The sequence below is a fragment of the Anaeromonas gelatinilytica genome (assembly GCF_016820635.1).
In the GTDB taxonomy this organism is placed as follows: Bacteria; Bacillota; Clostridia; order Tissierellales; family SIT17; genus Anaeromonas; species Anaeromonas gelatinilytica.
In genome coordinates this window covers 1-45,248 of record NZ_WSFU01000113.1, presented here as the reverse complement: position 1 = coordinate 45,248, position 45,248 = coordinate 1, and the positions used below count along the sequence as shown (strand labels likewise).

Genomic DNA, 45,248 nt, shown 5'->3' with positions numbered 1-45,248 from the left:
TAACAAAGTCTAAATGAAAGTAGGTCAGTTCTATCAATCAGATACCATCTTTTGATAGAGAAGTCTTTAGTAGTTTAGAACCCCATTCCTTTAGGTGTGGGAGCAGTCAGTAAAGATAAATATAATATTGAGATAAGATAATTTATCTAAGTATTTCCTTTCTCTTTATTAAAAACTAAAATGCTGAGGGATATAATATTACCCCTCAGCTATATTAACTGGAAGGGCTCTGAATCCCAACCAGGCTAATATCTGATTATAATATATTTTGTAAGTATTTCAATATGGAATTTTTATTCATTCCTATCTTTCCCATAAATATTGCCTTTCTTACTTCTTCAATCAAATCTGATACTAATACTCCATCAGGCAAATCAAATTCTTGTATTATATCCTTACCATTAATAACATCTGATAAATCTTCAATTTCCTTATATCTTGTTATATAATTATTGGCTATATATTCTACATGAATTTTAAATTTACCCATTTCTTCATCAGGGTTTAATAGTTTTCTTGTACCTATTATATCTGCTAATGCTATTAATAAAACATCCAATGTTTCATCCTTACATTCTTGAAACATTTTATATAAAAACCTTGCACTTACATCATTAGATTTATATGATACTAAAGGTAACATATGTTTTGCTACAATTCTATATAATATATCCCTTGCTTTAATACTTAATCCAAATCTCTTCGATATATCCTTAACCATCTCAGCTCCAGTTATCTCATGACCTTTAAATCTAACTCTACCTGTACTATCTATTTTTCGAGCAGAAGGTTTACCTACATCATGAAAAAAAGCTGCTAATTTCATAAGTTCTATCCTAGTATGATCACCTTCAAAATTTTCCTCTGCATGGTTTTCATAACTTTTTCTAATATGATCTTCAAAATAACCATCATAATATATTACATCTTCAGTAAGCTTTAATACATATAATGAATGTCTAAAAGCATCTACTACATGATAATCACATTCTCCTACTTCCTTCATTTTTTTAATTTCTGGAAATATCTCTTCTAAGATTTCTAATTCATCATTCATAAAACTAAAATAATGATAAGTTTTTCTTCTTCTAAGAACTTTAAAAAATTCTTCTCCTAATTCTTTACATTGTATATTAGATACTAGACTTTTATTTTTTTTTATAACAGTTATAGTATCTCTATCCATATCAAAATTAAGTTCTGACATTAATGCAACTGATTTAATAATCAATAAGGGATTATCATAGATAACATCTTCATCCCATATTCTAATAATACTATTTTCTATATCCTTTAATCCTCCTGTAGGATCTATAATATTACCTTTCAATTCATCCTGAAAATTACAAATATCAACTGCCATACTATCTATAGTAATTCCTCTTTTTTGAAGATATATATTTATATTATCTTCTTCTATAGAATAAAAATCTATTCTTAAGTCCCTATCAATATCTATGACTCTATACCCTAAAGAATTATTCCCTTCAATAATTTGCATATCTATTTTATCAGCAAACTTTTTAGCTATAGAAAAAGTTTTATTAGAAACTAATAATTCCATATCTTTAACTTTTTTTCCTAGAAGAAAATCCCTTAAATATTTACCAGTTACATATATATTTACATTTTCTTCTTTACTTATATCCTGCAAAATGGAGAAAATAGTGTCCATATCATCACTCCTTGTTAAGTGATATATACCCAGAAAATTAATTTACATTACTATACTATAATATTTATCATTATACAATTATTTATCCTCTATATTTTCATAAGAAGTAGTAAAAGCAGTTTTTCTCTTTACTATTATACCCTCATTTACTAAATTCTCTAATTGTGCCTTAAGCTGATCTACATCAAAATTTATATCATTATCTGAATCTTCCTCTATTTCTTTAACTATATCATACATATTCATCTCTGTTATAGGTAATTTATCCTTTATGAGATTTAATATTTTAAAATTATCTTCTTCTCTCCTATTACTAAGCTCATCAAAAGGATTTATAGTATGAGGACTAGTTGTACTAGCTGCCCTTATCCTTATGGAAAATGTTCGTCCCATTATTGCCGATGATATAAAAGCATCTCCTGATTTAAGATACGGCAATCTCTTACCTTCTTCTTGAGTAATATCTGTCTCTTCCTTAATAGTTTGTATATCTGAGCTTCTTACTGTTCTAAATACTAATTTAGTATTCAACTGAGCAGTTATAGTTTCATCTAATAATGTCGGTCTTTGAGTTGCTAGAAGTAAAAACACTCCATATTTTCTACCTTCCTGAGATATTTCCTTTAATATAGATTTAGATGGAGAATCATATCCCTTTGGTGCAAAATTATGAGCTTCGTCTGTAGCAATTATAAATGGTGGAAAATAATCAGCAGTAGTATTCTTATATTGAGCATCCTTAAAATCTCTTCTTCTATGATAAATATTATTTAATAAATATGTTGAAAACACCTGAAGAAGCCTTACATTTCCTTGAATAACCATTAATTTACCTAAATTTAATCCATCAGTTATTTCATTTATATCATTACTAAATACTCCATCATTATATAATCTTGTAAGTCTCCACATTATGCCTCTAACTGAACTTGATGGACAAGTTTTATCAAAGTCTTCGAATAATTCCTTACATATCTTCCATCTTTCCCTTTCATTATTACTTTCTGCTGAAGTAATCTGTCTATCTATTTTCTGAATAGATCCTAAATCCTGAGCCTCTAATAACATCTTTAACCTATCATGAAAACTTTGATAAGAATCTTTTCTCTTATGTAATATATCTACTGCATTACTCATAGCATCAGATAATTTCCCTGAAGCATCTAATAAATTCTTCAAATCAGAAGTATTTAGATCATTGAATTTAACTCCTACATCATGACCTATTTGCAAACATTTAAATCTATCAGAAAAATTAACCTTGTCCTCTTCTTTAAAATAATCAGCAATTGTAGCAAAATCCATCTCAAAATGAGGATCTAATACTACTGCTGGAATCTTAAGCTTCATTACTTCCTCCAATAAAACCCTCATTCCGAAAGATTTTCCAGAACCTGAGCCTCCAAAAATACCTATGTGAGGATATTGATGCATACTCTTTATATCAAATATAAAAGGAATTTCATTTTGAGCTCTTATATGTCCATCATCAAATATTGGAGCTATATCCACTAAATCTTCCTCCATATCATGAATCATCTCATCAGTACTCTTAATAATTCCCATAACTAACCCATCTTTTGGCTTCGTTTTAACCATAATATCCTTTACTTCATGAAATCTAGGACTTCTTACATCAGAAGCAGTTTCTACAGGATATTGGGCTTCATTAAGAAGTCTAACTTTAGCTATATGAATAGTTTCATCATCTATATTATATCCTATAGCATTTAATGATTCTATAACTGATGAATCTATCATTCCATCATTAATATTTAATGGAATATATCTATTATAAGAACTAGTCTCTACTACTTCTCCCATTAATTCTCCTTGCTTTTCATCCTGTATTATGAGAAATTCATTTATTCTAAAGGCTCTTTTCTTTGAACCTACAAATACTTCCTGCTGTGTTGTCAATCCTACAACCTTCATAATTATTCCTCCTTAAAGAGTTCTTTTACTTCGCTCTGATACAAATAATTTTTCTACAATATCTCTATCTAAATACTCATCTAATAATCCTCTCATTAATCTATCAGATATCTTTACTTCCTTATCTATTATATCAATCCAGAGAGGAATTCCTCTACTATTTTCTGGAGTTAATGTATATACTAAATTAGCCATCTCATCAAGATAGCTCCTTTGACTATTCAATATATCAACTCCTGTGATCATAGGAGATCTAGAGGCCCTTATAAATAAAGAACTCAATCCTTCCTCATATTTAGGAATATTCTGTATTTCTGGTATTAAGGTCTCCCCCATATCTAATATCCCATACAAAAGTTCCCTGTCATATAAAAAATTCATAGGGGGATCTAAAGTCTTCTTCTCTGTCAATGTAGTCCCTACTATATTAGTCTTTATGTCTTTTACTACTCCTATAAGAATTATATTTTTAGATTCACATATCGATCTTAGTTCCTTCCATTTATCTTGACATTCTATTTTATATCTTATTAAAGAGCCATCCATCATTATTACTCTTGGATTTAAATTCAAAGCCGCACCTATAGCTGCTTTTAACTCTATGCAAGATAATTTATAGTTTCTGATAAAAGAGTCTATATCTTCCTTAGTAGGATCGTCCTTTCTTATTTTATCTATTATCTCCTGCTCTCTTTCAATATATAATGGTGTATAAAAATCAACTTCTATAACTGGATTTTCATTGCTATTAGATCCTTTAGCTAAACCTTGATATAGCTCAACAAAATGAGGATAGGCTCCTCCTAATTTATTATTTGAGCCATCTACTGCTACAATACCACCACCAGATGAATATTCTGAAAGGAGATTTTTCGATAATTTTCGACATTTATTGATATCACCTACTTGTTTTTTAACTAGATTTCTAATATAATTTTTATCTAATTTAGATATTTTTTCATATTTTTTGTTAAGAATTTTATTAAGTTCTGATACTAAATCTTTCATCTGATTATTAACTTCAAGCATTAAACTCACCCCTTTTTTATAAAATAAATATTATTAAATTTTAAATTTTTTTACTATTTCTTATTGACTATTTTTGGTATATCTGTTACTATTTAAAGAGTAAGAAATATGTCGAATTGTGACTAAACTTAGAGGAGGTTTTTTTTAATGAAATCAACTGGAATAGTTAGAAGGGTGGATGAGTTAGGAAGAGTTGTCATACCTATTGAATTAAGAAGAACACTAGACATAGCAGAGAAAGATGCTTTAGAGATCTTTGTAGATGGTGAAATGATTATCCTTAAAAAATATGCACCTGCCTGCATCTTCTGTGGACAAGCTAAAGACGTTACTCAATTCAAAGGTAAAAATATTTGTCCAGATTGTTTGGATGCTTTAAAGTAATACATAAACTGATATCATAAATAACTAATTTTGATTGCTAAGGTAAAATCACTAGATTTTCCTTAGCAATTTTATTTATCTATTTAATTTATTTAACTCCTCTAATAAACTATCTAATTTTATATTATTAATTTTAGCTGCCCATTCCAATGTTTCATTAGACGATCCTTGGCAAAGAGTACATTTCATACCGAATTCATTAAATACACCTATAGCCTCATTGTTCATCAATATAATATCTGAGATCTTCATATTCTTATTAATATTCATATTTGAACCCCCTATAGATCTATACTTTCTTTATAAACTTCTCTTTTTGGTATTTCTCTCTCCTTAGACACCTTTTTAATCGAATCTTTCTTAGTAAATCCTTTATCCATATAAGTTAATATATGCTCTTTTATAGATATACCCTCCCACGCATTTTTTTCTATATCCTCTAATCTTTCTTTAGGTATTCCTTCTATTATTATTACAAATTCTCCCCTAGGATTTTCATCATTAAATTTTTCTATAGCTTTCTCTAAGTTTCCTCTAAACACCTCCTGATGTCTTTTTGTTAATTCTCTAGCCACTGCTACTCTTCTATCATTAAATACTTCTAATACATCTTTAAGCATATCCTTAAGTCTATGAGGAGATTCATATAATATCATTGTTCTATACTCTGTTTTTAATTCCTCTAATCTGGTTTTTCTCTCTTTGGATTTAGAAGATAAAAATCCTTCAAATACAAATTTATCTGTAGATAATCCGGATAATATTAATGCTAATATTGAAGCGGTAGCACCAGGAAGTACATCAACCTCTATATTCTGCTCTATAACTTCCTTTATTATATCTTCTCCAGGATCAGATATTCCTGGCATACCAGCATCTGAAACTAGAGCAATACTATCTCCTTCTAATAGTTTATTTATCAACACTTTCCCTTTTTCCTTTTTATTATGTTCATGATAACTGGTAAGAGGCTTTCTTATATTAAAGTGATTCAAAATTTTAATTGTATGTCTAGTATCTTCGGCTGCTATCAGATCTACTTCTTTAAAGGTATTTAATGTTCTTAATGTTATGTCTTCAAGATTCCCTATAGGAGTAGGACATATATATAATTTACCTATTCTTTTCATATAATCTTCCTTTCAATCATCTAAACCATATATCTCATGAATCTCATTCGTATATTCACCATCTTCATTGTACACATATAATGGTGCTTCTATTTTTAACTCTGGTTTTGCAGCCTTTATCGATTTAATTAATACTAAATTAGGTGCTTCTGACATCTTAGAATGGATAAATCTTAAGGTTTTAGGCTCTAATTTATGTTTCCTTAAATAATATAATATATCTACCAATCTATTTGGTCTATGAATCATATAAAATCTTCCATTATGTTTTAATAACCTTTTAGCTTTTTCTATTATATCTTCTAATCCACCTCTTATTTCATGTCTAGATATAGCCTTTTTATCATTAGGGTTTATAATTCCTGTTCCTTTATCCATATATGGAGGATTAGATACTACTACGTCTATAGAATTTACTTTTATAACTTCCTCTATATTTCTTAAATCCATATTCAATATTTTAATATTCTCTTCCAAACCATTTAATTCTACACTTCTCTCTGCCATATCAGCTACTTCTTGTTGGATTTCTATACCGTATATTTTATTTATTTCATTTTTTCCATAAATTATTAATGGTATTATTCCCGTACCAGTACCTAAATCAACAACAGTAGAATCTAATTTTATTTCACAAAAATTTGCTAATAATACTGCATCTATTCCAAAACAAAATCCTTTAGTATTTTGTATTATTTTTAATCCTTTTAATTGCAAATCATCTATTCTTTCATTTTTCTTTAGAAAAACATCTTTCATCATATCTCTCCTAGTAGTTAATACATATATTATATCATTATTTAATAATTTACATAACAATCATACAACAAAAAAGACCCCACTAGCTAGGGTCTTTTACTTTAAGTACATTATTACTCAGGTTTAGGCGCATCTACTGGACACACATTTGCACATGCACCACACTCAATACAACCATCTTGATCTATTACGTATTTATCATCTCCTGCACTAATAACTCCTACTGGACACTCAGGTTCACAAGCTCCACAGCTAATGCAATCATCAGTTATAACATAAGCCATTAGGTTCACCTCCTTAGGATAATGAATGATACTATATTATCAATATAGTATTCTTTTTTTATTTTAACACTTATCTTTATATTATAAAAGTATTTTTATCTTATTTAGAACATTTTATTTTTTTCACTTTTCTATTTCATCTAATACAAAAGGAACAATTTCTTCTGTATCATCTTCCCCTTTAACTCTCACCTTTACTATTTCCAATAAAGTATTTGTATCTACAACTATCCCCTTGCCTCTAGGTGTTCTAACCTTCAATCCTACTTCTGGTAAAAGTCCAAGAGACTCTTCATAGGCTTCGTGTTCATATTTTAAACAACACATAAGTCGTCCACAAAGACCAGATATCTTAGTTGGATTTAAAGATAAATTTTGTTCCTTTGCCATTTTTATAGATACAGGATCAAAATCTCCTAAAAATGAATTACAACATAAAGCTCTGCCACAAGGACCAACTCCTCCTATCATTTTAGCCTCATCTCTTACACCAATTTGTCTTAATTCTATTCTAGTTCTAAATATAGAAGCTAAATCTTTCACTAATTCTCTAAAATCAACTCTACCATCTGCGGTAAAATAGAATATTACTTTATTATTATCAAATGTATATTCTACATCTATTAATTTCATTTGTAATTTATGTTCTTCTATTTTTTCTTCACATATTTCAAAAGCTCTTTTTTCCTTTGATTTATTTTCTTTATGCTTTATAATATCCTCTTCTGTAGCTATCCGTATAACATTCTTTAAAGGAGCTACTATATCTTCTTCTTTTATTTCCTTTGGTCCAACTACTACATCCCCAAATTCAATTCCTCTAACTGTTTCAACTATAACACTATTTTCTTTCTTTACATCTATATCAACAGGATCAAAATAATATATTTTTCCCGCCTTTTTAAACCTTACACCTACTACATTAATCATATATTTAAACCTCCTGAAATTTTAGAAGCATTAATTCTATAGCCAATTGAAAATTAACATTAGCCCTAATATTCTCTTCAGTTTCCATTATACAATTTATTATATCATGAATTTTATCCATTGAAAGCTTAAAAGATTGTTCCTTTAACAATTCTTCTTTATCCCTATTTATTATGAGTTCGTTATTATTCGTCTCTTTATATATGAGTAAATCTCTAAACCATACTAACATCATATCTAGTACATTATCAATTTCATCTTTATTATTTTCAAAAAAATCACTATTGGTAAAAGATTTAAAAGAATCAGTCCCTATATTGTTATTTATAACATCTATTAATGATTCCCTTATTTGATTAAACTCTTCAGATTCACAAATTTCTCTTGCTCTTCCTATATTCCCTCTAGAAAAATCTGCAATCATATGAGCTTTATCTTTATCTATATTATACTTTTTATTTAAATAATCCTGAATTTTATCATTTCTTATAGGAGTAAATTTTAATCTTTGACTTCTAGATATAATAGTAGGAAGTAAATTTTTAGTATTTTCTACCATCATTATAATGATAGTATCTTTAGGTGGTTCTTCTAATGATTTAAGAAAGCTATTTTGTGCACTAATAGTCATCTTATCTGCATCACTAATAATAAATATCTTTCTATCTCCTTCGTATGGTAGTACTCTTATCCCCCTTTGAATGTCCTCTATCTGCTCTTTCTTAAATGATTTCCCCAATGGTTTTTCCATATGAAAATCCGGATGATTAAAAGATTCAAATTTAATGCATGAGTTACAAACTCCACAAGGATTTATACCTTTCTCTTTACATAAAAGAGCCTTAGAAAATATTTTAGCCATCATAGTTTTTCCTATTCCCTTTTTCCCTTCAAATATATAGCCATGACCAATACTCTCATTTTTAATTGTATTTTGCAAACTCTTTATTATTCTTTCTTGCCCTATCACATCTGAAAAATCCATAATAATCCTCCACATAAAATTAATTATTCCATTAAATTAGGGGATACTTAAGTATCCCCTAATCATATTTATTAAATATTATACCATATGCTCTATTATATTTATACCTTTTCAAACTTTTCTACATCTACCACAAATATCGTTGCTCCTCCTACTTCTACCTCTATTGGATAGGGCATATATACACCTTGACCCCAAGTAGTAGGTGGTGGAGCTGTAGCTACTTGAGTCCTAGTTTTGGCTACCTCACCAATTATATCTATCGCTTCATCAACCCTTTCATTTTCTGTCCCTATTATTAATGTTGTATTTCCTGCTCTTAAGAATCCTCCTGTGGAGGCTAATTTTGTTACACCGAAATCATCTTTCATCAGCTTGTCTACTAGTTTATGGGCATCCTCATCCTGCACTATAGCAAATACTAATTTCATAAAATCACCCCTTCATCTATTTTTATAATAATTTATTAATATATTGTTATATTTATACCACAAAAAGACAAGTTTATTCTACATATTTTCCTTTATACTATATACTATTCTATACTCCTGATGGAATTCCCTTTATTTTAACTTTCTTTTCAACTGATTTATTTCTTTTACTAATTTATTAAATTCTTCATCCAATAGAGCCTTTTCTTCCTTTGAGGGGATAAGAGACAATTTCCCCATCAACTCTGACAATCTATTTTCTAGAACCAACAGTCTCTTCTCTTCCTCTTGTTGACCAAAATTAATATTATTTTCTTTCCTCTCAAGATATTCACTGTAGCTTCCATTAAAAGTGTTCAATTTCTTATCTTCTATAGTAATTATCTTATTTACTACTCTATCTATGAAAGTTTTATCATGGGTTACTAATAATAAACTTCCTTCATAATCCAATAATACTTCCTCTAAGGCCTCTATTGATGGTATATCCAGATAGTTAGTAGGTTCATCTAATATTATAAAATTGATATCTGATAAAAATATCTTAGCAAAAGCTACCTTTACCCTTTCTCCACCACTTAGTACTTCTATCTCCTTATTTACATCTTCCCTTTTAAATAATAATCTAGATAACAATGTTCTAGCAGTAATCTCATCTTGAATACTATCCTCCATTACATTTTCAAGGATATTTTTATCTTCCTTTAATATATCTAGTTTTTGAGAAAAATAGCCTATCTTAAGATTTTTAGATATTCTTATATTTTCATTTCCATTTAATATCATCTTTATCAATGTAGTCTTTCCTGTACCATTACTACCCATTAGAGCTACCTTATCTCCATTAAATATCTTCAATTCAGAATCTATAAATAGAATTTTATCTCCAAATGACTTGGATATTTTAATTCCATCAATCAGGAGTTTATTTTTAAGTCCTGAAACTGAAGGCATATCTATCTTTACCTTTTCTATTTCTTTGGGCTTTTCCTTTTTATCTAGTTTTTCTATTCTAGTTTCCATTGAATTTATTGCATTATGAATCTTTCCTTGAATCTGCCTAGTGGCAGCCTTATGGAGTCTAGCCTCAGAATTTCCCATTCTACTGGGGGCCTTCTTCATAGTTTTAGCATGATTTTGTCTTTCATATATTCGTTGGATAAGACGATTTTTCTCCTTTATATATTCTTCATACTCAAATTCCTGTCTTTCCCTAATAGCTTCCTTTTGCTCCTTATATGATGAATAATTTCCTGAATACTCCTTTATCGCACCATCTTCTACTTCTATCATCTTATCTACTATATTATCTAATAATTTTCTATCATGAGATATAATTAAAATCGCTCCAGTAAAGCTTTCAAGTTTCTCTGTCAATAGATTAATCCCATCCATATCTAGATTTGAAGTGGGTTCATCTAAAAATAATAGATCAGGATTTTTACCTAACCCTTTAACTAATTTAAGCCTGGTTCTCTCTCCACCACTCAAAGTATCTCTATCTTCATAGTCTACTTGGAACTCACCTTTTATCTTATAGTTCATACTATTATCTTCTGGACTTCCCAATTGAGTAATATAGCTTAATCTTCCCTTTATATCTATATCACCTTTATCTGGTAATAATTTCTTTGCTAGTATATTCATAAGAGTAGTCTTTCCAGAACCATTTACTCCTACAATTCCTATTTTATCTTCTTCATATATCTTTATATTTTTTATATCTAATATTTTTCTATCTCCATAGTATTTTTCTATATTTTTTCCTTCTAATATAAGCATTAAAAAAACCTCCCTTTGATTCCTAGAGAGGACATAAGCATAGTGATATAGAGTATTTTCATCTATTTTCTCATTTTTAGGCAACAAAAAAAGATGATAGCTATATGCGCACACTAATCCCATCTAGAAATACAGTCAAATTTCTATACACAAAAGTGTATTAAACTTAGTCTGTCTTAAATAGGATTAAATGAACATTGCTCCACCTTACCTTTCATCATTATAGCTACATTATAGCATCTTTTCAAAAGGTTATCAAGGAGACGACTAAGAAAAGTCCAATTTCAATTTATTTTCAAAACTTAATATAACCCTATTAACTATGCTATAATTAAGTTAAACACATAAAGGGGTGGACCATATGATAATTGATAATTGGGTTAAATTAATTTTAAACTCACTATACGATGGCATATTAATTATAAATGAGGATTATATTGTTAAATATATTAACTCTTCTTATACTAGAATTACCGGTGTAAAGAGAGAAAATATCATAAATAGACCTCTCCTTGAAGTTCGTCCTGGAGCAAGGCTGATTGATGTAATTAAAACTGGAAAAGAGCTTTTAAGGGTTCCCAGAAAGGAAGGTAACTCTGAATACGTAGTAAATATGTCTCCCATCAAGGACAACCAAGATGATATAATAGGAGCAATCTCTATAGTTACCGAGATTAATGATGTTTATAAACTTACAAAAGAACTAAATAAATCTAATAAAATTATAAAAACATTAAAAAATAGAGTAAAAAGTATTCAAAAGTCAAAATATACCTTTGAAAATATAGTATCTGAAGATCCTAAATCTAAATTCACTAAAGGAATGGCTATGAAAATATCAAAAAAGGATACTAATATATTACTTTTTGGAGAAAGTGGTACAGGGAAAGAGCTATTTGCTCATTCTATTCATCATGAAAGTAATAGAAAGGATGAACCTTTTATAGCAGTAAATTGTGCGGCATTTGATTCTAATCTCTTAGAAAGTGAGCTTTTTGGATACGAGGATGCTTCCTTTACTGGAGCAAAAAAAGGCGGAAAAATGGGTCTTTTTGAAGTAGCAAATAAAGGTACTCTATTCTTAGATGAAATAGCTGAGATGGACTATGGACTTCAAGCTAAACTCCTGAGAACCCTTCAAGAAAATACTATAAGAAGGGTGGGCGGAGTATATGAAATCCCTATAGATGTAAGAGTCATAGCTGCTACCAATAAGGATCTTCTTAATTTAATAGATGAAAATAAGTTTAGAAAAGACCTATATTATAGAATAGCTATCTTTCCTATAACTATCTCTCCCTTGAGAGAAAGACCACAAGATATTATTCCTTTAACTACTATATTTTTAAACAATATGCAAAGAAAATTAAAACGAAGATTAGAATTCTCTGATACAGCAAAAAGATTATTACTAAGTTATAAGTGGCCAGGTAATATAAGAGAACTTAAAAATGTAGTAGAATTCTCATCGAATATGACCAATGGATCTATAATAGATATAAATAATCTACCAAAAACTCTTCAACAAATTGGAATTAAAAATGATTTAATATCTATACGTCCCTTAGAAAAAGTTATACAGGATGCAGAAATAAGAGAAATAGATAAAGCTCTAGACAAATACGGAACTTCTGTGGAAGGAAAAAAGTTAGCAGCAAAATCTTTAGGAATATCATTAGCTTCCTTGTATAATAAACTTTCAAATAAAAATGATTATACTAATAATAGTAAATAAAAATAACATTTCTAGAATTCTAGAAATGTTATTTTTATTTCTAAAATTTTAGAATCTCTTTTGATTCGTATTTACCTAAATTATTGTTATTTTTATAACAATGCCTTTCTATTATTTTAGAAATTTATTGTTATAATCTTAAGAGTATAACCTTTATCCATTGGCATGATATATGCATTATGAATATACGCATTATTATTTGGTAACGCAAAAAATAAAAATGGAGGTTAATATTATGATCGCACTCTTAGGTTTTATCACAATCGTCTTATTATTAGTAGTAATAATGACTAAAAAATTATCTCCCGTTATAGCTTTAATAGTTATACCTAGTATTACAGCTATCATTGGAGGATTTGGTTCAGAGCTAGGCACTTTTATGACAGAGGGAATAAAAAATATTTCAACTGTAGGTACCATGTTTATATTTGCCATTTTATTCTTTGGAGTTCTTACTGATGCTGGAACCTTTGACCCTATAATTAATAAAATATTAAAAATTGTAGGGAGGGATCCTATAAAAATAGTAATTGGTACTGCAATATTAGCTATGATGATTCATTTAGATGGATCTGGTGCTGTTACTTTCTTGGTTACTATACCAGCTATGATACCACTATATGACAAATTAGGTATGAAAAGAACTACATTAGCTTGTATTGTAGCTTTATCTGCAGGGATTATGAATATGCTTCCCTGGGGAGGACCTACTTTAAGGGCTGCTACTGCTCTTGATGTTTCAGTTACTGAATTATTCAATCCTTTACTTCCTGCTTTTATTGGAGGAGCAATATTTGTATTTTTAGTAGCTTATTGGTTAGGAAATAAGGAAAAGAAAAGATTAGGTGATGTGAAGCTTGACAATATAAATATTGAAAAGGAAGTTGATGAAGAAAAGCTTGCGTTAGCAAGACCAAAAATGTTTCCTATAAATATACTACTTATTGTAGTTGCTATAGGTACATTAATCTCAGGTATATTACCCCCACATATTGTATTTATGTTAGCTTTTTCATTATCCTTAATAATCAATTATCCAAGTGTAAAGGATCAAAGAGCAAGGGTAGATGCCCATGCTAAATCAGCCCTTATGATGGCTAGTATATTATTTGCTGCAGGAGCATTTATTGGTATTCTTGAAGGATCAGGGATGATTAATGAAATGGCAACTGTAGTAGTAAAGGCTATTCCAGATTCTTTAGGAAAACAAATTCCTTTAATTACAGGAATATTCTCAATGCCTGCTAGTCTATTATTTGATCCTGATTCATTCTACTTTGGAGTTATGCCTGTATTAGCTGAAGCTGCCAATGGTTTTGGAGTTGAATCAATAAATGTAGCAAGAGCATCTATTTTAGGCCAAATGACAACTGGATTTCCAATAAGTCCATTAACAGGAGCTACATTCTTACTCATTGGTCTTACAGGAATAGACTTAGGTGAGCATCAAAAGAAAACTATGCCATTAGCATTTGCATTAACTATAATCATGTTGATAATTGCCTTGGTAACTGGTGCAATTGCAATGTAAACAAAATTATATAGAAATGGAGGATTTATTATGAAAAGTATTAGAATAGGTTCCGGAGCAGGTTATGCTGGTGATAGAATAGAACCTGCTATAGAAATTATAGAAAAGGGAGATATAGATTATATCGCATTTGAATGTTTAGCTGAGAGAACTATTGCTATAGCTCAACAAGAAAAGATGACAAATCCTGAAAAGGGATATAATCATCTTCTAGAGTATAGAATGAAAAAAATATTACCACTATGTAAATCAAAAAATATTAAAGTAATAACAAATATGGGTGCTGCTAATCCTGAAGGAGCTGCTAAAAAAGTAAAAGAAATAGCTAAGAAATTAAATATATCTGATCTTAAAATTGCAGCTATTTTAGGAGATAATATTTATGATAACATATCAAAATACATGAATAATAAAGTTCTTGAAACTGGAAAGAGTTTGAAAGAACTTGAGGGTGAAATTGTATCTGCTAATACCTATATAGGCGCTGAAGGAATAGTTGAAGCTCTAAAAAATGGTGCAGATATAATAATTACTGGAAGAGTAGCTGACCCGGCAATATTTATTGCTCCTATGATCTATGAATTTAACTGGTCTTTTGAAGACTACGAAAAAATTGGAAAAGGCACGTTGGCAGGTCATCTATTAGAATGTGCTGGACAAGTAACTGGTGGATATTTTGCTGATCCTGGATATAAAGATGTTAAAAATTTATCTAAATTAGGATTTCCTATAGCTAATGTCTATGAAAATGGAGATACAGTAATAACTAAAGTTAAGGAATCTGGTGGACAAGTTACAGAAGCTACTTGTAAGGAACAATTACTATATGAAATCCATAATCCTGCTGAATACATTACTCCAGATGTTATAGCTAATTTCTCTAAGGTTTCTATAAAAGAAATCGATACTGACGAAGTAAAAGTATCTGGAGGTAATGGTAAAGAAAAAACTGATACCTTAAAAACAAGTATTGGATATGTAGACTGTTTCATTGGAGAAGGTGAAATAAGCTATGGTGGACCAGGAGCCTATGAAAAAGCTAAATTAGCAGAAGAAATAGTAAAAGACAGATTAAAAATGTTAAACATTCCAGTAGAAGAACTTCGTATAGATTTAATAGGTGTAAATTCATTATATAAAGATAGTATTAGTGATACATTAGGTAATGGTACTAATTCTGAAGTAAGGCTTAGAGTTGCAGGTAGAACTAAATCCAATGAAAGTGCTACTTTCATTGGTAATGAAGTAGAGGCTCTATACACTAATGGTCCTGCTGCTGGTGGTGGTGCTACAAAATCAGTAAAGAAAATAGTATCTATTGCCTCAATATTTATCCCAAGGGATGATATTAATACTACTATCTTATACGAGGAGGTATAATAATGAAACTAAGAGAAATTGCCCATTCAAGAACAGGAGATAAGGGAAATATATCAAATATATCCCTTATCGTATATGATATGAAAGACTATGAAAAGATAAAGGAGAATGTTACAGTTGAAAAGGTTAAAGCATGGTTTAAAGATATAGTAGATGGTGAAGTTGTTAGATATGAACTTCCTAATATAGGTGCTTTAAATTTTGTAATGGATGGTGCTCTAGGGGGAGGAGTAACAAGATCCCTTGCCCTAGATAAACATGGTAAATCCTTAAGCTCTGCCTTATTAAATATGGAAATATAATAAAAAATCCTCTCTATTTAAATTGTAGAGAGGATTTTTACTATATCCTTATGAATTTCATCTATTGATTTTGTAGCATCTATTACGTTAAATTCATCAGGATATTTGTCTATTAACTTTTTATAACCTTCATATACTCTTTGGTGAAAGTCTGCCTTTTCATTTTCTAATCTATCTCCTTTATTATTTTTAGTCTTTCTTTTTAAGGCTATTTCAGGATATATATCAAAAAATAAAGTTACATCTGGTTTTATCCCTTCTATAGCAAAGTCATTTATATATCTAACTTCTTCTATTCCTAATCCTCTAGCTATTCCTTGATATACTAAACTAGAGTGTACAAACCTATCACATATGACTATTTTTCCTTCTTTTAATGCTGGTATTATCTTCTCATGGACATGCTGAGCTCTTGATGCTGCATATAATAGTGCTTCCGTTGTATCTGCCATGGTTATATTATCATTGTCTAATATTATATCCCTTATCTTTTCACTTATATCTGTTCCACCAGGCTCTCTTGTTACAATTATATCCTTCCCTTGATTCTTAAAATATTCCTTTAATAATCTTATCTGCGTGGACTTTCCCGCTCCATCTGGTCCCTCTATTGTTATAAATAAACCCTTCATATTATCATCCTTCCTAGTATATTATATGATACTAATTTTTCCATTCTTTAATCCCAATATTTCTATCTTAGCATTATTTATTTCTTTTATATATTCTATTATTTCCTTTGTTATTCTTTCTCCTGGAACTAATATGGGAATACCAGGGGGATATGGTATAATATAATCTCCTAATACTTTTCCTTCTGCTTTATCTAAACTTACTATTTTATTATCCTTATTAAAAGCTTCGTATATAGGAATTTTCTGTTCAGGATAAATATATTTTATACTTTTTATTTCTTTTTTCTCTTTATTATTCTTATACTTCTCTGATATATCCTTTAATGCAATATATAATTTATCAAAATCCCCCCTTTCACTTAAAACAGAAGCCATAGCTAATCCATAATATAAATCTGCCATTTCCAATTGAATATTATAATCTTTCCTTAGAATATCTTCCAATTCATTTCCTGTTAACCCTATTGTTGTAGCTCTTATCAATATTTTAGTTTTATCAAATTGATAGTTATCTCCACCAGTAAATATGCTAATACCTTCTAGTTTGGATATCTTTTTATTAAATTCATCTATATACTTTAATACTTCTTTAAATCTATACTTACCTTCACTTTCCATATATCCTAAAGCCATATCTAAAGAATACATTAAAATATATGATGGACTAGTAGTTTGATACATTGACATAGTCCTTTTCATTCTATCCATACCTACTCTATTCGATGTAATATGTAACATAGAGCTCTGTGTATAAGCAGGTAAAGTTTTGTGGGTACTCTGTATGATAATATCTCCTTTGGCTTCTTCTGCGGATATAGGTAACTCATCATTAAATATCAAATGACTTCCATGAGCTTCATCTACTATTAATATTCTATTATGCTTATGTACTATCCCTGCAATAGCCTTTATATCACTACATATCCCAAAATATGAAGGATATGTTATTACTACTGCCTTTATTTTTTCATTATTAACTAATATTTCATCTATTTTATCAGCCCCAATAGTAGTTAGAATATTATTTTCCTCATCATATTCTGGATATATATAATTAGCTTTAAGCCTTCCCAGTACCATTGCATTATAAACGGATTTATGGCAATTTCTCTGAATAAGTATTTCATCTCCAGGCTTTGTAGCAGCAGTAATTGCAGCATATATTCCTCCAGTAGTCCCATTTATAGAATAAAAAGTTTTTTTTACTCCATATATTCTAGATGCTTTATCTTGAGATTCTTTTATTATATCCTTTGGATTATGAAGATTATCTGTTCCATCCACTTCTGTTACATCTATTTCGGAGATTGAACATCCTAAACCATATATTCTTCTGCCCTTATGTCCAGGCATGTGAAATCTAATATTTTTTTCATCATTGTATTTTAATAATCCTTTTATTATTGGAGTCTTCATATCACTCACCTACATTTTAAATATTATATTATATTATATTAAATTATATCATTATTAATCTTTTTATAACAGAAAAACTCAGAAAATTACTAATCCTCTGAGTTCATTTTAAATATGTAATTTTAGAATTCCATTTCAGCTATGTAATCAAGCCACATTCTTTTTATTATAGCCCTATAGTATTCATAGTAAATAGTATCTTTCATGTTGGTATTTGCTATCTTATCTAAACATTCATTACATATATAGGATCTAAATAAACCTAATCCTTCTTCTATAGTATTGCCACATGTCTTACATTTAACAAAACTCACAAGATCAGCCCCTTAAAATATATTAGCTAGATTATTGACCCATATATAGTATTTTATTCTTAGAGTATAGGTAATGTTGCATGACCACATGAAATAAGTACAGGTAAATAATAAATTATATAAAATGAACGAGAAAATTCTCTAATTCATTTTGTATAACAAACTTTTTCTTTCTGATTTTCTTGTAGTAGAACATCCTTCTGTAGTATCAACTGTACTTGTACCATCTTTTCCTAACTTTTTTGCAGTATTTATTATATCTGATAAAATAATTAATTGAAAAAAACCTACTGGAATGATCAGAAGTACTAAAAGTATTAATCTCATAAAATCATCTCCGTTTATATTATCTTTTTCAGCATTATACTACAGGATATTATGTATTTCTATAGGTAATATTTATCATTTGTTGTTTCTTATAATATTATAGTACTATTTTCTCATTGTCATCAGGATGAGCTTTATCTTCCTCACCTTCATCCCTTACTTCTGGTACAGATTCTTCTGACTGAGCATCTAACACTTCTTCATCATCATCTAATCTATTATCGTCTATTCCAGAAACAAGGGCTATTATCTCTTCCATATCATTTAAAATAGTTATATCTTCACTCATTTCTACATCTGCTACTCTACAGGTGTCCCCTAATGATAATTGTGATATATCTACTGATATATCTTTGGGCACATCTGTTGGATAACATTCAACATCTATTTTCATAAGTTGTTGTTGTAATACTCCTTCACTAATTCTATCTTTACCTGATAGTAAAACAGGAATTGATGTATGAATCTTTTCCGAAGTATCTATCTGTTGTAAATCAATATGAATAATTTCTCCAGTTATCATATCTTTTTGAACTTCTTTAATCATGGCAGTATAAGTAGTATTATCAATCAATACATTTACTACTGCATTTTCACCATTATCCCTTATTATTTTTTTTAAAGCATTATAATCAAATTCTAATGGATAATTGACTAAACCATGTCCATATATTATTCCTGGAACATTTCCTCTTCCTCTTGATCTATGACTAGCATTAGTTCCTACTTCATCTCTCATAGCACTATTTAATAAAATATTCTCCATTAAAAAACATCCCTCCTTGGCATTATTTAAGTATTATTACCAAAGAAGAGATGTTTTATAATATTATTCTAATATACTTTCTTCACTCATATAAATAGATTCTGTTGATTCTCCTTCATCTTCATCAGAATGTCTTAATGCACTAGTTAAACTTGCTATTACTTCTTCTTTTTCATTTAATATATCTATACCTTCTAATTCTAAATCTCCTACTGTTATAGCCTTTCCACTTTTTAATTTTGATGCATCTATATTCACATAGTTAATAATATGCTTAGGCAGACATTGAATATCTATTTCCATTAATTGTTGTTGTACTGTAGTTTCAGTATCTTCTACAGATTCTCTATTTTCTAAATATACTGGTATTGTTAATCTGACTTCTTCATTTTCCGATAACTGCTGAAAATCTACATGGAGATACTCATCCTTAACTATTTTTTTCTGAATATCCTTTAATAACGAAGGGATTTTTTCTCCTTCTAATTCTATATTTACTAATGCTCCATATCCTTTATCTGTTACTAACTTTTGAATTTCTTGTGTCTTTAATGCTATATTTTTAGTTTTCTTATTATGACCATATAATACTCCTGGTATATATCCTTCTCTTCTTAAACCCTTAGACTTTCCTGTTCCTATTTCCTCTCTTAATTTTGCATTTAAACTTGCGGTTGACATTATCTCATTCCCCCTTGTATTTATGCATATATTAATATTAAATCAGATTTTTCGAAAAAATTCAAATATTTAATGATATATGGTCTAGGCATATTATATATATACCTTATATATACTTAATTAAACATATAATTATAGTAGAAATTTCATTATAATATTAAATTAAGTACAAGCAACAAAAAAAAACCTGGAACTCCTAATATAGCTACTACTAATACAGTTACTATATTTATGCCAATGTATATCCCAGTAAGACCACTTAAAGCAACATTATATAAAAATAAAACAATTATACCTATTATACTGTTTATTATAATTTTGATTATCTTTCTCATACTAAGCATAATTATAAAACCTGACAAAAAAAGTCCTACCAAAGCTATTGCAATGTATATAGGCATTTCCACAAAAAATCACCTCTATATAGTTAGTTATCTAATTATATAGAGGTAGTACTAATTTTATTCATATTTTACGCATTTTCTTCTGAAATTTTTTCTCTTAATTGATTTAATAAGTAAAAGTATTTCTTTTTTGCTGCTTCCATATTATATATAGCATGATCAATAAGCTCATCATTAGTAACATTTTGAAAATATAATTCAGCTTGTTTCCACTCTTTATGAGCTTCCTTTAGATTTTCCATTTCTTCCTCATGACTAATTTCTTTTTTATTTTCCATATTTGATTTCATTCCTTCCAGAAATCTCGATATGTTATATACTATGCCACGAGTTTTACTTGTATTACTAAATATTTTTTCCGCTTTTCCCATTTTCACATTATACCCCCTGTTAATATTATTATTTACAGTATTAACAAGAGATTAATATATTATACTTAAAAACTATCACATCTATTTTATAATTTTATATTCACATATAATCCTCAATATTATCAAGAATTTCTTGCAATCTAGAAAAATATTTTCCTATATGTATTCCATCCATTAATACATGATTTACTTGTATTGATAAAGGTAGTTTCAAATTTTCGTTTTCACTTAATCTTATTTACATACTATATATTTTAAATTTAATATATCCACTTTTCTTTAATATTCTTTACACTAATACTAAATAAAATTATACCGAAAACAATAAGAGCTAAAAAATCCGTCCAAATTGGTATATCCCCAACACCACTTATTGTTTCCTTTAATATATCTGCACCATAAGTTAATGGTAATATATAAGATAAAGGCCTTATAATAATAGGTAAACTTTGAATTGGAATAAAAAGTCCACATAAAAAAATCATTGGAAACCTAAAAAAATTAGAAAATGTCTGAGCTTCAAATACTTCATTTACAGATACAGCTATAAATAATCCTAAAAATGTAGAGGTGATAGCAATAAGTAATACCCCTGCAAATACTATAAACCAGTTAATTCCTGAAAGACTGATTATGAAAGATGCAAATATAACAGGTATAAATGCATTTACAATTCCAAACAAAATCGCTCCTGTAGTCTTGGATAACATTAAGACATTTAAACTAATAGGGGCTAATAAAAGGCGTTCAAAGGAACAACTCTTTCTTTCGAAAGTAATAGTTACTGCTAACATAGAGGTTGTACCAAATAATATAGACATTGCCATTACTCCAGGTAATATATCCCTAATGCCTAATGTAGATTCGGATTTAATAAAAAACATTAATGTCCAAGCTACTGGAAATATAATTCCCCAGCTGATGTTAGGTGGTTTAAGATAATAATTCTTCATATCCTTTTTTAATATATTCCAAAATGCAATCCATGATTTCATTTTTTACCACCTTTCTTATTCATCTTAGATACTTCTATACCTGTAATCTTCACAAAAACATCTTCTAATGATGGTCTTATTACCTTTGCCTCATACACACTCAATCCTTTTTCATCAAAATATTTCATAATCGGTGTTAAACTTATGTTTTCCTTTGATTTTATCCTAATAATATTATCATTAATAATTTCAAATTTATAATGTGAAAAATCCTTTTGTAAAGTTTCTTTTATATCTAAAATTCCATCATCTAGTGTGAATTGAACTATTTTATCCCTTTGAACCCCTTTCATTAATTCATCAGTCTTCCCTACTTGAACAATCTTTCCTTTAACTATAAAAGCAATTCTATCACAAAGTCTCTCTGCTTCTTCTATGTAATGAGTTGTAATAAATATCGTTGTTCCTTTTTTATTCAAATCTACAATTAATTCTCTAATTTGTCTTGCACTTTCTACATCTATACCAGTCGTTGGCTCATCTAAAAAAAGAATTTTAGGATCATGAATGATTCCAGCAGCAATTGTTAATTTTCTTTTCATTCCTTTAGAATATGCTTTAAAAGGTTTCTTCCCTGTATTATCCAATCCAAATTGTTTTAAGAGTTCCTTTGCCCTCTTTTCTCTTTCTTCTTTCTCCATACCATATAATGATGCACAAAAACATAAATTTTCAAATCCATTCATTTCACTATATAAATTACTTTCATCAGGTATTATTCCCATTATACTTTGAGCTTTTTTTATATCTTTAACCCCATCAATACCAGAAATATTAATATTACCCCCTGTAACTTTAGATAAGCCTGTTAACATATTAATAGTTGAAGTTTTACCTGCTCCATTAGGTCCTAAAAAACCAAACACCTCTCCCTTTTCAATGGTAAAATCGATATTATCAACAGCAATAAAATTTTCATAGCTTTTTGTTAAACGTATAACCTCTACTATATTCATATATACACCTCTTTCAAGTAATCTATTCCGTAGAATTATCACATCTACTCCCTTGATTTTCATTCAATTCAGCCATTTCTTTTATATTTATAGATATTTCATTAAGTAAATCTCTATTCACGCTATAATGTGTATAATATCCTATCTTTTCTCCCTTTACTAATCCAGCTTTTCTTAGTACTTTTAAATGTTGAGAAATAGCTGCCTCCGATAAATCAAGTCTTTTTGCTAAAGCTTTTACACAAAAATTATGTTGTAAAAGTAAATTAATAATTCTATATCTTTTGTCATCAGATATTGCTTTTAAAGCTTCCAATATATTATCCATAATCCACCCCCAAATCTATTTCAGTTTCAACTTAAATAAATAATACCACACAAAACTAATTAAGTAAACGCTTAATTAGTTTTGTGTGGTATTATTTATAAAAAGCATATTTTATAAAGTATTTCTACTGAAAATTAGTATATTAAAATACTGTATATAATTGCTTATGAAAACATCAAATTTCTTCAACCTAATTATCTCTTAAAAATCTTAATACTTCTTTTTCTATAACATTAAACTCCAATCTTGCTACATCTTCTATGCTATACTTATCATCAAATTTATTAATTAATTCTGCTCCTAGGAAGTATCCAGCATCACTTATACCTAAAACTTCATACCAATCTCCATAAAACATATCTATCTCAACTATTCACATAGAATCAAAAAAAGGAGTTCTCATGTGTTTTATTCATGATTCCTCCCATCTTTTGAAGAACTTTATTTACTTGTTGAGAAACTTTATTTGTGGGATACATATGATAAGATTTTATTTTACTTCGGTTCTTCCTTCCAAAGCTTTTGCTAATGTTACTTCATCTGCATATTCTAAATCTCCTCCTACTGGAATACCATGAGCTATTCTTGTGGTTTTTATTCCTATAGGTTTAACTAGCTTTGCAATATACATAGCAGTAGCTTCTCCTTCTATATTTGGATTTGTAGCTAGAATAACTTCCTTTACTGTATCATCCTTTAACCTATGAAGTAATTCTTTTATTCTTATTTCATCAGGTCCTATTCCTTCCATAGGAGAAATACTTCCATGAAGCACATGATATAACCCTTTATAATCCTTAGTTCTTTCCATAGCTACTATATCTCTAGGATCCTCTACTACGCAGATTATCGAATCATCTCTTCTTTTATTAGAACATATCCTACAAGGATCTATATCAGTAAGATTATAACATATACTACAATACTTTATATTCTTCTTAGCTTCAACAATAGAGTTTGCTAACATACTTGCATCGGAAGTATTCATATTTAATACATGAAAAGCTAATCTTTGAGCAGTTTTCTTTCCTATTCCCGGAAGTTTTGCAAATTCTTCTATTAATTTAGCTACTGGTTGAGCAAAATAGTCCATTTTTTCACCTCTAACTTTCTAAGAAAAAATATGAAAAGGGCCAAAAAGGCCCTACTTTTTAATTAAAATAATCCTGGAATATTCATTCCGCCAGTTAATTTACCCATCTCACTAGACATCATTTCTTCTGCTTTATTTAATGCTTCATTAGTTGCAGCAAGAATAAGGTCTTCTAACATTTCAACATCATCAGGATCTACTACATCTTTATCTATATTAACTTCTAATAATTCTTTCTTCCCATTAACCTTTACAGTAATAGCTCCTCCCCCAGCACTAGCCTCTACTTCTTTTTCTTCTAGTTCTGCTTGCATTTTTGCCATTTTCTTTTGCATTTGTTGAACTTGCTTCATCATACCACCCATATTTCCCATTCCTTTAAATCCACCTTTTGCCATTATAAATCCTCCTTATTCCATATTTAATCTTCAATTTCCACTAGATCTTCTCCAAAGACCTCTATTACTTCTTCTTTCAAACTATCATCTTGATTGTCATTAGTTTGTTGATCTATTTCATTTTCCATTACGAATTTCACTATAATATTTGAATTAAGCATACTATTTATTGTATTTTCAATATAAATCTTATTATCTTCTTTATCCACTGCATCTTTATGAAATCCAAATCCATCCTTAAATGCTATATATAGTATACCATTATTTAAATCATGAGGTGTACCTTCTGTCAATAATGCTTGAACACTTATTCTTTCTACCTTTATCTTTTTAAGTATATTTGGCCATGATTTAATTATATCTTTCATTGATGTATCTTCTTCTATAGAATTTTTTACTTCATTAGTATTATTCTTATTATCTTCTAATGGTTTTAATTCTTCTATTTGTTTTTTAGTTTTTCTTTGTATAACTTTAGTATCTTTATCATTCATACGTTTATTATTATCTTTAACTTTAGAAGATGGCTTATTTATAGCTATATTCCCATTCTCTATTTTCTCTTCTAAAACACTTATCCTAGATAATATTGACTCCAAAGAATTATCTAATTCAGGAGATACCATTTTCATTAAGGTAGTTTCTAATATTATTCTAGGCTGTGAAGACCATTTACTATTAGATTCTGCCTCAGATAATAATTTTATTATTGATATTACTCTATTTAATGTAATACTCTTAGATTGTTGTTTAAATTGCTCTATCATTTCTTCTGTACCATCTATTATATCATCAAGTTTATCTGAAGATTTAGCTACCATTAAATTCCTAAAATGATTTATCAAATCTTTTATGAACTGATGAACATCTTTACCCATCATTACCAATTCATCTACATTTATCAAGGCTTTCTCTAAATCATCATCTATAATATAATCAGCCATATCAAATATTATATCATTATTTACTGTACCTAAAATAGATAGTATATATTCATAAGTTATAGTACCTTCAGAAAATGATACACATTGATCTAATATACTTAATGCATCTCTCATAGCCCCATCTGAATTTCTGGCAATTAAATTTAAACCTCTTTCTTCTACCTCTATATCCAACTCATTACATATATCTTTCATTGCCTTTACTATATTTTTCACTGTAATTCTCTTAAAATCATATCGTTGACATCTTGAAAGTATAGTTGCGGGAAGTTTCTGAGGTTCAGTTGTAGCTAATATAAATAATAAATGTTTTGGGGGTTCCTCCAAAGTTTTTAGAAGAGCATTAAAAGCTCCTTTTGAAAGCATATGCACTTCATCTATAATGTACACCTTATACTTTCCTGTAGAAGGTGGATATTTTACTTTCTCTTTAAGATCCCTAATATCATCAACACTATTATTTGATGCAGCATCCATCTCCACTACATCCATTATATTATCTTCAAGAATTCCTCTACATACTTCACAATGATTACAAGGATTACCATCCTCATTATTTGAACAATTAACACTTCTAGCAAATATCTTAGCTGTAGATGTTTTTCCTGTTCCTCTAGTTCCAGAAAATAAATATGCATGGGCTATATTGTCTCTAAGTATTTGATTTTTTAATATTGTAGTTATATGTTTCTGTCCTATTATTTCATCAAAGGTCCTAGGCCTAAACCTCCTATATATAGCCTGATATGCCATTATCTCACCTTCATTTATTTATTCTTTAGTCTCGTTATTTATTATACCAAAATATATTTACAAAATCTAATATTCAAATAAATTATTTATTAATCAACAAAAAGCTATGGATATCCATAGCTTTTTGTTGATTAAATTTTAAGCCGTGAACCTAGAATCGACATAACCTACCAGGCGTTACCTAAGCAGTTAGCTCAAACCAGGCTTCCCTACGGCACATGAAAGTGTCCACTTACCGCTGCTTCCTTCCGGACCTGACGGAATTCATGAATTTCCATTGCGTAGGACCCAATCGTCAACACCACTTACCTAGGTCAGACCCTAATAACTTAAGCCTCAACTAGGAATTCGATCCTGCTATAGCGGATTGCAGGTCACAGGGCACCGCTACCTCCCCATCTATCACGGCAAATCTTATGATGGCGGAAAGAGGGGGATTCGAACCCCCGAGACGGGATTGACCGCCTACCCGCTTTCCAGGCGAGCGCCTTCAGCCAGACTCAGCCATCTCTCCTTATATTTTATTTCCATCGATTCAACTACCGACAGATATATATTATATAGAATATACATGAATCTGTCAACCCAATAGCTTTTTGTAATAATTACCATTAAAGTTTTATACTTACTATTCGTATGAATATTATATCATTTCATGGAAAAAGTCAAAGACTTAAGCCTTTGACTTTTGTAATTTTCCAAGAACTACCTTTAATACTTCACTTAATAATTTAATATAAGTTGCTATATTCGTACTATTTGATTTTACAGTTTCAACTGTACCCTTAACTCCTTCTTCCACAATATTTATAGTTTCTCCTGCTTTTTCAACAGTTACTCTTGCAGTGGTAGTTATGCCTTCTACATCTCTAACTATAATAGGAACAGACTCAGACACATCATCAAGAGCATATTCAACATCTTCAGTAATATTATTAACATTTTCCATTATTTCAGGAAGTTGATTAAAAACTTCTTCTACATTACCTTGATTTTGTTCTATTAATATCTTAACGTTCTTTAATACATCAGCCAAATTCTTAAGCACCATTATAAGAAATATACCTACTCCTATTCCCACCAAGGATAATAAAATAACAAATAAATCTCTCACTGTAATTGCTGAATCTATGGCCAACACCTCCTAAAGCTTTGTTTACTAATAAACTTCTACTTTTGTATAAATAATCCTTTATTTTTTCTTATTTTTTTTATTTTTTCTTGTTTTCTTATTTTTTTTTATTTCTTTTATATCCTTTTGAGCTTTATCTATAGCTTTCTTAGTATCATCTACTGCTTTTTTTGTTTCATTTATATTTTCTTTCGTATCATCTATTTTTTTTTTATTCCATCAGCAGTTGCTTTAACTATTTTTTTAGTTTCATAAACTTTTGACTTGAAATTTTCTTTAGTTTCGTTGGCCTTAATTCTAGCAATATCTTTTGTATCCTTAGCTTTTACAACTATATCCTCTCTAGTTTCTTTACCAGGCTTAGGTGCAAATAAAATACCTGCTATAGCTCCTATAGTTCCCCCCATCGTTAAACCTTTTGTTACATTTTTAACTGCCTCTTTTCTTCTCTTAGCTTCTTTTTTTTCTTTCATCTCTTGTATCATCAACTTAATAAACATACAAACCCCTCCTATTTGTTATATATCTATTATATATTTATTCAACTTATACCAAGGTGTGACAATATTAACACAAAATTACTTGTCTATAGTATGCTCATTTAATAAATCATCTTTTATTTTCCATAAATCATAGGATAAATCTACATAATATTTATGGGGATGTTCAAATCTCAATACCTCTTCCCAAAGAGTATTTATTTGTTTTTTACAAAATTCTCTAATACTATATACATCTGGACTTTCATATATACATTTACCTTTATCAAAGATTTTAGTTAATATTTTTTCTGCCTTAAAATTAGTTATTTTCTTTTTCTTCCATGTATATAGTGGATTAAATAACTCATAGGGGTTTGTATCATCTATGTCTTCACCTTCTATAGTAATTAGATCAGCCATAGCCTTACCTGTATCTCTATCATACAACCTGTATAGATCCTTTGCTCCTGGAGTTGTTATCTTTTCAACATTAGCACTTACCTTTATTTTCGGTATAATCTTCCCTTCATTTTCTAGTGCTACCAATTTATATACTCCGCCAAATACAGGTTCAGACTTTGATGTTATAAGTCTTTCGCCTACTCCAAAAGAATCTACCTTGGCATCTTGTAATATAAGTTCTCGAATTATATATTCATCTAAAGAATTTGATGCAGTTATCTCACAATCCTCTAATCCAGCTTCATCTAACATCTTTCTTATTTCTTTAGATAGATAAGCAATATCTCCACTATCTAATCTAACTCCTTTAGGTCTATACCCTCTAGAAATAACTTCCTCTTTAAAAGTTCTTATAGCATTTGGAACTCCTGATTTTAATACGTTATACGTATCTACAAGAAGTACACAATTTTCAGGATAAGTTTTAGCATAAGCCTTAAAAGCTTCTAATTCTGTATCAAACAATTGAACCCAACTATGAGCCATTGTTCCAGCTGCAGGTATATCATAATCTCTATCAGCTATAGTACAAGCTGTTCCAACACAACCTCCTATATATGCTGCTCTAGCTCCTAATATAGCTCCATCATACCCTTGGGCTCTCCTAGAACCAAATTCTAATACTGCTCTTCCTTCAGCAGCTCTCACTATTCTATTTGCTTTAGTCGCTATAAGACTTTGATGATTTATTGTTAAAAGTATCATAGTTTCAATAAATTGAGCTTGTATTACTGGTCCTTTAACTTTTACTATAGGTTCTCCTGGAAATATAGGTGTCCCTTCCTTAATTGCCCAAACATCACATTGAAAATTAAAATTTCTTAAATAATCTATAAATTCTGAACTAAATAAAGCTTTATCTTGCAAATAATCCAAATCCTCTTCAGTAAATTCTAGATTCTTAAGATATTCTATTAATTGTTCCACCCCTGCAATTATAGCAAAACCTCCACCATCTGGGATCTTTCTAAAAAACATATCAAAATATACTATTTTATCCTTAAGATTATGCTCAAAATATCCATTTGCCATAGTTATTTCATAGAAATCTGTAAGCATTGTGAGATTTTTCTTCTCTTGCCAATCAATTCTTGTCATACTTATTCTCCTTTATACTTTTCTAATCTTCATCTGTCGCATATATACTTCTTTATATAATTATATAATTTAATAAAAATAATTCAAATAGTTCTAATACCTCTAAAAGCCCTCAAAATTAATCTTATACCTCAATAACCACTATCTTGTCACCAACTTAATAATATCATATATTTATATTTTTATACATTAATATATCAACAACAAGTGAATTTTAATTTTTTTATTTTAAATTTATAAATTTTGTTTTATTTTTATATATAAGGGTATACTATTAATAACCCCATGCAAAGCCCCTTTAGTAGTATGAAGAGAGTAGGAACTCCCCCATAGACCTACTCTCTTTTAATATTTAATTTCATTGGAGGCAAATATGATAAAGAAAATACAATAAACTTATCCTTTTCTGCTTTTGTAGAAGCCTTAATCTCAATTTTTTCTGTAATAACTTTCATTTTATTTAGCTCGTCTCACAAAAAAATCCAAAGGGTTTATTATTTAATTAAAATATTTTAAAATGTATTTTATTAAACCTATTGTATTAAATTGATTTTTGATTTATTATATTCTGGTTCATTAATTTTTGGAGGTGAAAAAATGACAAAAAAGTTATTAAAAATGGAATGGTTAAAAAGCTCTATAGTAATATTATTAGGAACATTTATAATGGCTGTAGGTATAAATGCATTTATTATACCCCATAATCTTTTATCTGGAGGAGTTTCAGGTATTGCAATTATACTTCAATATTTAACTAATATATCTACAGGTATTTTTGTATTATTATTAAATATACCTATATTCATTTTTGGAGTTAAAGAGATAAATAAAAGATTTGCCTTTCTAAGTCTGGTAGGAATGGTATCTTCATCAATTTTTCTTATACTAACAGAATCCTTAAGTGAAACAGTTTGGATTGAAGATATATTAGCATCATCAATTTATAGTGGTATTTTCATAGGTTTTTCCTCAGGAATAATCTTTAGAGTTAGAGCATCTACAGGAGGTACAGATATAATCTCCGTTATAATGAAGAAAAAATTTGAAATAGGTATATCTAGTATTTTATTTGTTATGAATGTAATCATAGTATTAATAGGTTCAATAATAAGTGATTATACTCTAGCAATATATACTTTAATAAGCATGTTCATATCTTCAGTAGTAATGAACAAGATAATAATTGGATTAGATACTAAAAAATTAGTCCTTATTATAACAGATAATCATGATGAAATGTCCAAAGCTTTAATGGATAGAGTTAAAAGGGGTGTTACTTTCTTAGAAAGTGAAGGAGCTTATTCTGGTAAAAAGAAAAAAGTTGTTTACTGCGTTATATCTACAAGGCAATTATCAGTGGTTAAAAATATAGTAATAGAAACCGATCCACAAGCATTTATGACTGTTATGGACACAGCAGAAATACATGGTAGCGGATTTAAAAAACCAATATTTTAGGAAGGGAAAAATCCCTTCCTTTTTATATTTATATCTTTCTACTTCCAGGTTTGGCTATTTCTTTCCCTTCTTTACACATAGGACACTCATCTTTATCATAAGTTTCTATATCTATTGCTATTGTACTATATAAAGGAATATCTAATACCGAATCGCCTCTAGTCCTATCTACTATAGAAGCTACTCCTATAACAATTCCACCTAGATTCTCTATTACCTTCTTAGTTTCCATTGTTGATCTTCCAGTTGTCACCACATCTTCTGTTATTAATACTTTCTGACCTTTCTTTATTTGGAATCCTCTTCTCAATGTCATTTCTCCATCTTTTCTTTCGGTAAATATAGCTTCCTTCTCTAATTGTCTTCCCATTTCATAAGCTACTATTATCCCCCCCATAGCTGGTCCCACTAATATATCAATGTCTAAATTCTTAACCTTCTTTATTACTGGTTTTAATACTTTCTCTGCATATTTTGGATGACTTAATACCTTTGCACATTGTACATATTCCTTACTATGTTTCCCAGAAGATAATAGAAAATGTCCTTCCAATAAAGCTTCAGTATCTTTTAATATTTCTATGATATTTTTCATGTTGATCCTCCTTATATTATTCCTATAATTTCTTCTAAAGATTTTATATTTTCTCTATCCATAAAATCTTCAATTCCTTTAATTATTTCTATACATATATGAGGATTTATAAAATTAGCTGTTCCTACTTGAATACATGTAGCTCCTGCCATCATAAATTCTATTCCGTCCTTCCAATTCATTATTCCTCCCATACCCATAATAGGAATAGATACCTCTTTATATACCTCATTTACCATTCTAAGAGCTATTGGCTTTATAGCAGGTCCTGATAATCCTGCATATATATTATCAAAAATTGGTTTCCTATTATTTATATCTATAGCTAATCCTTTAAATGTATTTATTAAAGATATTCCATCGGCTCCTTCTTCCTCACAAGCTCTAGCTATTGCCACTATGTCCTCAGCATTAGGGGATAATTTTATTATTAAAGGTATATTTGTTATTTGTCTTATTTCCTTTACTATTTTTCTAGCTGTTTTTGTTTTTATACCAAATGCCATACCTCCTTCCTTTACATTAGGACAAGATATATTTAACTCAATCATATCTACCTTTTGCTTTGAAACTCTATCTACTGCTTCAATATATTCTTCTAGAGTAGAACCCCCAATATTTACTATCATATTAGTATCTAATTTTTTAAGGAAAGGTAATTCATCTCTTATAAAGTCATCTACACCTGGGTTTTCCAATCCAACACTATTCATTATTCCTGAAGGTGTTTCCCAAATTCTCATTCCTTTATTTCCTCTTCTTCTCTTCAAGGTTATTCCCTTAGTCGAGATACCTCCTAAAGCATTTATATCATAAATTTCATTGTACTCTCGTCCAAATCCAAAAGTTCCCGAGGCTGTTATGACTGGATTCTTAAATTCTATTGATGAAAAATTAACCTGAGTATTACTCATAGAATACCTCCTCGCCTAAATATACTGGACCGTCTTTGCATACCCTAGTCATACCTTTCTTAGTTTCACAACTACATACTAAACAGGCTCCTATACCACAAGCCATATGCTTTTCCAATGATACATATATCTTTGTATTATTATCAGACTTCATATCAACTATCTTCTTCATCATTGGTTCTGGTCCACATGTAAATATATAATCATATTTATTTATATCTAATTGATCAGTTATATTTGAACCTATGCTCAAATAAAGTTCATCACTATATTTTCTATACTCATCTGTTAATATAGCTTCTTCTCTAAATCCTAAATATATATCTAATTTATCAACCTTATCTTCCAATATTTTACCTGTATATAACAATGGTGCTATTCCTATACCACCACCAACCAATGCAACTTTACCATCTACTTTTGGGAATCCATTACCATAAGGACCTTGAAGATTTATATTATCTCCTTCCTTTAATTCACTAAGCCTCTTTGTTCCTTTTCCTATAACTTTATATAAAAAACTTATATTACCATCATTAATATCATATATACTCAATGGTCTAGATAATAAGGGATATTCTTCCCATCCTCTTAACATATAAAATTGTCCTATTTCCCCGGAAAATTTTCCTTCTATGATAATAATATATATATCTTCAGATAAAGCTTCATTTCCTATTATTTTAGCCACTTTTCAATATCCTCCTTCATCTTAAGGGTATTATCTCTTATTGGTCTAATAAAATCTTCATCTTCAACTTTTCTCTTATGAGCTGTAATTATTCCCCTTGATGAATTTATAACGCCACAAATACCATCTTTTAAAATTTCCTTTATATCTTTACCACTACCTCCTTGAGCTCCATATCCAGGAATTAAGAAAAATGTATTAGGATTATTTCTTCTTATTTTCAAAAACTCTTCTGGATAAGTAAGTCCTACTACACCACCTAAAGAACTAAACCCTTCCTTTCCAATAAAGTTTTCTCCCCATTCCTTACATTTATCTGATACTTTCATAAATAACTCTCTATCCTTAATATTGATTCCTTGAAAATCTTCCGATCCTTTATTTGAAGTTCTTATCAACATAAATATTCCCTTACTTCCATTCTCCATGTATTTAAAATACGGACTAACCGAATCTATTCCCATATAAGGATTTACTGTAATAAAATCAGCTTCAAAATCCCCCTCAAAGTGAGCCTTTCCATAGGCCTGTGCCGTTGAAGATATATCCCCTCTCTTCACATCAGCTATAGATATCTTCCCTTTTTCTTTTATATATTTTAATGTTCTTGAATATGCCTTCAAACCTTCTATTCCTAAACTTTCATAAAAAGCAATCTGAACCTTATAACAAGCTACTAAATCAAAAGTATTATCTATTATTTTTTTATTAAACTCAAATATTTTATCCTCTATGGTTATATCACTATCTAAAATATATTCTGGCAAATATTCTAATCTTGTATCTAATCCTACACATATAGGACTCTTATCTACAGACTCTCTATATAAACGATCAATAATCATTATTTCCACTCTCCTTATTAATTTATTAACCCATATCAAATCAATAACCTATACTTCATACACTACCTCTCCATTTCGTATAGTCATCATAACTTTCCCATAAACCCGTTTTCCATTAAAAGGTGTATTCTTTCCCTTTGAGCTGAAATTCTGTGAATCAATAAAACAACTTTTATTCAAATTCACTAATACTAAGTCCGCTCTTTTTCCTTCCTCAATCAATCTTTCTTCCAACCCTAATATCTGTGATGGTCTATAAGACATAATCTCACTTAATTTATTCACTGAGATATTATTATTTTTAAATACTGTATATACTATTGGAAAAGCTACTTCTATTCCTGATATCCCAGGAGCTCCCTTCAACTTATCTTCTTCACTATGGGGAGCATGATCGGTTGCAATGATATCTATATATCCTTTCCTTATTCCATCTATCATTGACTCTACATCTTCTTTTCTCGTAAAAGGAGGATTAACCTTATATTCATCATCCCAATGAAATAAATGATGAGGAGTAACTTCACATGTAAAACCACTTCCATTATCCTTATATTTTTTTATTATCTCTAAGCTTTCTTTTAAACTTATATGACATATATGAAGGTTTCCTCCTATTTCTTCTAATAACTCTAAATCTCTTTTTATGATATCAGCCTCTGGTTCACAATGAGTTAGTATGGTAAAATCCATTTCTTTAGATGCCTTTAGCCCTTCTTTAAACAATTCTTTATCATCTATATTTATACCATCATCGGAAAAAAGATGAGTATACTCTATCATATTTTCCAAATCTACTAATTCTTTTCCCTCTAATCCCTTAGTCAGTGCTGAAATTTGAATTAAATCACAATTATTATTATCTCTATGTTTATTAAGAATATATTCCATTACTTCTTTGTTATCACATACGGGATTAGTATTAGCCATAGAACATATATGAGTAAATCCGCCTCTTATAGCTGCCTGTTGACCTGTAATTATATCTTCCTTATATAAATATCCCGGATCTCTTAAATGTACATGTAAGTCAATAAATGAAGGCATGATGGTAAGTCCTCTGCCATCAATATTTTTTTTATCTTGAGAATCTATATTGTTAGATATCTTCTTTATAATTCCATCTTTTATCCACAAATCTCCTTTGAGAGTTTTTCTTTTATCCACAATTTGAATATTTTTTATTATATAATCCACATTTATCACCTCTACAAAGATGTTTTTGTATCACAGTATTCACATTTATATTCCTTTTTTTCTTTATCTACAAGTATAAATTCTACATTTTCTATATTTTCTATCGTTGTTACACATCTGGGATTCTTACACTCAAATATTCCGTTCACTTTTTGAGGTAAAGATAATTTTATCTTTTCCTTTATTTCCTCACCTTCTACTATATTTACTGTTAATCCTGGATCCATTATACCTAATATATTTAAATCTAAATCTATCTTATTTTCTATCTTTATAAGGTCCTTCTTTCCTAATTTTTTAGAAGGAACATTTCTAATAAGAGCCACCCTATGATCTGACTTATGAAGTCCTAATTCTTTAAAAATTCTATATCCACAATTAGCCTTTATATGATCAATAACAATACCTCTTTTTATACTATCTATCTTAAGCATTCTTATCTACCCCCAATAATTTCATTATCAATGCCATTCTAACGAACATTCCAAACTTAGCTTGCTGAAAATATACTGCCCTTGAATCTTCATCTACCTCCACAGCTATTTCATTTACTCTAGGTAGGGGGTGCATTATAATAAGATCTTTTTTAGCATTTATTAATTTATCATTATTTAATATATAACTATCCTTTAATCTAAGATAATCTTCTTCATTAAAAAATCTTTCTCTTTGTACTCTTGTCATATACAGAATATCTAATTTGTCTATTGCCTCATCTAGACTAATAGTCTCATAATATTGATTTTCTTCTAATTCATCTTTAATATAATCTGGAATTTGTAATTCTTCTGGTGAGATAAATATAAATTTGATATTTGAATATCTTTTCATTGCTTTTACTAGAGAGTGAACTGTTCTACCGAATTTGAGATCTCCGCATAGCCCAATTGTATGATTTGATAGGTCTTTTTTAAGAATTTTTATGGTTAGTAAATCTGTAAGAGTCTGAGTTGGATGTTGATGTCCTCCATCCCCAGCATTTATAAGAGGTATATTTGACCACTTTGAAGCAAGAAATGGTGCTCCTTCCTTTGGATGTCTCATTACTGCTATATCAGCATAACAACCAACCGTTCTTATAGTATCTCCTATACTTTCTCCCTTTGCTACTGATGAGGAGTTGGCTTCGGAAAATCCTATAACTCGACCTCCAAGTCTAGCCATAGCTGCTTCAAAACTAAATCTAGTTCTTGTAGAAGGTTCATAAAATAGAGATGCTAACAACTTTCCCTTACATACTTCTAGATAATCTTCCTGATTTTCAATTATTTTTTCTGCTAGAGAAAATAGCTCATCTAATTCCTCCAATGAAAAATTTCTCGGTTCAATAAGATGTCTTCCTTTTAACATTTACATTCCTCCTTCTTAGCCTCTCTGGACTATTTTAAAGGTGTCTAGGTATCAAAAAAACCTTCTCAAGATATCTTGAGAAGGCAAATAGACATAATAATTCCGCAGAATTATACACTTATCCGATTTAATTACCTTCTTGATCTCTCTGGATCAATTTAAAGATACCTTTACACTTGTAATAAGTTTACTATTATTTGAACTCTTTGTCAATTAATTATTTCTATCTAAATTCATAGTCATACATAGTTATTGAGTCTATTATTATTTGAGTTTGTCTTCTTAAAGACTCTTATCATTATTTTTCTCTATTTTCTATAAAGAAAAATGATTCAAAATTACCTAGTTCTAAATCATCCTCATTTATAAAAATTAGATTGTTTTTATAGGTGATTTCATTACCTACCATTTCTTTATTTATAATCATATTAGTATTATTTTCATCTAACAATATATGCATATGAAATAACTTGTTGCCTTTGTCAATAAAACCATTTTTAGAATAGACAGTTAAATGTATTTCGTTTTCTGTATAATCATTTATTTTATATTTAAATTTCCTACCCTCTTGGACTATTTCATCATTAGTAATTTCAATAATAGTAATAGAACCATCATTATAATTATATTTCCACTTTCCTATTAATGCATCTTCTTTACTTAATTCTTTTCTTGCCTCTCCCATTAGTTTAGCTACTTTTCCATTACTATCAATTTTTTCTTTAGAATCTATATCATCATATAATTTCTCTGTATCTATATCTACTTTATACCAATTATCTTCATAGAGCATTTTATCCTCTACAAATGATATAGACTTATTCTTATTATCATCATCCTTATAATTAAACTCTATCTTTAAAGGGATATCTATAAAATCACTTTCTTTAAGCGTAGATATATCAATTTTTTCCCCTTCTATTTTTTCTAATATAGATACAATTTCATCCATATTATCATTATCAGATACCTTCTTATAATTTATATCTTTATATAAAACTATATTTTCTAAGTCTTGAAAATAACTGTTTTTTAATGGCCCTTGAAAATTACCATATTGGCTACACCCTGAAGCTAATATAAATATGCTAAATATAAATATAATAAATAACTTTTTATTCATACATATCCTCCAATATATTAGATACTCTTAATATTTATACTCCATATATATTCTAGATATATTCCCATATACCTTTTTTTGTATAAGAATAGTTCTAAATCATCCTCGTAAGCCTTCCATCACTAAAGTAACAAGCTTAAGATTCCTATATAAATCAATTGTCTAAATAAATAAAATATATTATTTACAAATATAATATCCATTGTTATAATTATTTTATAAAAATAAAAAATAGTTATAGGTGTCTTAATTTTAAATTAAGAAGAATAGAGAATGAAGTGAAAGTCTTCAACGATCCCATCACTGTAATGATGAGTATTGTATGAATATCACTGAGTCTAGCTTGGGAAGATATACAAATACTATGAATCTAAGTCAGGAGACCTGCCTATAATTTATATATAATTTCTATGGATAATGGCAAAGTCTGTAGTCTATTTATAATATTATAAATAGACTACAGACTTTCTTTTATTTAAATAAATTTAAATATCTGAAAGGAGTTATAAAAATGCAATTATTAAAAGAAACTATCAAAAAAATTGAACCACTTAATAAAGAGGCAATGAAAAAATCTAAAGAGAGAGTTGATAGTTTAGTAAAACCTATTGGAAGTTTAGGAAAACTAGAAGAAATAGTCGTTAAATTAGCAGGAATAACAGGTAACATTTATCCAAAAGCAGATAATAAAGCAGTAATAGTAATGGCAGGTGACCATGGAGTATGTGAAGAAGGGGTTGCAGCTGCACCAAAAGAAGTCACTTTAAAACAAGCTATTGGTATGACACAAGGAGTCACTGGAGTATGTGCTATGGCTAAACAAACAAATTCTGATGTAGTAGTTGTTGATGTTGGTATAAATGGAAAAGTAAATAATGAATCTATAATAAATAAAAAAATAAAACATGGTACAAACAATATTACTAAAGGACCAGCTATGACCAGAAATGAAGCAATCAAATCAATTGAAGTAGGAATTACAATAGCAAATGAAGAAATTAATAAGGGAAAAAACATTTTAACAACCGGAGAAATCGGTATTGGAAACACAACACCGAGTGCTGCAATATTATCATCTCTATCGGGCATTGAACCTAAAGAAATAACTTGGGTAGGAGCAAATCTACCTATGGATAGATTAGAAAATAAGATAAATTGTGTTAGAACAGCAATAGAAATAAATGAACCTAAAAATGATGATCCTATCGATATATTAGCAAAGGTAGGCGGATTAGAAATAGGAGGTATGACTGGAATCATGTTAGCAGGTGCTGCTAATAGAATCCCTATAGTTTTAGATGGTTTTATATGTACTGTAGCCGCTTTAATTGCATATAACATTGAACCTAAAGTAAAAGATTATTTGATATCCTCCCATAGTTCAATGGAAAAAGGTGCAAAATATGCTTCTGATTTACTAGGATTAAAACCTATGTTGGATATGAATATGAGATTAGGAGAAGGAAGTGGAGGAGTATTAGCTTTCAATATAATTGATGCTGCATTATCTATGAACAATGAAATGATAACATTTGATGAAGCAGGAATAAAAGCTATTTAATGTATATAGGGAGAACTAAATTTTCAAGTTCTCCCTTTATCATCTTATTTTACTAAAATTATCTTAGGATCATCTTCTTCTATTTCTTTTATTTCTCCTGTTTTCTTATCTACATATTTATTATTATCATCATTAATTAAAAATGTTTCATATTTTTCTTCTTCCATTTTCCTTATCTTATACCGAAAATCCTTTCTTTCATTTTCCTCTTTGCTCCAAGGATTTATTAAAATATCCTTATAGTACATCTCGTCTAACATTGCCCACTGCTGCAAGATAGGAACTTCACCCATAGACTTGCTATTTTTAATATAGGATTCAACAGATTCATCTAAAATCCTAGTTATTTCTTGGTATTCTTCAAGTTTTTCTTTAGAAACCTCGATATTATCTTTTAATATATATCTTCCTCCGATAAATAGTCCTACTATCAAAACTATAGCCACTACAATAGTCCAAGTTTTTTTATTCAATTATTACAACACCCCCGTATAAGATTCTATTGATATCGAAATTATTAGAATGTTCTTTATTATTATCATATGCCTTTTTGCTTTTTCTGTAAACCATTTTGTTGATATTTTATTCACATGGATAATTATCTTATATAATAGAAATAATCCATCCCAAATACTTCAGATGGACTATTTCTCCCAAAACATATTCAATATTCTATTTATATCATCTATTCTTCTTACCTTTACATTTCTTCTTAAATGAGGTGGGAATATCTTTTTGTATCCACTGTAGGAGAATCTTTCGTCTATTAAGCATACTACCCCTTTATCCTTTTCTGTACGAATTACCCTTCCTAAAGATTGAAGAACTTTATTCATCCCTGGATACATATAGGAATATTCATATCCCAAGCCATTTTCCTCATTGAAGTAGTCTCTGATGATATTTCTCTCTAAGCAAATCATTGGGAGCCCTACTCCTACCACTATTGCTCCTGATAATCTATCTCCTTTTAAATCTATCCCTTCTGAATATATCCCTCCCATCACTGCAAAAGATACTAGAGTTTCCTCTGGATTTTCTTTAAAGGAATAGAGAAATTCCTCCCGTTCTTCCTCTGACATATCCACTTCCTGTATCATCGTATTCACTTCAGGATATTCCTCTATGAATGTATCATATACATCATTCATATATTTATAGGATGGAAAGAATACCATATAATTGCCTTTCTTACCATTTATAGTAGAATAAATAATTCTAGCTATACTATTATAGCTTAATTCCCTATTTTTGTATTTGGTAGATACTGAATCTACTATCATCAGTTTGAGATTATCTTTGTCAAAAGGTGAAGGCAATACCATTATATTATCTTCATCCTTGCCTCCTAATATATCCTTATAATACTCTATGGGACTTAATGTAGCAGAGAAAAATATAGAAGCTCTCCCTTGCTTTAAAGTTTTAGATAATAGGTATGAAGGATCTAAACAAAATAATTTTATCTTAACATTATTTCCATAAGTCTCTACATATGTCACATACCTTTCATCATAATCCTCTGCTACCCTTATGAAGGCTAATACTTCAAAATATAGTTCCAGCAATTCCTGATGTCCATCTTCCTTTTGATGCTCTGTTAACCACTCATCGGCTTCCTTTACAAACTTCTTTAAAAGATAATATATATCTTCTGGCTCTTCTTTTTGAATATAATATCCCTCTTCATTACATTCCTTTTTCATTTTAAGCATGAATGAATTTAGTTTAGATAGAGCCTTAGCAAGTTTCAGCTCCTTATCCTTGAAAAATCTTCTTAAAGATAAAAATACATCCTTATATAATACTGCAGAAAACATCCCCCTTGATCTGTCTACTAGATTATGGGTTTCATCAATTAAAAATATATAATTATTTTCTTCCTCCATGAAAAATCTCTTCAATTGAGCCCTGGGATCAAAAACATAATTGTAATCACATATGATAGAGTCTACCCACAAACTTATATCTAAGGAAAACTCAAAAGGACATACAGTATGCTTTTTAGCATATTCTTCTATAATTCCTCTAGTAATAATGTCCTCATGGATAATTAAATCATAGATAGCATCATTAACTCTGTCAAAATGGCCCTTGGCATATTCACATTCATCAGGATTACAATTGGTTTCTTCACAAAAACATATTTTATCCTTTGCAGTCAAAGTAATTGTCTTAAATCTTAATCCCTTTTTATTTAATATACTAAAAGTATCTTCAGCTACACTTCTAGTTATAGTCTTAGCTGTAAGATAAAATATCTTTTCTCCTTTGTTTTCACCAATGGCCTTTACCGAAGGAAATACTGTTGATATAGTCTTTCCAATTCCTGTGGGAGCCTCTGCAAATAATTTCTTTTCTTCATCTATTGTCCTATATACTCCCACTGCTAAATTTCTCTGACCTTCTCTATAATCATCAAAAGGAAAATTCAATTCCTTTATGGATATATCTCTAATTTCAACCCATTTCCTACTGAAATCTGCCCAAATATAATATTTATCCATTAAATTATTAAAAAAATTTTTTAATTCTTTTAATTTATAAGTTTTTCTTATCCTCTTTGTTTTCTCTGTATCCATTTGATAATATGTAAGTTGAATATCTATCTCTGTTAAATTATTTTGAATAGCATAAATATATCCATAACATTTCGCCTGAGCCCAATGGAGAGGATTATAATCCTCATCAACCTTTTCCAGTGGTTTAGTTACAGATTTTATCTCATCTATTATGATTTTCTCATCTTCCTTTATTATCCCATCGGCTCTTCCCTGTACCATTACTGTTAAATCATCAAATTTAACTTCAGTTTTCAAAGTCACCTCTGGCGTATAATTATCATCCATTTCCTTTTGTATCATTGTATGGATTCTAGTACCCTCTGTTGCTCTATTTTTCCCTATATAACTGGATACTATATCTCCAGAACGCAAAATGAATTCTACTAAATTTCTTATGGATATTTTTATATTATTCATAACAATCACCTTTTTATATTTTAACATACTTTTATGTTTGAAATATATTTTCATGTGGTATATAATTAATATATGAATAATTGCTCATATGATTAATAATTTATATTAAGAGGTGATGTTAATGAATAAAGACATAGAAGTATGTAATTGTAATGAAGTACATGAAAACATTGTAAATAAAGCAAAGACTAACTTACCAAAAGATACTTGTCTATTAGATCTAGCAGAATTTTTCAAAGTATTTGGTGATTCAACTAGAATAAAAATCATATATGCTCTACTTCAAACAGAAATGTGTGTATGTGATATAGCTGAACTATTAAATATGAGTCAATCGGCTATCTCTCATCAATTAAGAACATTAAAAAATCATGGAGTTGTAAAATATAGAAGAGAAGGTCGAGAAGTCTATTATTCACTAGATGATCATCATATATATGAAATTTTGAATCAAGGATTTAACCATATTTGTCATAAGAAATAAGCAAGAAGGGGGATTATAAATGGAAAAATGTATTAAAAAAAATCTTAAATTAAATGGACTAGTATGCACAAATTGTGGAGCTAAAATAGAAAAAGAAGTAAGTGAATTAGAATTTGTAAACGAAGCAAACATAAACTTCTCCACTGGAAAATTGCAAATAGAGATTAGCAATAAGGATAATATAAAAAGCATGTTGAATAAATCTATATCTATAATAAATAGGCATGAACCAGACGTAGAAGTTTATATAGAAGATGATAATAAGAAAATAGATGTAGATATAAAAAAAGAATATAACATAATTGACGCTATTGGTAAGAAAAAAATATGGAAACTTTCCATAGGAATTATACTATTTCTAGGAGCAATAATTGGCAACTTCTCCTTTCCTATTGAACTGGGATTATTCATAATAAGTTATTTACTTATAGGAGGAAATGTATTATTAAAATCAGCTAAAAATATATCCCGAGGTCAAGTGTTTGATGAAAATTTTTTAATGTCTATAGCAACACTTGGAGCCTTTGCTATACAAGAGTTTCCAGAAGCAGTAGCAGTTATGTTATTTTATGAAGTAGGAGAAATGTTCCAAGATATCGCTGTAGATAAATCAAGAAATTCAATTAAATCTCTAATGGATATTCGTCCTGATTATGCTAATTTAGTAATAGGTAATGATAGCAAAAAGATATCTCCAGAAGAAGTAAATATTGGAGATAAAATAATAATAAAACCAGGAGAAAAAATTCCTCTAGACGGTATAGTATTAGAAGGAGAATCTATGGTAGATACTTCTGCTCTAACTGGAGAATCAGTCCCAAGATCCGTGAAAAAAAATAAGGAAGTTCTAGGAGGCTTTATAAATAAAAACGGTGTTCTAACAATAGAAGTAACAAAGAACTTTGGTGAATCTACCGTGTCTAAAGTATTGAATTTAGTGGAAAATGCTAGTAGTAAAAAAGCACCTACAGAAAAACTTATGACTAAATTTTCAAGATATTATACCCCTGTAGTGGTATTTTCAGCATTAGCTTTAACTATAATTCCACCACTAACTTTACCAGGAGCTTCTTTTAGTGACTGGCTTTATAGAGGTCTGATATTCTTAGTTATATCCTGTCCTTGTGCTCTAGTGGTATCAATTCCCCTAGGATTCTTTGGAGGTATAGGTTCAGCATCTAAAAATGGTGTATTAGTTAAAGGTGGAAATTATCTAGAAGCATTAAATGATGTAGATATAGCTGTCTTTGATAAAACAGGAACCCTTACTAAGGGTGTATTTAAGGTAACTGAGATTGTAACTAATAATGGATATACTAATGAAGAACTATTAAAATTTGCAGCCTATGGTGAAATTTTCTCAAACCATCCTATAGCTGAAGCTATTATAAAATCCTATGACAAAGACATAGATAAATCTAAGATAAATGATTATAATGAAATCTCTGGTCATGGTATAAGTGTTAAATATGAAGATAAAGAAATATTAGTTGGAAACAAAAAACTTATGAAGAAAAATAATATACCTACAAATAATTCAGATAGCATCGGTACTATTATATATGTAGCAGTAGATAATAATTATATCGGTCATATAATTATATCAGATGAAGTCAAGGAAGATTCTAAGGATACATTAAAAGCTCTTAAATACTTAGGAATAAGTAAGACAGTAATGCTGACAGGAGATAATAAATCTGTTGGTGAAAAAGTTGGATATAGCTTAGGTATTGATGAAGTATATACGGATTTACTTCCTGATGGTAAGGTTGAAATATTAGAGAAATTAGATAAGAAAAAGAAACCCAAAGGTAAGCTAGCTTTTATAGGAGATGGAATAAATGATGCTCCAGTATTAGCAAGAGCTGATATTGGTATCGCTATGGGTGGTCTTGGTTCTGATGCAGCCATAGAAGCCGCTGATGTAGTTTTAATGACAGATGAACCAAAAAAATTCATAGATGCCATAAATATAGCTAAAAGAACTAGAAAAATAGTTTACGAAAATATTATATTTGCATTAGGAATTAAACTATTAATATTATCCCTAGGAGCTATTGGATTAGCTTCTATGTGGTCAGCAGTATTCGCTGATGTTGGAGTAGCATTATTAGCAGTACTAAATTCACTAAGAGTACTAAAAAAATAACTGGGTTAAATTTTAGTGTTGCATTAAAGAAATTATTACAGGTTGACATGGAAAAAATTATATAATGAAAAAA

General features: G+C 29.2%; 48 protein-coding genes, 1 tRNA gene, 1 other RNA gene and 1 riboswitch. Of the genes, 9 read left to right on the top strand and 41 right to left on the bottom strand.

From position 1 onward, the window contains the following. Positions 1-256 precede the first annotated feature (256 nt). From GOQ29_RS09880 to GOQ29_RS09870, 3 genes are all read right to left on the bottom strand, one after another. Positions 257-1,675: an HD domain-containing protein gene (locus GOQ29_RS09880; RefSeq protein ID WP_203372490.1), complete on the bottom strand. Its 1,419-nt coding sequence runs from the start codon at positions 1,673-1,675 to the stop codon at positions 257-259. 78 nt (positions 1,676-1,753) lie between these two features. Beyond that, positions 1,754-3,610 carry an ATP-binding protein gene (locus tag GOQ29_RS09875; protein WP_203372489.1) on the bottom strand — a complete coding sequence of 619 codons (1,857 nt, stop codon included), beginning with the start codon at positions 3,608-3,610 and terminating at the stop codon, positions 1,754-1,756. A 12-nt stretch (positions 3,611-3,622) separates the two neighbouring features. Continuing rightward, complete coding sequence (locus GOQ29_RS09870) at positions 3,623-4,639, bottom strand: DNA double-strand break repair nuclease NurA (RefSeq protein ID WP_203372488.1); 1,017 nt, start codon at positions 4,637-4,639, stop codon at positions 3,623-3,625. 147 nt (positions 4,640-4,786) lie between these two features. Here GOQ29_RS09870 and GOQ29_RS09865 point away from each other — a divergent pair, with 147 nt between their 5' ends. Next, entirely contained in the window at positions 4,787-5,023 is a 237-nt protein-coding gene (locus tag GOQ29_RS09865) for an AbrB/MazE/SpoVT family DNA-binding domain-containing protein (protein ID WP_203372487.1), read from the top strand. A gap of 75 nt (positions 5,024-5,098) precedes the next feature. Here the strand turns inward: GOQ29_RS09865 and GOQ29_RS09860 are convergent, their stop codons facing one another. The 8 genes from GOQ29_RS09860 to abc-f form a co-directional block, all read right to left on the bottom strand. After that, complete coding sequence (locus GOQ29_RS09860; RefSeq protein WP_203372486.1) at positions 5,099-5,293, bottom strand: DUF1858 domain-containing protein; 195 nt, start codon at positions 5,291-5,293, stop codon at positions 5,099-5,101. 11 nt (positions 5,294-5,304) lie between these two features. After that, a complete protein-coding gene (gene rsmI / locus GOQ29_RS09855; protein ID WP_203372485.1) occupies positions 5,305-6,153 on the bottom strand; it encodes a 16S rRNA (cytidine(1402)-2'-O)-methyltransferase in 849 nt (282 codons plus the stop codon). A gap of 12 nt (positions 6,154-6,165) precedes the next feature. Next, on the bottom strand, positions 6,166-6,912 hold the full coding sequence (locus GOQ29_RS09850; protein WP_203372484.1) for a tRNA1(Val) (adenine(37)-N6)-methyltransferase: 747 nt from the start codon (positions 6,910-6,912) through the stop codon (positions 6,166-6,168). Between the two features lie 113 nt (positions 6,913-7,025). Then, the gene (locus GOQ29_RS09845; protein ID WP_203372483.1) at positions 7,026-7,196 is read right to left on the bottom strand and encodes a DUF362 domain-containing protein; all 171 of its coding nucleotides are present in this window, start codon (positions 7,194-7,196) and stop codon (positions 7,026-7,028) included. A 123-nt stretch (positions 7,197-7,319) separates the two neighbouring features. Next, entirely contained in the window at positions 7,320-8,126 is an 807-nt protein-coding gene (locus tag GOQ29_RS09840; RefSeq protein WP_203372482.1) for a PSP1 domain-containing protein, read from the bottom strand. 4 nt (positions 8,127-8,130) lie between these two features. Further along, the gene (holB, locus tag GOQ29_RS09835; protein ID WP_203372481.1) at positions 8,131-9,111 is read right to left on the bottom strand and encodes a DNA polymerase III subunit delta'; all 981 of its coding nucleotides are present in this window, start codon (positions 9,109-9,111) and stop codon (positions 8,131-8,133) included. A gap of 101 nt (positions 9,112-9,212) precedes the next feature. Continuing rightward, the gene (locus GOQ29_RS09830; protein WP_203372480.1) at positions 9,213-9,542 is read right to left on the bottom strand and encodes a cyclic-di-AMP receptor; all 330 of its coding nucleotides are present in this window, start codon (positions 9,540-9,542) and stop codon (positions 9,213-9,215) included. A gap of 132 nt (positions 9,543-9,674) precedes the next feature. Next, positions 9,675-11,324 carry a ribosomal protection-like ABC-F family protein gene (gene abc-f, locus GOQ29_RS09825; RefSeq protein ID WP_203372479.1) on the bottom strand — a complete coding sequence of 550 codons (1,650 nt, stop codon included), beginning with the start codon at positions 11,322-11,324 and terminating at the stop codon, positions 9,675-9,677. Positions 11,325-11,685: 361 nt separating this feature from the next. Between abc-f and GOQ29_RS09820 the strand changes: the two genes are divergently transcribed. The 4 genes from GOQ29_RS09820 (at position 11,686) to GOQ29_RS09805 (ending at position 16,272) form a co-directional block, all read left to right on the top strand. Then, on the top strand, positions 11,686-13,059 hold the full coding sequence (locus GOQ29_RS09820; RefSeq protein WP_203372478.1) for a sigma-54 interaction domain-containing protein: 1,374 nt from the start codon (positions 11,686-11,688) through the stop codon (positions 13,057-13,059). Positions 13,060-13,231: 172 nt separating this feature from the next. Continuing rightward, complete coding sequence (locus GOQ29_RS09815) at positions 13,232-14,590, top strand: CitMHS family transporter (RefSeq protein ID WP_350446008.1); 1,359 nt, start codon at positions 13,232-13,234, stop codon at positions 14,588-14,590. Between the two features lie 30 nt (positions 14,591-14,620). After that, on the top strand, positions 14,621-15,970 hold the full coding sequence (locus tag GOQ29_RS09810) for an acyclic terpene utilization AtuA family protein (protein ID WP_203372476.1): 1,350 nt from the start codon (positions 14,621-14,623) through the stop codon (positions 15,968-15,970). A gap of 2 nt (positions 15,971-15,972) precedes the next feature. Next, entirely contained in the window at positions 15,973-16,272 is a 300-nt protein-coding gene (locus GOQ29_RS09805) for an AtuA-related protein (RefSeq protein ID WP_203372475.1), read from the top strand. 17 nt (positions 16,273-16,289) lie between these two features. Here the strand turns inward: GOQ29_RS09805 and tmk are convergent, their stop codons facing one another. The 20 genes from tmk to GOQ29_RS09705 all read right to left on the bottom strand — a co-directional run bounded on the left by tmk (position 16,290) and on the right by GOQ29_RS09705 (position 29,827). Beyond that, positions 16,290-16,904, bottom strand: a complete 615-nt coding sequence (gene tmk, locus GOQ29_RS09800; RefSeq protein ID WP_203372474.1) for a dTMP kinase — start codon at positions 16,902-16,904, stop codon at positions 16,290-16,292. Positions 16,905-16,925: 21 nt separating this feature from the next. Beyond that, complete coding sequence (locus GOQ29_RS09795) at positions 16,926-18,323, bottom strand: aminotransferase class I/II-fold pyridoxal phosphate-dependent enzyme (RefSeq protein ID WP_203372473.1); 1,398 nt, start codon at positions 18,321-18,323, stop codon at positions 16,926-16,928. A 122-nt stretch (positions 18,324-18,445) separates the two neighbouring features. Continuing rightward, positions 18,446-18,637, bottom strand: coding sequence for a sigma factor G inhibitor Gin (locus GOQ29_RS14665; RefSeq protein ID WP_203372472.1), 192 nt, complete (start codon positions 18,635-18,637; stop codon positions 18,446-18,448). Positions 18,638-18,778: 141 nt separating this feature from the next. After that, positions 18,779-18,964 (bottom strand): hypothetical protein, encoded by a 186-nt coding sequence (locus GOQ29_RS09785; RefSeq protein ID WP_203372471.1) that lies wholly within the window; start codon positions 18,962-18,964, stop codon positions 18,779-18,781. Between the two features lie 97 nt (positions 18,965-19,061). Continuing rightward, positions 19,062-19,730: a 50S ribosomal protein L25 gene (locus tag GOQ29_RS09780; protein WP_203372470.1), complete on the bottom strand. Its 669-nt coding sequence runs from the start codon at positions 19,728-19,730 to the stop codon at positions 19,062-19,064. Positions 19,731-19,793: 63 nt separating this feature from the next. Beyond that, on the bottom strand, positions 19,794-20,411 hold the full coding sequence (locus GOQ29_RS09775; protein ID WP_203372469.1) for a 50S ribosomal protein L25: 618 nt from the start codon (positions 20,409-20,411) through the stop codon (positions 19,794-19,796). A gap of 149 nt (positions 20,412-20,560) precedes the next feature. Further along, entirely contained in the window at positions 20,561-20,812 is a 252-nt protein-coding gene (locus GOQ29_RS09770) for a pro-sigmaK processing inhibitor BofA family protein (RefSeq protein WP_252187584.1), read from the bottom strand. A gap of 71 nt (positions 20,813-20,883) precedes the next feature. Beyond that, positions 20,884-21,186, bottom strand: a complete 303-nt coding sequence (locus GOQ29_RS09765) for a DUF2508 family protein (protein ID WP_252187583.1) — start codon at positions 21,184-21,186, stop codon at positions 20,884-20,886. Between the two features lie 260 nt (positions 21,187-21,446). Further along, positions 21,447-22,181 (bottom strand): ABC transporter permease, encoded by a 735-nt coding sequence (locus GOQ29_RS09760; RefSeq protein ID WP_203372466.1) that lies wholly within the window; start codon positions 22,179-22,181, stop codon positions 21,447-21,449. After that, positions 22,178-23,137, bottom strand: coding sequence for an ABC transporter ATP-binding protein (locus tag GOQ29_RS09755; RefSeq protein WP_203372465.1), 960 nt, complete (start codon positions 23,135-23,137; stop codon positions 22,178-22,180). Before GOQ29_RS09755 ends, GOQ29_RS09760 begins: the two co-directional genes overlap by 4 nt. A 22-nt stretch (positions 23,138-23,159) precedes the next feature. Continuing rightward, positions 23,160-23,465 (bottom strand): ArsR/SmtB family transcription factor, encoded by a 306-nt coding sequence (locus tag GOQ29_RS09750; RefSeq protein ID WP_203372464.1) that lies wholly within the window; start codon positions 23,463-23,465, stop codon positions 23,160-23,162. A 190-nt stretch (positions 23,466-23,655) separates the two neighbouring features. After that, a complete protein-coding gene (locus tag GOQ29_RS09745; RefSeq protein WP_203372463.1) occupies positions 23,656-23,823 on the bottom strand; it encodes a hypothetical protein in 168 nt (55 codons plus the stop codon). A 132-nt stretch (positions 23,824-23,955) separates the two neighbouring features. Further along, positions 23,956-24,558 carry a recombination mediator RecR gene (gene recR, locus GOQ29_RS09740; protein ID WP_203372462.1) on the bottom strand — a complete coding sequence of 201 codons (603 nt, stop codon included), beginning with the start codon at positions 24,556-24,558 and terminating at the stop codon, positions 23,956-23,958. Positions 24,559-24,620: 62 nt separating this feature from the next. Continuing rightward, positions 24,621-24,956, bottom strand: a complete 336-nt coding sequence (locus tag GOQ29_RS09735; RefSeq protein ID WP_203372461.1) for a YbaB/EbfC family nucleoid-associated protein — start codon at positions 24,954-24,956, stop codon at positions 24,621-24,623. Positions 24,957-24,979: 23 nt separating this feature from the next. After that, positions 24,980-26,653: a DNA polymerase III subunit gamma/tau gene (gene dnaX / locus GOQ29_RS09730; RefSeq protein ID WP_203372460.1), complete on the bottom strand. Its 1,674-nt coding sequence runs from the start codon at positions 26,651-26,653 to the stop codon at positions 24,980-24,982. Positions 26,654-26,796: 143 nt separating this feature from the next. Further along, positions 26,797-27,061: signal recognition particle sRNA large type (ffs, locus tag GOQ29_RS09725), an RNA gene on the bottom strand. A gap of 12 nt (positions 27,062-27,073) precedes the next feature. Next, positions 27,074-27,167, bottom strand: a tRNA-Ser gene (locus GOQ29_RS09720). A 159-nt stretch (positions 27,168-27,326) separates the two neighbouring features. Beyond that, entirely contained in the window at positions 27,327-27,791 is a 465-nt protein-coding gene (locus GOQ29_RS09715; protein WP_203372459.1) for a DUF948 domain-containing protein, read from the bottom strand. 194 nt (positions 27,792-27,985) lie between these two features. Further along, entirely contained in the window at positions 27,986-28,285 is a 300-nt protein-coding gene (locus GOQ29_RS09710; protein ID WP_203372458.1) for a YtxH domain-containing protein, read from the bottom strand. Between the two features lie 78 nt (positions 28,286-28,363). After that, positions 28,364-29,827, bottom strand: coding sequence for a nicotinate phosphoribosyltransferase (locus GOQ29_RS09705; RefSeq protein ID WP_203372457.1), 1,464 nt, complete (start codon positions 29,825-29,827; stop codon positions 28,364-28,366). A 597-nt stretch (positions 29,828-30,424) separates the two neighbouring features. Here GOQ29_RS09705 and GOQ29_RS09700 point away from each other — a divergent pair. Next, positions 30,425-31,285 (top strand): YitT family protein, encoded by an 861-nt coding sequence (locus GOQ29_RS09700; protein ID WP_203372456.1) that lies wholly within the window; start codon positions 30,425-30,427, stop codon positions 31,283-31,285. A gap of 28 nt (positions 31,286-31,313) precedes the next feature. Here GOQ29_RS09700 and pyrE read toward each other — a convergent pair whose 3' ends face one another. The 8 genes from pyrE to GOQ29_RS09660 form a co-directional block, all read right to left on the bottom strand. Beyond that, entirely contained in the window at positions 31,314-31,880 is a 567-nt protein-coding gene (gene pyrE, locus GOQ29_RS09695; protein WP_203372455.1) for an orotate phosphoribosyltransferase, read from the bottom strand. A gap of 11 nt (positions 31,881-31,891) precedes the next feature. Then, positions 31,892-32,794, bottom strand: a complete 903-nt coding sequence (locus GOQ29_RS09690; RefSeq protein WP_203372454.1) for a dihydroorotate dehydrogenase — start codon at positions 32,792-32,794, stop codon at positions 31,892-31,894. Next, complete coding sequence (locus GOQ29_RS09685) at positions 32,787-33,485, bottom strand: dihydroorotate dehydrogenase electron transfer subunit (protein WP_203372453.1); 699 nt, start codon at positions 33,483-33,485, stop codon at positions 32,787-32,789. The genes GOQ29_RS09690 and GOQ29_RS09685 overlap by 8 nt, the downstream gene beginning before the upstream one ends. Beyond that, positions 33,473-34,330 (bottom strand): orotidine-5'-phosphate decarboxylase, encoded by an 858-nt coding sequence (gene pyrF / locus GOQ29_RS09680; RefSeq protein ID WP_203372452.1) that lies wholly within the window; start codon positions 34,328-34,330, stop codon positions 33,473-33,475. Before pyrF ends, GOQ29_RS09685 begins: the two co-directional genes overlap by 13 nt. A gap of 48 nt (positions 34,331-34,378) precedes the next feature. Beyond that, entirely contained in the window at positions 34,379-35,527 is a 1,149-nt protein-coding gene (locus tag GOQ29_RS09675) for a dihydroorotase (RefSeq protein WP_203372451.1), read from the bottom strand. A gap of 11 nt (positions 35,528-35,538) precedes the next feature. Then, entirely contained in the window at positions 35,539-35,961 is a 423-nt protein-coding gene (locus tag GOQ29_RS09670) for an aspartate carbamoyltransferase regulatory subunit (RefSeq protein ID WP_203372450.1), read from the bottom strand. Next, entirely contained in the window at positions 35,954-36,877 is a 924-nt protein-coding gene (pyrB, locus tag GOQ29_RS09665; RefSeq protein ID WP_203372449.1) for an aspartate carbamoyltransferase, read from the bottom strand. The genes GOQ29_RS09670 and pyrB overlap by 8 nt, the downstream gene beginning before the upstream one ends. A 298-nt stretch (positions 36,878-37,175) precedes the next feature. Next, entirely contained in the window at positions 37,176-38,000 is an 825-nt protein-coding gene (locus GOQ29_RS09660) for a hypothetical protein (protein WP_203372448.1), read from the bottom strand. A 222-nt stretch (positions 38,001-38,222) separates the two neighbouring features. Beyond that, a riboswitch (cobalamin riboswitch) is annotated at positions 38,223-38,406 on the top strand. A gap of 105 nt (positions 38,407-38,511) precedes the next feature. Between GOQ29_RS09660 and cobT the strand changes: the two genes are divergently transcribed. Beyond that, positions 38,512-39,561: a nicotinate-nucleotide--dimethylbenzimidazole phosphoribosyltransferase gene (gene cobT / locus GOQ29_RS09655; RefSeq protein WP_203372447.1), complete on the top strand. Its 1,050-nt coding sequence runs from the start codon at positions 38,512-38,514 to the stop codon at positions 39,559-39,561. A gap of 44 nt (positions 39,562-39,605) precedes the next feature. On the opposite strand, the gene GOQ29_RS09650 is transcribed toward cobT, so the two are convergent. Both GOQ29_RS09650 and GOQ29_RS09645 read right to left on the bottom strand, forming a co-directional pair. Then, positions 39,606-40,034 carry a hypothetical protein gene (locus GOQ29_RS09650; protein ID WP_203372446.1) on the bottom strand — a complete coding sequence of 143 codons (429 nt, stop codon included), beginning with the start codon at positions 40,032-40,034 and terminating at the stop codon, positions 39,606-39,608. Positions 40,035-40,205: 171 nt separating this feature from the next. After that, positions 40,206-42,542, bottom strand: coding sequence for an ATP-dependent DNA helicase (locus GOQ29_RS09645; protein ID WP_203372445.1), 2,337 nt, complete (start codon positions 42,540-42,542; stop codon positions 40,206-40,208). 121 nt (positions 42,543-42,663) lie between these two features. Here GOQ29_RS09645 and GOQ29_RS09640 point away from each other — a divergent pair, with 121 nt between their 5' ends. Both GOQ29_RS09640 and GOQ29_RS09635 read left to right on the top strand, forming a co-directional pair. Further along, entirely contained in the window at positions 42,664-43,026 is a 363-nt protein-coding gene (locus GOQ29_RS09640; protein ID WP_203372444.1) for an ArsR/SmtB family transcription factor, read from the top strand. Between the two features lie 19 nt (positions 43,027-43,045). Beyond that, positions 43,046-45,175, top strand: a complete 2,130-nt coding sequence (locus GOQ29_RS09635) for a heavy metal translocating P-type ATPase (protein ID WP_203372443.1) — start codon at positions 43,046-43,048, stop codon at positions 45,173-45,175. The last annotated feature ends 73 nt before the right edge of the window (positions 45,176-45,248 follow it).

Coding starts and splice junctions, on each gene's coding strand:
- GOQ29_RS09880 (WP_203372490.1), bottom strand. CDS start 1,675: ATGGACACTATTTTCTCCATTTTGCAGGATATAAGTAAAGAAGAAAAT.
- GOQ29_RS09875 (WP_203372489.1), bottom strand. CDS start 3,610: ATGAAGGTTGTAGGATTGACAACACAGCAGGAAGTATTTGTAGGTTCA.
- GOQ29_RS09870 (WP_203372488.1), bottom strand. CDS start 4,639: ATGCTTGAAGTTAATAATCAGATGAAAGATTTAGTATCAGAACTTAAT.
- GOQ29_RS09865 (WP_203372487.1), top strand. CDS start 4,787: ATGAAATCAACTGGAATAGTTAGAAGGGTGGATGAGTTAGGAAGAGTT.
- GOQ29_RS09860 (WP_203372486.1), bottom strand. CDS start 5,293: ATGAATATTAATAAGAATATGAAGATCTCAGATATTATATTGATGAAC.
- rsmI (WP_203372485.1), bottom strand. CDS start 6,153: ATGAAAAGAATAGGTAAATTATATATATGTCCTACTCCTATAGGGAAT.
- GOQ29_RS09850 (WP_203372484.1), bottom strand. CDS start 6,912: ATGAAAGATGTTTTTCTAAAGAAAAATGAAAGAATAGATGATTTGCAA.
- GOQ29_RS09845 (WP_203372483.1), bottom strand. CDS start 7,196: ATGGCTTATGTTATAACTGATGATTGCATTAGCTGTGGAGCTTGTGAA.
- GOQ29_RS09840 (WP_203372482.1), bottom strand. CDS start 8,126: ATGATTAATGTAGTAGGTGTAAGGTTTAAAAAGGCGGGAAAAATATAT.
- holB (WP_203372481.1), bottom strand. CDS start 9,111: ATGGATTTTTCAGATGTGATAGGGCAAGAAAGAATAATAAAGAGTTTG.
- GOQ29_RS09830 (WP_203372480.1), bottom strand. CDS start 9,542: ATGAAATTAGTATTTGCTATAGTGCAGGATGAGGATGCCCATAAACTA.
- abc-f (WP_203372479.1), bottom strand. CDS start 11,324: ATGCTTATATTAGAAGGAAAAAATATAGAAAAATACTATGGAGATAGA.
- GOQ29_RS09820 (WP_203372478.1), top strand. CDS start 11,686: ATGATAATTGATAATTGGGTTAAATTAATTTTAAACTCACTATACGAT.
- GOQ29_RS09815 (WP_350446008.1), top strand. CDS start 13,232: ATGCATTATGAATATACGCATTATTATTTGGTAACGCAAAAAATAAAA.
- GOQ29_RS09810 (WP_203372476.1), top strand. CDS start 14,621: ATGAAAAGTATTAGAATAGGTTCCGGAGCAGGTTATGCTGGTGATAGA.
- GOQ29_RS09805 (WP_203372475.1), top strand. CDS start 15,973: ATGAAACTAAGAGAAATTGCCCATTCAAGAACAGGAGATAAGGGAAAT.
- tmk (WP_203372474.1), bottom strand. CDS start 16,904: ATGAAGGGTTTATTTATAACAATAGAGGGACCAGATGGAGCGGGAAAG.
- GOQ29_RS09795 (WP_203372473.1), bottom strand. CDS start 18,323: ATGAAGACTCCAATAATAAAAGGATTATTAAAATACAATGATGAAAAA.
- GOQ29_RS09785 (WP_203372471.1), bottom strand. CDS start 18,964: ATGAGATTAATACTTTTAGTACTTCTGATCATTCCAGTAGGTTTTTTT.
- GOQ29_RS09780 (WP_203372470.1), bottom strand. CDS start 19,730: ATGGAGAATATTTTATTAAATAGTGCTATGAGAGATGAAGTAGGAACT.
- GOQ29_RS09775 (WP_203372469.1), bottom strand. CDS start 20,411: ATGTCAACCGCAAGTTTAAATGCAAAATTAAGAGAGGAAATAGGAACA.
- GOQ29_RS09770 (WP_252187584.1), bottom strand. CDS start 20,812: ATGCCTATATACATTGCAATAGCTTTGGTAGGACTTTTTTTGTCAGGT.
- GOQ29_RS09765 (WP_252187583.1), bottom strand. CDS start 21,186: ATGGGAAAAGCGGAAAAAATATTTAGTAATACAAGTAAAACTCGTGGC.
- GOQ29_RS09760 (WP_203372466.1), bottom strand. CDS start 22,181: ATGAAATCATGGATTGCATTTTGGAATATATTAAAAAAGGATATGAAG.
- GOQ29_RS09755 (WP_203372465.1), bottom strand. CDS start 23,137: ATGAATATAGTAGAGGTTATACGTTTAACAAAAAGCTATGAAAATTTT.
- GOQ29_RS09750 (WP_203372464.1), bottom strand. CDS start 23,465: ATGGATAATATATTGGAAGCTTTAAAAGCAATATCTGATGACAAAAGA.
- GOQ29_RS09745 (WP_203372463.1), bottom strand. CDS start 23,823: ATGTTTTATGGAGATTGGTATGAAGTTTTAGGTATAAGTGATGCTGGA.
- recR (WP_203372462.1), bottom strand. CDS start 24,558: ATGGACTATTTTGCTCAACCAGTAGCTAAATTAATAGAAGAATTTGCA.
- GOQ29_RS09735 (WP_203372461.1), bottom strand. CDS start 24,956: ATGGCAAAAGGTGGATTTAAAGGAATGGGAAATATGGGTGGTATGATG.
- dnaX (WP_203372460.1), bottom strand. CDS start 26,653: ATGGCATATCAGGCTATATATAGGAGGTTTAGGCCTAGGACCTTTGAT.
- GOQ29_RS09710 (WP_203372458.1), bottom strand. CDS start 28,285: ATGTTTATTAAGTTGATGATACAAGAGATGAAAGAAAAAAAAGAAGCT.
- GOQ29_RS09705 (WP_203372457.1), bottom strand. CDS start 29,827: ATGACAAGAATTGATTGGCAAGAGAAGAAAAATCTCACAATGCTTACA.
- GOQ29_RS09700 (WP_203372456.1), top strand. CDS start 30,425: ATGACAAAAAAGTTATTAAAAATGGAATGGTTAAAAAGCTCTATAGTA.
- pyrE (WP_203372455.1), bottom strand. CDS start 31,880: ATGAAAAATATCATAGAAATATTAAAAGATACTGAAGCTTTATTGGAA.
- GOQ29_RS09690 (WP_203372454.1), bottom strand. CDS start 32,794: ATGAGTAATACTCAGGTTAATTTTTCATCAATAGAATTTAAGAATCCA.
- pyrF (WP_203372452.1), bottom strand. CDS start 34,330: ATGATTATTGATCGTTTATATAGAGAGTCTGTAGATAAGAGTCCTATA.
- GOQ29_RS09670 (WP_203372450.1), bottom strand. CDS start 35,961: ATGCTTAAGATAGATAGTATAAAAAGAGGTATTGTTATTGATCATATA.
- pyrB (WP_203372449.1), bottom strand. CDS start 36,877: ATGTTAAAAGGAAGACATCTTATTGAACCGAGAAATTTTTCATTGGAG.
- GOQ29_RS09660 (WP_203372448.1), bottom strand. CDS start 38,000: ATGAATAAAAAGTTATTTATTATATTTATATTTAGCATATTTATATTA.
- cobT (WP_203372447.1), top strand. CDS start 38,512: ATGCAATTATTAAAAGAAACTATCAAAAAAATTGAACCACTTAATAAA.
- GOQ29_RS09645 (WP_203372445.1), bottom strand. CDS start 42,542: ATGAATAATATAAAAATATCCATAAGAAATTTAGTAGAATTCATTTTG.
- GOQ29_RS09640 (WP_203372444.1), top strand. CDS start 42,664: ATGAATAAAGACATAGAAGTATGTAATTGTAATGAAGTACATGAAAAC.
- GOQ29_RS09635 (WP_203372443.1), top strand. CDS start 43,046: ATGGAAAAATGTATTAAAAAAAATCTTAAATTAAATGGACTAGTATGC.